The 57,671-nt window shown below is 72.4% G+C and carries 45 protein-coding genes, 1 pseudogene and 1 riboswitch (1 of these 47 running past the window's edge); of the genes and pseudogenes, 38 read left to right on the top strand and 8 right to left on the bottom strand.

Annotated elements, in window-relative coordinates; translation table 11 throughout:
• The 4 genes from ACWCYY_RS09125 to ACWCYY_RS09110 form a co-directional block, all read left to right on the top strand.
• Positions 1-1,097, top strand: the 3' portion of a protein-coding gene (locus ACWCYY_RS09125) for a L,D-transpeptidase (RefSeq protein ID WP_449795565.1). The gene continues 97 nt to the left of window position 1, outside the view; only the last 1,097 of its 1,194 coding nucleotides appear in the window; the start codon falls outside the window, past its left edge; the stop codon is at positions 1,095-1,097.
• A 144-nt stretch (positions 1,098-1,241) separates the two neighbouring features.
• The gene (locus ACWCYY_RS09120) at positions 1,242-2,525 is read left to right on the top strand and encodes a L,D-transpeptidase (protein WP_345290183.1); all 1,284 of its coding nucleotides are present in this window, start codon (positions 1,242-1,244) and stop codon (positions 2,523-2,525) included.
• 260 nt (positions 2,526-2,785) lie between these two features.
• Positions 2,786-3,256 carry an ATP-binding protein gene (locus tag ACWCYY_RS09115; protein ID WP_380150119.1) on the top strand — a complete coding sequence of 157 codons (471 nt, stop codon included), beginning with the start codon at positions 2,786-2,788 and terminating at the stop codon, positions 3,254-3,256.
• Between the two features lie 259 nt (positions 3,257-3,515).
• Positions 3,516-4,019, top strand: coding sequence for a DinB family protein (locus ACWCYY_RS09110; RefSeq protein ID WP_449795564.1), 504 nt, complete (start codon positions 3,516-3,518; stop codon positions 4,017-4,019).
• A 25-nt stretch (positions 4,020-4,044) separates the two neighbouring features.
• Here ACWCYY_RS09110 and ACWCYY_RS09105 read toward each other — a convergent pair whose 3' ends face one another.
• The 5 genes from ACWCYY_RS09105 to gcvT form a co-directional block, all read right to left on the bottom strand.
• On the bottom strand, positions 4,045-4,908 hold the full coding sequence (locus ACWCYY_RS09105) for an AraC family transcriptional regulator (RefSeq protein WP_449795563.1): 864 nt from the start codon (positions 4,906-4,908) through the stop codon (positions 4,045-4,047).
• A gap of 98 nt (positions 4,909-5,006) precedes the next feature.
• A complete protein-coding gene (locus ACWCYY_RS09100) occupies positions 5,007-6,374 on the bottom strand; it encodes an L-serine ammonia-lyase (protein WP_345290188.1) in 1,368 nt (455 codons plus the stop codon).
• A gap of 125 nt (positions 6,375-6,499) precedes the next feature.
• On the bottom strand, positions 6,500-7,765 hold the full coding sequence (gene glyA, locus ACWCYY_RS09095) for a serine hydroxymethyltransferase (protein ID WP_345290190.1): 1,266 nt from the start codon (positions 7,763-7,765) through the stop codon (positions 6,500-6,502).
• Positions 7,766-7,851: 86 nt separating this feature from the next.
• Positions 7,852-8,229 carry a glycine cleavage system protein GcvH gene (gene gcvH / locus ACWCYY_RS09090; protein ID WP_345290191.1) on the bottom strand — a complete coding sequence of 126 codons (378 nt, stop codon included), beginning with the start codon at positions 8,227-8,229 and terminating at the stop codon, positions 7,852-7,854.
• Positions 8,230-8,310: 81 nt separating this feature from the next.
• Complete coding sequence (gene gcvT, locus ACWCYY_RS09085; RefSeq protein ID WP_449795562.1) at positions 8,311-9,420, bottom strand: glycine cleavage system aminomethyltransferase GcvT; 1,110 nt, start codon at positions 9,418-9,420, stop codon at positions 8,311-8,313.
• 151 nt (positions 9,421-9,571) lie between these two features.
• Positions 9,572-9,675: riboswitch (glycine riboswitch) on the bottom strand.
• Positions 9,676-9,836: 161 nt separating this feature from the next.
• Here gcvT and ACWCYY_RS09080 point away from each other — a divergent pair.
• The 9 genes from ACWCYY_RS09080 to ACWCYY_RS09040 all read left to right on the top strand — a co-directional run bounded on the left by ACWCYY_RS09080 (position 9,837) and on the right by ACWCYY_RS09040 (position 19,641).
• Positions 9,837-10,646, top strand: a complete 810-nt coding sequence (locus ACWCYY_RS09080) for an enhanced serine sensitivity protein SseB (RefSeq protein ID WP_449795561.1) — start codon at positions 9,837-9,839, stop codon at positions 10,644-10,646.
• A gap of 164 nt (positions 10,647-10,810) precedes the next feature.
• Positions 10,811-11,578, top strand: coding sequence for an enhanced serine sensitivity protein SseB C-terminal domain-containing protein (locus ACWCYY_RS09075; protein ID WP_345290195.1), 768 nt, complete (start codon positions 10,811-10,813; stop codon positions 11,576-11,578).
• A gap of 369 nt (positions 11,579-11,947) precedes the next feature.
• Positions 11,948-12,925 (top strand): ABC transporter permease, encoded by a 978-nt coding sequence (locus ACWCYY_RS09070; RefSeq protein WP_345290196.1) that lies wholly within the window; start codon positions 11,948-11,950, stop codon positions 12,923-12,925.
• A gap of 104 nt (positions 12,926-13,029) precedes the next feature.
• Positions 13,030-14,808, top strand: coding sequence for an ABC transporter substrate-binding protein (locus ACWCYY_RS09065; protein WP_345290197.1), 1,779 nt, complete (start codon positions 13,030-13,032; stop codon positions 14,806-14,808).
• Positions 14,809-14,915: 107 nt separating this feature from the next.
• Complete coding sequence (locus tag ACWCYY_RS09060) at positions 14,916-15,914, top strand: ABC transporter permease (RefSeq protein ID WP_345290199.1); 999 nt, start codon at positions 14,916-14,918, stop codon at positions 15,912-15,914.
• Positions 15,911-16,984, top strand: coding sequence for an ABC transporter ATP-binding protein (locus ACWCYY_RS09055; RefSeq protein ID WP_345290200.1), 1,074 nt, complete (start codon positions 15,911-15,913; stop codon positions 16,982-16,984). Before ACWCYY_RS09060 ends, ACWCYY_RS09055 begins: the two co-directional genes overlap by 4 nt.
• Positions 16,985-17,018: 34 nt before the next feature.
• Positions 17,019-18,053 (top strand): ABC transporter ATP-binding protein, encoded by a 1,035-nt coding sequence (locus ACWCYY_RS09050; protein WP_345290201.1) that lies wholly within the window; start codon positions 17,019-17,021, stop codon positions 18,051-18,053.
• A 67-nt stretch (positions 18,054-18,120) separates the two neighbouring features.
• Complete coding sequence (locus ACWCYY_RS09045) at positions 18,121-18,930, top strand: class I SAM-dependent methyltransferase (protein ID WP_449795560.1); 810 nt, start codon at positions 18,121-18,123, stop codon at positions 18,928-18,930.
• A gap of 51 nt (positions 18,931-18,981) precedes the next feature.
• Complete coding sequence (locus ACWCYY_RS09040; RefSeq protein WP_345290203.1) at positions 18,982-19,641, top strand: trimeric intracellular cation channel family protein; 660 nt, start codon at positions 18,982-18,984, stop codon at positions 19,639-19,641.
• Here ACWCYY_RS09040 and ACWCYY_RS09035 read toward each other — a convergent pair.
• Complete coding sequence (locus tag ACWCYY_RS09035) at positions 19,577-20,398, bottom strand: IclR family transcriptional regulator (RefSeq protein WP_449795559.1); 822 nt, start codon at positions 20,396-20,398, stop codon at positions 19,577-19,579. The two genes, ACWCYY_RS09040 and ACWCYY_RS09035, sit on opposite strands and share 65 nt — an antisense overlap.
• 145 nt (positions 20,399-20,543) lie before the next feature.
• Between ACWCYY_RS09035 and ACWCYY_RS09030 the strand changes: the two genes are divergently transcribed.
• The 22 genes from ACWCYY_RS09030 to ACWCYY_RS08925 all read left to right on the top strand — a co-directional run bounded on the left by ACWCYY_RS09030 (position 20,544) and on the right by ACWCYY_RS08925 (position 50,286).
• Entirely contained in the window at positions 20,544-21,728 is a 1,185-nt protein-coding gene (locus ACWCYY_RS09030; RefSeq protein WP_449795558.1) for a cysteine desulfurase family protein, read from the top strand.
• Positions 21,729-21,996: 268 nt separating this feature from the next.
• A complete protein-coding gene (gene mnmA, locus ACWCYY_RS09025; protein WP_449795557.1) occupies positions 21,997-23,133 on the top strand; it encodes a tRNA 2-thiouridine(34) synthase MnmA in 1,137 nt (378 codons plus the stop codon).
• Positions 23,134-23,178: 45 nt separating this feature from the next.
• Positions 23,179-23,709: an LOG family protein gene (locus ACWCYY_RS09020; RefSeq protein WP_345290208.1), complete on the top strand. Its 531-nt coding sequence runs from the start codon at positions 23,179-23,181 to the stop codon at positions 23,707-23,709.
• On the top strand, positions 23,709-24,398 hold the full coding sequence (locus tag ACWCYY_RS09015) for an SDR family oxidoreductase (protein ID WP_449795556.1): 690 nt from the start codon (positions 23,709-23,711) through the stop codon (positions 24,396-24,398). Before ACWCYY_RS09020 ends, ACWCYY_RS09015 begins: the two co-directional genes overlap by 1 nt.
• A gap of 66 nt (positions 24,399-24,464) precedes the next feature.
• The gene (locus tag ACWCYY_RS09010; protein WP_345290210.1) at positions 24,465-24,743 is read left to right on the top strand and encodes a hypothetical protein; all 279 of its coding nucleotides are present in this window, start codon (positions 24,465-24,467) and stop codon (positions 24,741-24,743) included.
• The gene (locus tag ACWCYY_RS09005; protein WP_345290211.1) at positions 24,740-25,159 is read left to right on the top strand and encodes a type II toxin-antitoxin system VapC family toxin; all 420 of its coding nucleotides are present in this window, start codon (positions 24,740-24,742) and stop codon (positions 25,157-25,159) included. The genes ACWCYY_RS09010 and ACWCYY_RS09005 overlap by 4 nt, the downstream gene beginning before the upstream one ends.
• 95 nt (positions 25,160-25,254) lie before the next feature.
• Positions 25,255-26,262: a methionine synthase gene (locus ACWCYY_RS09000; protein WP_449795555.1), complete on the top strand. Its 1,008-nt coding sequence runs from the start codon at positions 25,255-25,257 to the stop codon at positions 26,260-26,262.
• A 15-nt stretch (positions 26,263-26,277) separates the two neighbouring features.
• Positions 26,278-28,563 (top strand): NAD-dependent DNA ligase LigA, encoded by a 2,286-nt coding sequence (gene ligA / locus ACWCYY_RS08995; RefSeq protein ID WP_449795554.1) that lies wholly within the window; start codon positions 26,278-26,280, stop codon positions 28,561-28,563.
• A gap of 301 nt (positions 28,564-28,864) precedes the next feature.
• The gene (locus tag ACWCYY_RS08990) at positions 28,865-30,457 is read left to right on the top strand and encodes a putative bifunctional diguanylate cyclase/phosphodiesterase (protein ID WP_345290215.1); all 1,593 of its coding nucleotides are present in this window, start codon (positions 28,865-28,867) and stop codon (positions 30,455-30,457) included.
• Between the two features lie 128 nt (positions 30,458-30,585).
• Positions 30,586-30,882, top strand: coding sequence for an Asp-tRNA(Asn)/Glu-tRNA(Gln) amidotransferase subunit GatC (gatC, locus tag ACWCYY_RS08985; RefSeq protein ID WP_035845952.1), 297 nt, complete (start codon positions 30,586-30,588; stop codon positions 30,880-30,882).
• Positions 30,883-30,886: 4 nt separating this feature from the next.
• Complete coding sequence (gene gatA, locus ACWCYY_RS08980) at positions 30,887-32,380, top strand: Asp-tRNA(Asn)/Glu-tRNA(Gln) amidotransferase subunit GatA (protein ID WP_345290217.1); 1,494 nt, start codon at positions 30,887-30,889, stop codon at positions 32,378-32,380.
• Positions 32,377-32,616 carry a hypothetical protein gene (locus ACWCYY_RS08975; protein WP_345290218.1) on the top strand — a complete coding sequence of 80 codons (240 nt, stop codon included), beginning with the start codon at positions 32,377-32,379 and terminating at the stop codon, positions 32,614-32,616. The genes gatA and ACWCYY_RS08975 overlap by 4 nt, the downstream gene beginning before the upstream one ends.
• A 32-nt stretch (positions 32,617-32,648) precedes the next feature.
• Positions 32,649-34,160, top strand: a complete 1,512-nt coding sequence (gene gatB / locus ACWCYY_RS08970) for an Asp-tRNA(Asn)/Glu-tRNA(Gln) amidotransferase subunit GatB (protein WP_345290220.1) — start codon at positions 32,649-32,651, stop codon at positions 34,158-34,160.
• A 175-nt stretch (positions 34,161-34,335) separates the two neighbouring features.
• On the top strand, positions 34,336-34,527 hold the full coding sequence (locus ACWCYY_RS08965; protein ID WP_345290221.1) for a hypothetical protein: 192 nt from the start codon (positions 34,336-34,338) through the stop codon (positions 34,525-34,527).
• A gap of 103 nt (positions 34,528-34,630) precedes the next feature.
• Positions 34,631-37,663 carry a helix-turn-helix transcriptional regulator gene (locus ACWCYY_RS08960; RefSeq protein ID WP_449795553.1) on the top strand — a complete coding sequence of 1,011 codons (3,033 nt, stop codon included), beginning with the start codon at positions 34,631-34,633 and terminating at the stop codon, positions 37,661-37,663.
• Between the two features lie 204 nt (positions 37,664-37,867).
• On the top strand, positions 37,868-40,756 hold the full coding sequence (locus tag ACWCYY_RS08955) for a putative bifunctional diguanylate cyclase/phosphodiesterase (protein WP_345290224.1): 2,889 nt from the start codon (positions 37,868-37,870) through the stop codon (positions 40,754-40,756).
• A 303-nt stretch (positions 40,757-41,059) separates the two neighbouring features.
• Positions 41,060-42,907, top strand: coding sequence for an acetolactate synthase large subunit (locus ACWCYY_RS08950; RefSeq protein WP_449795552.1), 1,848 nt, complete (start codon positions 41,060-41,062; stop codon positions 42,905-42,907).
• Positions 42,908-42,948: 41 nt separating this feature from the next.
• Positions 42,949-43,473, top strand: coding sequence for an acetolactate synthase small subunit (gene ilvN, locus ACWCYY_RS08945; RefSeq protein WP_345290226.1), 525 nt, complete (start codon positions 42,949-42,951; stop codon positions 43,471-43,473).
• Positions 43,474-43,592: 119 nt separating this feature from the next.
• On the top strand, positions 43,593-44,591 hold the full coding sequence (gene ilvC, locus ACWCYY_RS08940; protein ID WP_345290227.1) for a ketol-acid reductoisomerase: 999 nt from the start codon (positions 43,593-43,595) through the stop codon (positions 44,589-44,591).
• 201 nt (positions 44,592-44,792) lie between these two features.
• Positions 44,793-46,373 (top strand): phosphoglycerate dehydrogenase, encoded by a 1,581-nt coding sequence (serA, locus tag ACWCYY_RS08935; protein WP_345290228.1) that lies wholly within the window; start codon positions 44,793-44,795, stop codon positions 46,371-46,373.
• 260 nt (positions 46,374-46,633) lie between these two features.
• Entirely contained in the window at positions 46,634-46,780 is a 147-nt protein-coding gene (locus tag ACWCYY_RS08930; protein ID WP_345290229.1) for a hypothetical protein, read from the top strand.
• Between the two features lie 209 nt (positions 46,781-46,989).
• On the top strand, positions 46,990-50,286 hold the full coding sequence (locus tag ACWCYY_RS08925) for a S8 family serine peptidase (protein ID WP_449795551.1): 3,297 nt from the start codon (positions 46,990-46,992) through the stop codon (positions 50,284-50,286).
• A gap of 187 nt (positions 50,287-50,473) precedes the next feature.
• Here ACWCYY_RS08925 and ACWCYY_RS08920 read toward each other — a convergent pair whose 3' ends face one another.
• On the bottom strand, positions 50,474-52,936 hold the full coding sequence (locus tag ACWCYY_RS08920) for a YfhO family protein (protein ID WP_449795550.1): 2,463 nt from the start codon (positions 52,934-52,936) through the stop codon (positions 50,474-50,476).
• Between the two features lie 141 nt (positions 52,937-53,077).
• Between ACWCYY_RS08920 and ACWCYY_RS08915 the strand changes: the two genes are divergently transcribed.
• The 3 genes from ACWCYY_RS08915 (at position 53,078) to cimA (ending at position 57,482) form a co-directional block, all read left to right on the top strand.
• Positions 53,078-54,115 carry a 3-isopropylmalate dehydrogenase gene (locus ACWCYY_RS08915; RefSeq protein WP_345290234.1) on the top strand — a complete coding sequence of 346 codons (1,038 nt, stop codon included), beginning with the start codon at positions 53,078-53,080 and terminating at the stop codon, positions 54,113-54,115.
• Positions 54,116-54,296: 181 nt separating this feature from the next.
• Positions 54,297-55,409, top strand: coding sequence for a branched-chain amino acid aminotransferase (locus ACWCYY_RS08910; RefSeq protein WP_449795549.1), 1,113 nt, complete (start codon positions 54,297-54,299; stop codon positions 55,407-55,409).
• Positions 55,410-55,874: 465 nt separating this feature from the next.
• Positions 55,875-57,482 carry a citramalate synthase gene (cimA, locus tag ACWCYY_RS08905; protein ID WP_345290235.1) on the top strand — a complete coding sequence of 536 codons (1,608 nt, stop codon included), beginning with the start codon at positions 55,875-55,877 and terminating at the stop codon, positions 57,480-57,482.
• A 96-nt stretch (positions 57,483-57,578) separates the two neighbouring features.
• Here cimA and ACWCYY_RS08900 read toward each other — a convergent pair.
• A pseudogene (locus ACWCYY_RS08900) lies at positions 57,579-57,671 on the bottom strand (ATP-binding protein); the annotation flags it as partial.

The following is a 57,671-nucleotide window of genomic DNA, read 5'->3' as shown; positions in this document are numbered from 1 at the left end:
CGTCGGCGAGCCCGGCGGTCTCCCGGGCGGTGATCACCAGCACCCCGGCCGACGGGGCGCAGGAGGTGCCGGCCGAGGGGCCGGTCAAGGTGACGGCGGCCCAGGGCAGGCTGGTCTCCGTCCGCCTGGCCGACCAGAAGGGCACCGAGGTCCCGGGGAAGGTCGGCCCGGACGGCTCCTGGGTGCCGGACGGGCGGCTCGCGCTGGCCACCGCCTACACCCTGGACACGGTGGCCGAGGACCAGGCCGGGCTGAAGGCGGCCCAGCACGTGGCCTTCGCCACGCTGGCCCCCGACCACACCTTCGCCGCCTTCTTCACCCCCGAGGACGGCTCCACCGTCGGGGTCGGGATGCCCGTCTCGCTCCGCTTCACCCGTCCGATCACCGACCGGGCCGCGGTGGAGAGGGCGGTCTCGGTCACCGCGGACCCGCCGGTGCCGGTGGCCGCGCACTGGTTCGGCGGCCGGCGGCTCGACCTGCGCCCGGAGAAGTACTGGGCGGCCGGCACCAAGGTGACGCTGTCGCTGCGGCTGAAGGACGTGCAGGGCGCCCCGGGGGACTACGGCACCCAGTCCAAGGACGTGCACTTCACCGTCGGGCGCTCGGTGGTCTCCACCGTCGACCTGGACGCGCACACCATGACGGTCCGTCAGGACGGGCGGGTGCTGCGCACCCTGAAGGTCTCGGGCGGCAGTCCGGAGTTCTCCACCTACCTGGGCACCATGGTGATCTCGGAGAAGTTCTCCGTCACCCGGATGAACTCGCAGACCGTCGGCCTGGGCGACGAGTACGACATCAAGGACGTGCCGCACGCGATGCGGCTGACCGCCTCCGGCACCTTCGTGCACGGCAACTACTGGGCCTCCCGGGACGTCTTCGGCAGTGCCAACACCAGCCACGGCTGCATCGGCCTGGCCGACGTCAAGGGCGGCTCGGACTCCTCCCCGGCCGGCTGGTTCTTCGAGCAGTCCGGCATCGGCGACGTGATCGAGGTGCGCGGCCGGCAGGGGGACCGGGTGCCCGCCGACAACGGCCTGAACGGGTGGAACCTCAGCTGGGACCAGTGGCGGGCGGGCAGCGCGCTCGGCCTGCGTTGACCGGCACCGACCCTTCACCACCCTCCCGCCCGGAGTTCACCGGAACTCCCCGGATATCCTTCGCACACCGCGCCCGGGCCGGGTGCAACCGAACCACCGGCCGACGCGTATAGAAGGCGTGGACATCCGGATGGGGAGCGCAGAGTGAAGCCGGTGCGAGCGGCCGACGCCGCGATAGTCAGAGGCCGACGGGCCGCCGTGGCCGTCCTGGTCGGAGGTGCGCTGCTGCTGACGGCCGCCTGCGGCGGCTCGGGGGGCTCGTCCGGCTCGGGGAGCTCGGGCGGCTCCTCGGCCACCGGCGGCCAGGCCGCGGACGGCGGCTCCGGCCAGCCCTCGGGCGCGGCCTCCGGCCCCGCCGAGAGCACGCCGAAGAACTCGGCCGCGGTGCTCACCGTCACCCCCAAGGACGGCTCCCAGGACGTCAACCCGAACGAGGCGCTGAACGTCGCGGTCGCCCAGGGCACCCTGACCACCGTCGAGGTGACGGACAAGAACGGCAAGGCGGTGCCCGGCAAGACCGCCGCCGACGGCAAGAGCTGGAAGCCGGACGGCCCGCTCAAGGTCGGCATGACCTACCAGGTGAGCGCCCAGGCCAAGGACACCGACGGACTGGTCTCCGCGACCACCTCCAGCTTCACCACGCTCACCCCGGCCAAGCTGGTCTCCAGCAACGACAACATCTCGGACGGCGGCACCTACGGCGTCGGGATGATCGTCTCGGTCAACTTCTCCAAGCCGGTGAAGAACAAGGAGGCGGTGCTCAAGGGCATCACCTTCGAGAGCAGCAACGGCGCCGTGGTCAAGGGCCACTGGTTCGGCACCCAGCGGCTGGACTTCCGGCCGGAGAAGTACTGGAAGCCGGGCACCAAGGTGACCATCAAGTACCGGCTGAAGAACGTCGAGGTCTCGCCCGGGGTCTTCGGCGACGTGGACCGGGACGAGCCGTTCACCATCGGCCGGGAGCAGATCAGCGTGGTGGACGCGGCCACCCACCAGATGACGGTGCAGCGGGACGGCAAGGTCTCCAAGACCATCCCGATCACCGCCGGGGACGACCAGAACCCGTCCTGGAACGGCACGATGGTCATCTCCAGCAAGGAGAAGGTGACCCGGATGAACTCGGCCACCGTCTCCAACATCAAGGGCTCGGAGTACGACATCTCCGACGTCCCGCACGCCATGCGGCTGACCAACACCGGCACCTACGTGCACGGCAACTACTGGGGCAGCGCCTTCGGCAAGTACAACGCCAGCCACGGCTGCATCGGCCTCCAGGACACCAAGGGCGGCAGCGACGGCTCCACGGCCGGCAAGTTCTTCGCCGACTCGATCGTCGGTGACGTGGTGAAGATCCAGAACGCCAAGGGCAAGACGGTCTCCGGTGAGAACGGGCTCAGCGGCTGGACCATGGCGTGGAGCGCCTGGTAGGCCTCCTGCGCACCGGAGAATGGCTCAACTGTTCGGCCCGGGCCCCTTTTTGGGGGTCTGGGCCGTTCTGCTGTGCGAGTCGGGGGAGCGTTGCGTCTGTCATATGCCAGCCGAATAGTGATCGTTTACTCATTGTCAGTACGCGGGCGCTCGCAGTCCGCAATGATTGGCGCATGGCGGGATGGGGCGAAGCAGAGTGGGCATCACTTCCGGCAGCCGGAGCGACTGCTGACGGCCCGTCGGACATCGCGGAAGGTGGGGTGCTCGCCCTGGAGACTCTGGAACGACTCAGCCCGCAGGAGGTCGAGCGCGTGCACTTCGGCCGCCTCTGCGCCCAAGTCGCCGCCGAGGAGGAGGTCTTCCTCCCCTCCCGCCCCGAACTCGTCGGTACCGCCCGGCGGGTGGTCCTCACCGTCCTGCAGGGCTGGCGGCTCCACCAGTTACTGGAGGTCGGCGAGCTGCTGACCGGCGAGCTGATGGCCAACGCCGTCCGCCACACCGGCGGCCGCACCATCGGCCTGCGCCTCACCCGCCGCCCCGGCTGGCTCCGCGTCGAGGTCCGCGACTCCTCCCGGGCCCTCCCCTGCCTGGTCCTCGCCGAGCCCGGCAGCGAGACCGGCCACGGCATGCTCCTGGTCAACACCCTCGCCGAGCGCTGGGGTGCCGACCTGCTGCCGCGCGGCAAGGGCGTCTGGTTCGAACTCAAGATCCGCGACCGCGCCCAGGGCTGACGGCGGATCCGGAAAACAGTGCGGGGCCCCCGGATGGCCGTGGTGCGGCGCGGGGGCCCCTGCAGATGTCACCGCGCCGGCCAGGGGGGTGCGTGCCGCGCGGGTGTCGATGCACTGACTATCGCACGGTCTCAGGATGTGGGCAAAATCGAACGAAAGGTTTGTAAGCTACTTCACCTTCGCTAATCGCATAGATTCGCCCGCCTTCCTTTGATTATTCAGTCGACATCGCGCCCGGCCTCCGCCATGATGCGGCGCGATGACTCGTACCGACATGCCCCAGACCCTCGATGAGCGCACCACGCTGCTCACCTTCCTCGACTACGCCCGGGCCACCGCACTGGCCAAGGTCGACGCGCTGGACCCGGCGGACGCCGGGAAGGCGCCGTTGCCAGGGTCGCCGCTGATGACCCTCGGCGGGCTGATCAGCCACCTGCGGTGGGTGGAGCACTGGTGGTTCGACGTGGTGCTGCTCGGCGGCGAGGACCGCGGGCCCTGGACCCAGGACGACCCGGACCGGGAGATGCGGATCGGCGCCGAGGTGCCGATCGCCACCCTGGTCGCCGAGTACCAGGAGGAGATCGAGCGGTACCGCTCGCTGGTGGGCGAGCTCGACCTCGACACCTGGGCCGTGGGCACCGTCCGCGGCGGCACCCGGATCAACCTCCGCTGGATCCTCTTCCACCTGGTCGAGGAGATCTCCCGGCACAACGGCCACCTGGACCTGCTGCGCGAGATGGCCGACGGCACCACCGGCGACTGACTCGGGCCGACCGTCCGTCAGGGCCTCAGCGCTCCACCGGGATCCAGAGCTGGGCCGTGGTGTCGGAGCCGTCCGGGAAGGACCCGAGCGCGAGCAGCTCGGGGCCCGGGCGGCTGCGGTACGGGCCGGACGGGAACCACTGGGTGAAGACGTCCCGCCAGAGCTCCTGGAGGGCCTGCGGGAACGGGCCGGAGGTCTCGAAGACCCCCCACTCCCCGGCCGGGACCACCAGGGCGTCCAAGCCCTCGGGCACCGGATCCGGCGCCACCACCGCCTGGTAGTAGTCGAGTTCGGTGCCCTCGGCCCGGCTCGGGTCGAGGCCGTCGCAGACCGAGAGCATCCCGGCGGGCTCCGCCCCGGGAGCCGCCAGCCCGGCGATCCGCTCCAGCTCGGCCCGTCCGAGGCCGCGCAGGAACGCGGCGATGTGCGGGTTCTCCCCGCGGTGCACCAGGGGGACCCGGGCCATCCGTCCCACCAGGGTGAACTCCGGCTTGTGCGCGATCCGGTACCGCATGCTGCTGTTCCCTTCGACGACGAGTCGGAAGGAGAGCCGGGGCTGGGCCGTCAGCTCGCCCCCGCGGCGCCGGGCCTCACCGGGCCCGACCCCGTGCACGGCCCGGAACGCGCGCGCGAACGCCTCGCCCGAGCCGTACCCGTACCGGACCGCGACCTCCAGCAGCGTCCGCTCCCCGGCCAGCACCTCGGCCCCGGCCAGCGTCAGCCGCCGGCGCCGCACGTACTCCGAGAGCGGCATGCCCGCCAGCGCCGAGAACAGCCGCCGGAAGTGGTACTCCGAGGTGGTCGCGATCCGCGCCAACTCCGCCACGTCGAGCGGCAGTTCGAGCTGCTCCTCGAGGTGGTCCAGTGCCTGGTTCAGGCCTTCCAGCACCAGGGTCTCCTTCCCTTGTGCTCCCACCGTAGAAAAGCGGAACGGGCCCGGACCCGACAGTCCGTGCCCGTTCCGGTCAGGTCACCGAAGGACCCAGGTCAGCACTCGATGACGTTCACGGCGAGGCCGCCGCGGCTGGTTTCCTTGTACTTGATCTTCATGTCGGCCCCGGTCTCCTTCATGGTCTTGATCGCCTTGTCGAGGGAGACGTGGTGGCGGCCGTCGCCGCGCAGCGCCATCCGGGCGGCGGTGACGGCCTTCACGGAGGCCATGCCGTTGCGCTCGATGCAGGGGATCTGGACCAGGCCGCCGACCGGGTCGCAGGTGAGGCCGAGGTTGTGCTCGATGCCGATCTCGGCCGCGTTCTCGACCTGCTCAGGGGAGCCGCCGAGCACCTCGGCCAGGCCGCCGGCCGCCATCGAGCAGGCCGAGCCGACCTCGCCCTGGCAGCCGACCTCGGCGCCGGAGATGGAGGCGTTCTCCTTGAAGAGCATGCCGATCGCGCCGGCGGCCAGCAGGAAGCGGACGATGCCGTCGTCGTCGGCGCCCGGGATGAAGTTGATGAAGTAGTGCAGCACGGCCGGGATGATCCCGGCGGCGCCGTTGGTCGGGGCGGTGACCACCCGCTGGCCGGAGGCGTTCTCCTCGTTGACCGCCATCGCGTAGAGGGTCACCCACTCCATCGCGTTGGCCGGGCCGATGCCCTCGGCGCGCAGCGCGCGGGCGCCGGAGGCGGCCCGGCGGCGGACCTTCAGGCCGCCGGGCAGGATGCCCTCGCGGTTCATGCCGGCCGAGACGCACTCCTGCATGACCCGCCAGATCTCCAGCAGCCCGGCCCGGATCTCGGCCTCGGAGCGCCAGGCCTTCTCGTTCTCCAGCATCAGGCCGGAGATCGACAGGCCGGTCTCCCGGGTGAGCCGGAGCAGCTCCTCGCCGGTGCGGAAGGGGTAGCGCAGCGCGGTGTCGTCGGGCACGACCCGGTCGACGCCGATCGCGTCCTCGTCCACCACGAAGCCGCCGCCGACGGAGTAGTAGGTCTTCTCCAGCAGGGTGGCGCCCTCGGCGTCGAAGGCCCAGAGCGTCATGCCGTTGGCGTGGTACGGGAGGCTCTTGCGGCGGTGCAGCACCAGCTGGGTGTCCGGGTCGAAGGCGATGTCCTGGACGCCGAGCAGGTGCAGGCGCTTCTCGGCCTTGATCCGGTCCACGTCCAGGTCGGCCTGGTCCACGTCGACGGTGCGCGGGGAGTTGCCCTCCAGGCCGAGCAGGACGGCCTTGGGGGTGCCGTGGCCGTGGCCGGTGGCGCCGAGCGAGCCGAACAGCTCGGCCCGGACGGAGACGGTCTGCGCGAGCAGGCTCTCGGACTTGAGGCGGCGGGCGAACATCCGGGCCGCGCGCATCGGTCCTACGGTGTGCGAGCTGGAGGGGCCGATACCGATGGAGAAGAGGTCGAAGACGCTGATGGCCACGGAGGTGACGTCCTTGTCTGGTCTCGTGGGTGGAACGGGCAGGCATGGCACGGGGCACCGCGCGCCACGTTTCCAGTGTGCGCGGTGCCCCGGAAAAGACGGGTGACCGTCAGGCCACCGGGGGACTACAGCTCCGGGTAGAGCGGGTACTTCGCGGCCAGCGCGGTGACCCGGGCCTTCAGCGACTCGGCCTTGGCCTCGTCGAAGGAGGGCAGCAGGGTCTCGGCGATGACGTCCGCGACCTCACGGAAGTCCTCGGCCTGGAAGCCGCGGGTGGCCAGGGCCGGGGTGCCGATCCGCAGGCCGGAGGTGACCATCGGCGGGCGCGGGTCGTTCGGGACGGCGTTGCGGTTCACCGTGATGCCGACCTCGTGCAGGCGGTCCTCGGCCTGCTGGCCGTCGAGCTCGCTGTTGCGCAGGTCGACCAGGACCAGGTGGACGTCGGTGCCGCCGGAGAGCACGGAGACCCCGGCCGCCTTGGCGTCGTCCTGCAGCAGGCGGGCGGCGAGCGCCTTCGCGCCCTCCAGGGTGCGCTGCTGACGGTCCTTGAAGTCGTCCGAGGCGGCGACCTTGAAGGAGACCGCCTTGGCCGCGATCACGTGCTCCAGCGGGCCGCCCTGGAAGCCGGGGAAGACCGAGGAGTTGAGCTTCTTGGCGAACTCCTGCTTGGCCAGGATGATGCCGCCGCGGGGGCCGCCCAGGGTCTTGTGGGTGGTGGAGGTGACCACGTCCGCGTACTCGACCGGGTTCGGGTGCAGACCGGCGGCGACCAGGCCGGCGAAGTGGGCCATGTCGACCCACAGGTAGGCCTCGACCTCGTCGGCGATCCGGCGGAACTCGGCGAAGTCCAGCTGGCGCGGGTAGGCGGACCAGCCCGCGATGATGACCTTGGGGCGGTGTTCCTTGGCGAGGCGCTCGACCTCGGCCATGTCGACCAGGCCGGCCTCGTCCACGTGGTACGCGACCACGTTGAACTGCTTGCCGGAGAAGTTGAGCCGCATGCCGTGGGTCAGGTGACCGCCGTGCGCCAGGTCCAGGCCCAGGATGGTGTCGCCGGGCTGGGCGATGGCGAAGAGCGCGGCCTGGTTGGCGGAGGCGCCCGAGTGCGGCTGGACGTTGGCGTACTCCGCCCCGAACAGCGCCTTGACCCGGTCGATCGCGATCTGCTCGGCCACGTCGACGTGCTCGCAGCCGCCGTAGTAGCGGCGGCCGGGGTAGCCCTCGGCGTACTTGTTGGTCAGGACCGAGCCCTGGGCCTCCATCACCGCGGCGGGCGCGAAGTTCTCGGAGGCGATCATCTCGAGGGTGGTCTGCTGGCGGTGCAGCTCGGCGTCGACCGCGGCGGCGATCTCGGGGTCGAGCGCGTGCAGGGACTGGTTCAGGACAGTCATGTTGGGTCTTCCCGTAAGGCAGTGCGGGCAGTGGACCGGGAGGGTGGCGGCCGCCGCGCTGCGGCCGCCACCCGTCTACCAGTGGGTCAGGCGCCGATGAAGGCGTCGTACTCCGCAGCGGTCAGCAGCTTGCCGGTCTCGGCGATCTCGACCTTGAACAGCCAGGCGTCGCCGAACGGGTCGCTGTTGACCGAGGCCGGGTCGTCGATGACGGCCTGGTTGATCTCGGTCACCGTGCCGGTGACGGGCGAGAACAGGTCGCTGACCGACTTGGTGGACTCGAGCTCGCCACAGGACTCACCGGCGGTGATCTCGTCGCCGACCTCGGGCAGCTGGACGTAGACGATGTCACCCAGGGCGTCGGCGGCGTGCTTGGTGATGCCGACCGTCGCGACCGCACCGCTCTCGGCGGTGGTCAGCCACTCGTGCTCCTCGGTGTACTGCAGGTTCGTGGGGTTGCTCATGACGTCATTCTCCAGGATCGCAAGAGGGTAGGGCGAAGCCGTCCGCTGAGCGGACCGGGGGTTTCGAAAGGTGACGAGGGGTCAGCGGGCGCGCTTGTAGAACGGCAGCGCCACGACCTCGACCGGCTCGTGCTTGCCGCGCACGTCGACCGCGACCGCGCTGCCGGGGGCGGCGTGCGCCGCGTCCACGTAGGCGATGGCGATCGGCTTGCCCAGGGTGGGGGAGGGGGCGCCGGAGGTGATCCGCCCGATCGGGGTGCCGTCCGGGCTGACGACGGCGTACTCGGCCCGCGGGACCCGCTTGCCGTCGGAGACCAGGCCGACCAGCTTGCGCGGCGGGTTGGACTCGGCCTGCGCGGCGGCGGCCTCCAGGGCCTTGCGGCCGACGAAGTCGCCGTCCTTCTCGAACTTGACCACGCGGCCGAGGCCGGCGTCGAAGGGGGTCAGCTCGGTGGAGAGCTCGTGGCCGTACAGCGGCATGCCGGCCTCCAGGCGCAGCGTGTCGCGGCAGGAGAGGCCGCAGGGGACCAGGCCGGCGTCGGCGCCGGCCTCGGTCAGCGCGTTCCACAGGTGCTCGGCGTCGGCGGGGGCGCAGAAGACCTCGAAGCCGTCCTCGCCGGTGTAGCCGGTGCGGGCCAGCCAGACGTCCTTGCCGGCCACGGTGGCGGGCAGCAGGGCGTAGTACTTGAGGCCCGGCAGGTCGGCGTCGGTGACGGAGCCGAGGATGCCGTTGGCCTCCGGGCCCTGGACCGCGAGCAGGGCGTAGGCGTCCCGGTCGTCGCGGACCTCGGCGTCGAAGCCGGCCGCGCGCTCGGTCAGCGCGTCCAGCACCACCTGGGCGTTGGAGGCGTTGGCCACCACCATGTACTCGGCGTCGCCGGTGCGGTAGACGATCAGGTCGTCCAGGATGCCGCCGTCCTCGCGGCAGATCATGGTGTAGCGGGCGCGCAGCACGCCGAGCGCGGAGATGTGGCCGACCAGGGCGAAGTCGAGCAGCTCGCCGGCCTGCGGGCCGGTCACGGTGATCTCGCCCATGTGCGAGAGGTCGAACAGGCCGGCCTTGGTGCGGACCGCGAGGTGCTCCTCGCGCTCGCTGCCGTACCGCAGCGGCATGTCCCAGCCGGCGAAGTCGGTCATGGTGGCACCGAGCGAGCGGTGCAGTGCGTCGAGCGCGGTCAGGCGAGGGGACATGGCGACGGGACTCCTTGGCCGGAAACGGGCATGCGGGGGTGGAGTCTCCCCGTCTGTCGTCACAACCTGAGAGCTTCACCGCCCATCCAAGGATGGCGGCTTGCACCGTGGGTGGGCGCACGGCGCGGCCGTGTCCACTTTCCAGATCTGCCTCGCCCGTGCGGTAGGGGTGCCTGAGAGATTCCGGGGAGGACTTGCTCCTTCGGCGCCGGCCCTGCGCACGGGGCGCACTCCGGACTCTCCCGCGCGGGTTCGAGCGGCCAGTGTGAAGTTGTCGAGCGGGGTCATCATGGCACGAGACCGGACCGGGACGGGAGAGGGGTCCGCCCGCTGGGTCAGGTCTGCCCCCGACCCCGTCACCTGCCCGGCCGCGAAGCCCTAGGCTGAGGCCGCACAGCTACAGAGGGGCGCGACCGATGAACCAGCCGGGCGAGACCGGAGTGCAGGGGTGGGCGGAGCCCGGCAGTGCGCCGGCCGGGGGGAGTTGGCCGGTCAACGAGCTGGAGCAGGTGCTGACCGCGGCGCTGGGCGACCCGGGGGCCACGCCGCGGGTGATCGAGGTGCTGGCGCGCAGTCAGGTCTGGATCCCGTTGCCGGCCGGGGCCGACCCGCAGGGGGAGGGGCTGGACCTGCCGACGATCGAGCTGGCCGGATCCCCGTACGTGCCGGTGTTCTCCTCTCAGGAGCTCTTCCTCCAGATCGCGCCGGGCGTGCCGTTCGCGGTGGCCCCGGCCTGGGAGTTCGCCCGCGGGCTGCCGATCGGGGTCGGGATCGCGGTCAACCCGGAGGCGCCGGTGGGCATCCCGGTGCCGCCGGAGGGGGTCGGCGAGCTGCGCCGCGGGCCGCTCGCGGAGCGCTGGGAGCAGCAGCCGGAGGGCGGCGCCCGGGTGGCGCTGCGCGAGCCCGAGCCGGCCGAGGAGCCGTACGCCTTCCTCGGTGCGGCCATCACCGAACTGGCCGAGCTGCCAGGGGTCCTGACGGCCCGGCGGGCACTGGCCGGGGTCGAGCTGGACGCCCCGGTGCTGTTCGTCGGGGTGCAGCTGGATCCGGCCTGGCCGGCCGATCCGGCGCAGGTCAACGAGGCGCTGGGCCGGGCGCTCGGAACCATGCCGCCGCCGTGGGGCGTCCACCTGGTGCTGCTCGACCTGGTCGCCGATCCGGTGGTGGAGTGGATGCTCACCCGGGTCCGTCCGTTCTACGTCAGGTCCGGCGCCGTCCCGGTCTGAGACCGCTGGAGGACCGGTGGAGGACCCGAACTGACCACCGAACCGTTACGCGCCGGTACGGGGCGGCGGTATGACGGCTGTCGGGCTCGGCCAATAGGCTTCCCCCGACAACCACGGACGGCCACGCTGGCCGAGGGCGGGACGGACGGCGGGCGGAGCACGGCATGAGCGCGGGAGCGGCGGCAGACGGCGCGATCGAGCGCGCCCTCGGCGAGGTCGCGCCGGAGCGCTACGACGCCTACGAGCGGCTGCTGGGGGCACTGGCGGCGGGCCGGGTCTGGATGCTGCTCTGGCACGGCCAGCCGGGCAGCCCGGACGCCCAGTACGGGAACATGGAGATCGGCGGGCACGGCTACGCCCCCGCCGTCACCTCCCCCGAGCAGCTGGCGCTCTGCGGCTGGACCAGGAGCCACGAGGTGATCTCCGGGATGGAGATCGCCCACGCGCTGTACCGCACCCGCTGGGGCCTGTGGCTCAATCCGCACGTGCCCGGTGGCGGGGTCGGTGTGCCCTGGGCCGACCTGCGCCGGATCGCCGGCGGGCTGGACCGGCTGCCGGCCGGTCCGCTCCAGCTGGCCGAACCGGCCGTGCAGGCCCCGCAGTTCTACGCCCAGCTGCAGCGCGAGGCGGCGGCGGTGCGCCCGCTGCGGGCGCTGCGGCAGGCCTGGGTGCGCCCGGCCGTGGGCGAGGCCTACCTGGCCGTCGGCCTGGACCTCTACGACACCTCGCCGCCGTCCGTGGAGGCGGCCCGGGCGCTGGTGCAGCGTGCGGTGGCGCACGCCCCGGCCGGGCTCGCGGTCTCCACCGTGCTGCTGGCCGACGAGCTGGACCCGGTGGCGATGTGGCTGCGCGCCTTCGCCCGTCCGTTCTTCGACCGGGAGTCGGCGAACCACCCGCCCCAGGGCTACTGGCCGCACCAGCCCTGGCGCTGAGCAGGGCTTTTCCCCGTTCCCGCAGGGGCGGTTGACGAAGTGTACGAGCAGTCCTTCGCACGCATCTTGACAGTCGAGTAACACCTGTGTGAAGAGCCTTATTCGCCAGGACACGGCCGTGCATGCGGACAGATCACAGTTGGGCATCCTTCGGTTGTCAGGTCTGGCGTAAGGCCTCCCCGATGCCAGAGAGTCTGCGCAGTGCAGTGCGGGGCTTACCTGAGCTGCCCGGCAACTCCCTTGCTTCTCAGCACCTTTCGCAATCGCGATTCCGGACCGTACCCATGTCCGGGCCCTACCCGGGCCCGGTGCTAGGTGTACGTACGGCACCGTGGCCGGCCACCGTCGGCGAGGGGAAACGAAAGACACATGAGCACTTCCACCAAGAGCACCGACGCTCCGGAGGCCCCCGCGGCCCCGGCCAAGCGGATCGAGGGCCGGTCACCCGGCCGGATCGCCTGGGACCGCCTCAAGCGCGACAAGGTCGCGCTGGCCGGCGGCGTCGTGGTGCTGCTGCTGATCCTGGCCGCGGTCTTCGCGCCGGTGCTCACCTCGCTGTTCGGGCACCCCGTGGACGAACCGCACCCGGATCAGATCAACCCCGATCTCGGCCTCCCCAAGGGGGCGTTCGGCGGCATCAGCAGCGACTTCCTGCTCGGCGTCGACCCGACCTTCGGCCGCGACGTGTTCAGCCGGATCGTCTACGGCGCCCGGATCTCGCTCACCGTCGCCTTCCTGGCGGCCGGCGTGTCGGTGGTCATCGGCGTGCTGGCGGGCATCGCGGCCGGCTACTTCGGCGGCTGGGTCGACGCGGTGATCAGCCGGGTGATGGACGTCCTGCTGGCCTTCCCGCAGCTGCTGTTCTCCATCGCGCTGGTCTCGGTGATGCCCAACTCCGTTCTGGGGCTGGAGGGCAGCGCCGTCCGGATGGCGATCCTGGTGCTGGTGATCGGCTTCTTCGGCTGGCCCTACATCGGGCGCATCGTCCGAGGTCAGGCCCTGTCGCTGCGCGAGCGCGAGTTCGTCGACGCCGCCCGCAGCCTGGGCGCCGGCTGGCCGCACATCCTGCTGCGCGAGCTCCTCCCCAACCTGGTCGCCCCGATCCTGGTCTACGCGACCCTGATCATCCCGACCAACATCCTGAGCGAGGCCGCCCTCAGCTTCCTCGGCGCGGGCGTGAAGCCCCCGACCCCGTCCTGGGGCCAGATGCTCTCCGAGGCCACCCGGATCTACCAGGTCGACCCCACCTACATGGTGGTGCCGGGCCTGGCCATCTTCATCACGGTGCTGGCCTTCAACCTGTTCGGCGACGGGCTGCGCGACGCGCTCGACCCCAAGGGCAACTGACCGCCGGTCAGCCGGCCCGGGCAGGCTCCCATGCCAACTGCCCGCCGAAACAGGACCTTTCGAGACTGTTCCACCCCAGTACGACCATCAGGAGGAAAGTACCCATGACGCGAAACCGGACGCTCGCCGCCGCCGCCCTGGTGGCCACGCTGGCCGTCACCCTCACCGCTTGCGGTGGCAGCGCGGACAAGAAGGGCGGCACCGGCGACGGCGCCTCCAAGTCGGCGTCGGCCGGCGGCTTCAACGCGGCCGTCGACAAGGTGCTCAACCCGTCCGACAAGAAGGGCGGCACGCTCAACCTCTGGAGCACCACCGACGCCGACTCCTGGGACCCGGGCCGCGCGTACTACGCGTCGATCTGGAACATGCAGCGCTTCTACGCCCGTACCCTGCTGGCCTTCGACTCGAAGCCGGGCAAGGGCGGTCTGGAGCTGGTGCCGGACCTCGCCGCCGCCAAGCCGGAGATCTCCGCCGACGGCAAGACCTACACCTTCAAGCTCAAGAAGGGCATCAAGTTCGAGGACGGCTCGGCCATCACCTCGAAGGACATCAAGTACGGCATCGAGCGCGTCTTCGCCCAGGACGTCATCTCCGGCGGCCCGACCTACCTGGTCAACAGCCTCGACCAGGGCCAGGGTTACAAGGGCCCGTACACGGACACCACCCCGGACAAGATGGGCCTGAAGTCCGTCGAGACCCCGGACGACGCCACGATCATCTTCAAGCTGGCGAAGTCCGACTCGGCCTTCCCGTACCTGCTCGCGATGGGCACCGCCTCGCCCGTCCCGGCGAAGGCGGACACCGGCTCCAAGTACGGCGAGAAGCCGGTCTCCTCCGGCCCGTACAAGTTCAAGTCGATCGAGCCCGGCAAGTCCGTCGAGTTCGTCCGCAACGAGAACTGGGACCCGACCACCGACCCGTTCCGCAAGGCCCTGCCGGACGTGGTGAAGCTGACCATCACCACCAACGCCGACGACATGGACAAGCGCCTGCTCGACGGCTCGATCGACCTCGACTTCGCGCAGACCGGCCTCTCCCAGGCCGCTCAGGCCCAGGTGCTGACCAACGACAAGCTCAAGGCCAACACCGACGACCCGTTCAACGGGTTCATCCGCTACATCGCGATGGTCCCGAAGATCGCCCCGTTCGACAACGAGCACTGCCGCAAGGCGGTCATGTTCGCGGCCGACACCACCGCCCTGCAGACCGCCCGCGGCGGTTCGGTGGCCGGCTCGCCGTACGGCTCGATGCTGCCCCCGAACATCCTCGGCTCGGACAACTACGACCCCTTCACCCTGGTCGACGGCAAGCCCGACGTGGCGAAGGCCAAGGAGGAGCTGGCGGCCTGTGGCAAGCCGGACGGCTTCAAGGCCACCATCGCGGTCCGCGGCAACAAGGACAAGGAGGTCAAGTCCGCCGTCGCCCTGCAGACCGCGCTGAAGGCGATCAACGTCGACATCACCATCGACCAGTACGACGGCAAGCTGCTGGCCTCGGTGGCCGGTTCGCCGGAGGTCGTGAAGAACAAGAACTACGGTCTGATCGTGGCGGGTTGGGGTGCCGACTACCCGAAGGGCGACGGCTACATGCAGCCGCTGATGGACGGTCGCTTCATCACCGCCAACGGCAACAGCAACTACCCCGAGACCAACGACCCTGAGGTCAACGCCCTGTTCGACAAGGCCGCCGCCGAGGCCGACCCCGCCAAGGCCGCCGAGATCTACAAGCAGATCAACCACAAGGTGACCGACATGGCCGTCTACCTGCCGGTGGTCGCGGACCGCGCGCTCAACTACCGCAACCCGCGCCTGACCAACGTGTTCATCAACGACGCGTTCGGCATGGTCGACTTCCAGGCCCTCGGTACCAACGACGGCAAGTGACCTGCCCAGTCCCGTAGTTCGCACAGCTAGTCCGAAGGGCAGGTGAAGACGCCGCCCGGGCCGGGCGCCCCACGAGGGCGCCCGGCCCGGGGGCGGCGTCGACCGCAGTGCTCGTGTACATCATCCGACGGCTCGTCAATGTCGTCGCCATGCTGGTGGTGGTTGCGGCCGTCACCTTCGGCATCTTCTTCATGGTGCCGAAACTGACCGGGAGCGACCCGGCGCTGCTCTACGTCGGCAAGATCGCCGACCCCGCGGCGATCGAGGGCATCCGTCACAAGATGGGCCTCGACAAGTCCGTCATCGAGCAGTTCTGGCTCTTCCTCAAGGGCCTGGTCCTCGGACGCGACTACAGCACCGGCGTGGACGTCACTCACTGCTCCGCGCCCTGCTTCGGCTACTCGTTCAAGACCGAGCGCGAGGTCTTCCCGGTGCTGCTCGACCGGCTGGGCGTCACCGCCTCGCTGGCCCTCGGCGCCTCGATCATCTGGGTCGTGTTCGGCACCATGACCGGCATGATCTCCGCGCTCAAGCGCGGCTCGCTGCTCGACCGCTTCACCATGACCACGGCCCTGGCCGGCGTCTCCCTGCCGATCTACTTCACCGGCATGCTGGCCAGCGCGGTCTTCGTCTACCAGCTGGGCGTCTTCCCGAACGACTACGTGCCGTTCGCCGACGACCCGATCGCCTGGTTCCAGAACCTGGTGCTCCCCTGGGTCACCCTGGCCTTCCTCTACGCGGCCAACTACGCCCGGCTCACCCGGGCCACGCTGCTGGAGGTGCTGGGCGAGGACTACGTCCGCACCGCCCGGGCCAAGGGCCTCGGCGAGGGCACGGTGATCCGCAAGCACGCGATGCGCTCCACCCTGACCCCGATCCTGACCGTCTTCGGCATGGACCTCGGCGGCCTGATCGGCGGCGCGGTGCTCACCGAGTCCACCTTCAACTTCCGCGGCCTGGGCTACGAGGCGGTCTCCTCGATCGCCGCCAGCGACCTGCCGGTGATCATGGGCGTGACGCTCTTCGCGGGCTTCTTCATCATCCTGGCCAACCTGCTGGTTGACATCCTGTACGCCGCTGTCGACCCCCGGGTGAGGCTCGCATGACCGAGATCCAGATCGACAAGTCCGCCTCGGCGAAGCCCGGTTCGGCCTACCTGGAGGTCAAGGACCTCCGGGTGCACTTCCCCACCGACGACGGCCTGGTCAAGTCGGTGGACGGGCTCACCTTCTCGCTGGAGAAGGGCAAGACCCTCGGCATCGTCGGCGAGTCCGGCTCCGGGAAGTCCGTCACCTCGCTCTCCATCATGGGCCTGCACCGGATGGGCAAGCGCGGCGCACCGAGGATCACCGGCCAGGTCTGGCTGGACGGCGAGGACCTGATCGCGGCCGGCCCGGACCGGGTGCGCGAGCTGCGCGGCCAGAAGATGGCGATGATCTTCCAGGACCCGCTGACCGCGATGCACCCGTACTACACGGTCGGCGCCCAGATCGTCGAGGGCTACCGCGCCCACCACCCCGGCACCTCCAAGAAGGTGGCCCGCACCCGGGCGATCGAGATGCTCGACCGGGTCGGCATCCCGCAGCCGGACAAGCGGGTGGACTCCTACCCGCACGAGTTCTCCGGCGGCATGCGCCAGCGCGCGATGATCGCCATGGCGCTGGTCAACGACCCCTCGCTGCTGATCGCCGACGAGCCCACCACCGCCCTGGACGTCACCGTCCAGGCGCAGATCCTGGACCTGATCCGGGACCTGCAGAAGGAGTTCGGCTCCGCGGTCATCATCATCACCCACGACCTGGGCGTGGTGGCCGAGCTGGCCGACGACATCCTGGTGATGTACGGCGGCAAGTGCGTGGAGCGCGGGCCGGCCGGGACGCTCTTCGAGTCCCCCGAACACCCGTACACCTGGGGCCTGCTGGGCTCGATGCCGCGGCTGGACCGGCCGCTCCAGGACCGCCTGGTGCCGGTCAAGGGCACCCCGCCCAGCCTGATCAACGTGCCCTCCGGCTGCGCCTTCCACCCGCGCTGCCCGTACGCGGACCGCACCGCCGGCCGTTCGACCTCCGAGCTGCCGAAGCTGGCCGAGGCCGCGCCCGGCCACCTCGCCGCGTGCCACCTGCCGATCGCCGAGCGGCACCGCATCTTCACCGAAGAGATCGCGCCCCGGCTGTGAGCGTCGTCCGTACCACCCCTCAGGAGAAGACCCCATGACGGACTCATCGACGACGGCGGCGACCGTGCCCGCTCCCGCGCCGGCCTCCGACCGTGAGCCGCTGCTCCGGGTGACCGGTCTGACCAGGCACTTCCCGATCACCAAGGGTCTGCTGCGCCGTCAGGTCGGCGCCGTCCGCGCGGTGGACGGGATCGACTTCGAGGTCCGCGCCGGGGAGACCCTCGGCGTGGTCGGCGAGTCCGGCTGCGGCAAGTCCACCATGGGCCGCCTGGTCACCCGGCTGGACGAACCGACCGGCGGCAAGGTCGAGTTCGAGGGCCGGGACATCACGCACCTGGGCGTCTCGGCGATGCGTCCGCTCCGCCGCGACATCCAGATGATCTTCCAGGACCCGTACTCCTCGCTCAACCCCCGGCACACCGTGGGCACCATCGTCGGAGCGCCGTTCCGGCTCCAGAAGGTCTCCACCGAGCACGGCGTCAAGCGCGCGGTGCAGGACCTGCTGGAGCTCTGCGGCCTCAGCCCGGAGCACTACAACCGCTACCCGCACGAGTTCTCCGGCGGTCAGCGCCAGCGCATCGGCATCGCCCGCGCGCTGGCCCTGAAGCCGAAGATGATCGTGGCGGACGAGCCGGTCTCGGCCCTGGACGTCTCCATCCAGGCCCAGGTGGTCAACCTGCTCGACGACCTCCAGAACGAGCTCGGCCTGACCTACCTGATCATCGCGCACGACCTCTCGGTGGTCCGGCACGTCTCCGACCGGGTCGCGGTGATGTACCTCGGCAAGGTGGTGGAGATCGCCGACCGGGACTCGCTCTACTCGGCGCCGATGCACCCGTACACCAACGCGCTGATGTCGGCGGTCCCGGTGCCGGACCCGCGGCGCAAGGAGCAGCGCGAGCGGATCCGGCTGACGGGTGACGTCCCGTCACCGATCAACCCGCCGAGCGGCTGCCGCTTCCGCACCCGGTGCTGGAAGGCCCAGGACGTCTGCGCCACCGAGGAGCCGCGCCTGGTCGCGCCCAAGGCCGGGCACCAGGTGGCCTGCCACTTCCCCGAGAACTCCTGATCGTTTCCGCCTAGACTGCCCGTCGGCACGACCGGGTCACTCCGGTCACAGATGGGCTGTTCAACACGTGGTGGATTTCGAGGAGTTCGAGCGCGGCGGCTGGGCGCGGCGCAGTGGTACCTACGACGGCGGCTTCGGTGCGATGACGGCGGGACTGCACTCCCGCCTGCTCGCCGAGGCCGCCGTCGGCGCGGGCACGAGGGTGCTCGAAGTGGGCTGCGGCACCGGCCGGCTGGGCCTGGCCGCGGCGGCCCTCGGGGCCGAGGTGACGGCCACCGACGCGGTCGAGGAGATGGTGGCCGAGGCGGCCCGGGTGCTGCCCCGGGCGGTCACCGCGTCGCTGCCCGGACTGCCGTTCGCGGACCGGGAGTTCGAGGCCGCCGTCGGCGCCTTCGTGATCAACCACGTGCCCGACCCGGTGGCGGCCGTCCGCGACCTGGCCCGGGTGGTGGCCCCCGGCGGGCGGATCGCGCTGTCCTGCTGGGACTCCCTGGCGGCCAACCGGGCCCAGGGACTGTTCTTCGACGCCTTCGCCGAGGCCGGGGCCACCCGGCCGGCCGGTCTGCCGGGTGACGCCCCGTTCGCCCCGTACGCGGCCCCGGAGGCCTTCGCGGAGCTGCTCCGCTCGGCCGGGCTGACCGAGGTGGCGGTGCACCGGGTCGGCTGGACGCACCGGGTCGACCCGGGGCAGTGGTGGAAGGACGTGCTGGAGGGCACCGTGCTCACCTCCTCCCTGATCGAGGGTCAGCCCCCCGAGACGGCCGCCCGGATCGAGCGGGCGTACCTGCGCCTGGCCGCCCGGTACGCGGCCGGAGACGGCACCGTGGAGCTCCCGGTGGCCGCCCTGCTGGCCGTCGGCCGGGTGGCCTCGGTCTAACACCCGGGGCGGCTCGTCCCCGTTCGGGTGACGGCGCGGTAAGAATTGACGGTGACTTCGCAGCTCTTCCCGCCCGACGTCCAGCAGACCCTGGACCTGATCGGCATCTTCGTCTTCGCCCTGTCCGGGGGCCTGCTGGCCGTCCGCAAGAACATGGACATCTTCGGCATCTGCGTGCTGGCCGAGGCCACCGCGCTGGGCGGCGGCGTGATGCGCGACCTGGTGATCGGGGCCACCCCGGTGGTCGCCTTCACCAACCTCGGGTACTTCGTCACGCCGCTGCTGGCCGGTGTGGTGGTCTTCTTCCTGCACCCCGAGGTGGAGCGGATCAACCGCAGCGTGCAGACCCTGGACGCGCTCGGTCTCGGCCTGTTCTGCGTGACCGGCACGGCCAAGGCGCACGACTACGGCCTCGGCTCGGTCTCCTCGGTCGCCCTCGGCATGCTGACCGCCGCCGGCGGCGGGGTGATCCGCGACGTGCTGGCGCACGAGACGCCCTCGCTGCTGCGCTGGGACCGCGAGATCTACGCGGTGCCCGCCCTGGTCGGCGCGGCCATGGTCGCGGTGCTGACCGCCACCGGCGCGCTCACCACGGCGACCGGCACCGCCGCCGCGCTGACCGCCTTCGTGCTGCGGATGCTGGCGCTCAAGTACGGCTGGCGGGCACCACGTGCTTGGCACCGCAACGGTTCTCGCACCAGCGAGGAGTAGGGGAGCCGCCGTAGGCCAGCGAGATCGCCTCGGCGGTGCAGAGCAGCTCCGGCACCAGCTTGGAGAGCTCGGCGATCGGGGTGGTGCCCGCCGCCGCGGAGATCGAGAACGCGGCGATCGCGGTGCCCTCGATGCCGACCACCGGGGCGGCGATGCAGTTCACCGTCTCCCGGTACTCGGCCTCGTCCACCGCCCAGCCGAGGCGGCGCACCGAGGCCAGCTCGCTGCGCAGGTCCTCGGGGCCGCGCACCGAACGGCTGGTCCTGGCGGTGAAGTCCTGCCCCTCCAGGAACGCCGTCAGCTGATCCTCCGGCAGATCGGCGAGCAGCACCTTGCCCACGGCGGTGGTCATCGCCGGCACCCGGCGGCCGATCCGCACCGAGGGGTCGGCCCAGGAGCCGGGCCGGTCCGTGTGGCGGCTCTCCACCTTGTCCAGGTAGAGCACCTCGCCCTCGTCCAGCACGGCCAGCTGCACGGCGTGCCCGTAGCGCTCGTTCAGCGCCGCCAGGTACGGCGCCGCCACCTGGCGGACGTCGATCCCGTCCAGGGCCTGCTGGGCCAGCGAGAACAGCCGCCCGCCGAGCCGGTAGCGCTGGTCGGACTGGCGGTGCACGAAGCCGTGCTCCTGGAGGGTGCGCAGCAGCCGCAGCGCGGTCGACTTGTGCACCCCGATCCGGGAGGCGGCCTGCTCCAGCGAGGCCGGACCCTGGCCGAGCGAGGCCAGGATGGTCAGTGCCCGGTCCACCGTCTGTGACATGGCGGCCCCCTCCCTGAGCGGGCTGGCAGTGCCCGGATGCGGCAGGAGGCTAACGGCGCGTTGCACGGTGTGCAATGGCCAAATCGTGATACTGGGGCGCCGATCGGCGAGGCGGCGCCCGCCCGGCCCCTACACTTGTGCCGCTATGCCATACCTGGATCACGCGGCCACCACTCCGATGCTGCCCGAGGCGATCGCCGCCATGAGCGCGCACCTCGGGGTGGTCGGCAATGCCTCCTCGCTGCACGCGGCCGGACGCCGGGCCCGCCGGGTGGTGGAGGAGTCCCGTGAATCGCTGGCCGCCTCCCTCGGCGCCCGCCCCAGCGAGATCGTGCTGACCGCCGGCGGCACCGAGTCCGACAACCTCGCGGTCAAGGGCCTCTACTGGGCCCGCCGGGACGCCGACCCGGCCCGCCGCCGGGTGCTGTGCAGCCCGGTCGAGCACCACGCGGTGCTGGACGCGGTGCACTGGCTCTCCGAGCACGAGGGCGCCGAGGTCGAGTACCTGCCGGTGGACGCGTACGGCCGGGTGCACCCCGCCGCCCTGCGGGAGGCCGTCGAGCGCGACCCCGCCTCGGTGGCCCTGGTCACCGTGATGTGGGCCAACAACGAGGTCGGCACCATCCAGCCGATCCGCGAACTGGTCGACGTGGCGCGGGAGTTCGGCATCCCCATGCACGCGGACGCGGTGCAGGCGCTCGGCCAGGTGCCGGTCTCCTTCGCCGAGTCGGGGCTCGATGCGCTGACCGTCACCGGGCACAAGATCGGCGGCCCGTACGGGGTCGGCGCGCTGCTGCTCGGGCGGGGCGTCGGGCCGGTCCCGCTGCTGCACGGCGGCGGGCAGGAGCGGGACGTCCGCTCCGGCACGCTCGACGTCCCGGCGGCGGCGGGCTTCGCGGCGGCGGCCGGACTGGCCGTCGAGCGGCGGGCCGCGTACGCGGCCGAGGTCGGCGCCCTGCGGGACTCGCTGGTCGCGGCCGTGCTGGCCGAGGTCCCGGACGCCGTCCTCAACGGCGCTCCGGCGGGGGAGGGGCGGCTGCCCGCCAACGCGCACTTCTCCTTCCCGGGCTGCGAGGGTGACGCCCTGCTGATGCTGCTCGACGCCCAGGGCATCGAGTGCTCCACCGGCTCCGCCTGCTCCGCCGGCGTCCCCCAGCCCAGCCACGTCCTGCTCGCCCTGGGCGCCGACCCGTTGCTGGCCCGCGCCTCCCTCCGCTTCTCCCTCGGCCACACCTCCACCCCCGCCGACGTCGCCGCCCTCGCCGCGGCCATCGCCCCGGCCGTCCACCGCTCCCGCAGCGCCGGCCTGGCGGCGGCCGCGCGGCGCTGACCGCCCGGCAGGGCAGGCGCTGAGGGGCGCGAGGAACTGCGCGAGTCCGGAAGGCGGCCCACTGTTGGATCGGGGCAGGCGAGCCAGTTGCACGTGAGGCCGGGTGCGCGGGGAACGGCAGCACGTGCACCTGGCTGATGTGCCCCGACCTCACGCCGGGCCGCCTTCCGCCTCGCGCAGTTCCTCGCGCCCCTGGGTCGCTGCACCTGAGCGCCGTGCCCCCGGCGGCGCAGCCGGGTGCGCCCCCTCGCGTACGCTGGACGGCATCATGACTGACTTCCCTGGTGCCCCGTCCTCGCCCGGCAGCGGCCGGCTGCGCGTGCTCGCCGCGATGTCCGGCGGCGTCGACTCGGCCGTCGCGGCCGCCCGCGCGGCGGAGGCCGGCCACGAGGTGACGGGCGTGCACCTGGCGCTGTCCTCGAACCCGCAGTCCTTCCGGACCGGTGCCCGCGGCTGCTGCACCATCGAGGACTCCCGCGACGCCCGCCGCGCCGCCGACGTGATCGGCATCCCGTTCTACGTCTGGGACCTGGCCGAGCGCTTCCGCGAGGACGTGATCGACGACTTCGTCGCCGAGTACGCGGCCGGCCGCACCCCGAACCCCTGCCTGCGCTGCAACGAGAAGATCAAGTTCGCCGCGCTGCTGGACAAGGCGATCGCCCTCGGCTTCGACGCGGTCTGCACCGGCCACTACGCCCGGATCGTCGACCTCCCCACCGGGGAGCGGGAGTTGCACCGGGCCGTGGACGCCGCCAAGGACCAGTCCTACGTGCTCGGCGTGCTCGACGCCGAGCAGCTCGCGCACTCGCTCTTCCCGCTCGGCGACACCACCAAGGACGTCATCCGCGAGGAGGCCGAGCGCCGCGGCCTGGCCGTCGCCAAGAAGCCGGACAGCCACGACATCTGCTTCATCGCCGACGGCGACACCCAGGGCTTCCTGGCCAAGCACCTCGGCACCGCCACCGGCGACATCCTGGACACCGACGGCACCAAGCTCGGCGAGCACGACGGCGCCTACGGCTTCACCATCGGCCAGCGCAAGGGCCTGCGGATCGGCCGCCCGGCCGCCGACGGCAAGCCCCGCTACGTGCTGGACATCTCACCGGTGAACAACACCGTCACGGTCGGCCCGGTCGAGGGCCTCGACGTCCTCGGTCTGATGGCCATCCGCCCCCGCTGGTGCGGCGAGCCCCCGGCCGGTCCGGGCGCGTACACCGCCCAGCTGCGCGCCCACGGCGAAGAGGTGCCCGTCACGGCCGAACTGACCGACGGTCAGCTGCACGTGAAGCTCGCGGCCCCGGCCCGTGGCATCGCGCCCGGCCAGGCCGTGGTGCTCTACGACGGCACCCGGGTCGTGGGCTCGGCCACCATCGCCAGCACCGAGCGGCGCCCGGTCACGGCGTAATCGCCTTCGGCGGCGGGCGGGTGACCTGATAGACCTGGGGGCACTATGAACATCACCGTCTTCTGTTCCGCATACTCGCTCGACGAGAAGTACACCGCCCCCGCCGCCGAGTTCGCCCGCCTGCTCGGCGAGCGCGGCCACACCCTGGTCTGGGGCGGTTCGCACGCCGGCCTGATGGGCCTGCTGGCCGACGAGGTCCGGGGGGCCGGCGGCCGGCTGGTCGGCATCTCGGTGGACTTCCTCGCGCACAAGGCCTACGAGGGCGCCGACGAGATGGTCACCACTCCCGACCTGGCCACCCGCAAGGCGCACCTGCTGGAGCGGGCCGACGCGCTGGCGGTGCTGGTCGGCGGGCTCGGCACGCTCGACGAGATCACCGAGGTGCTGGAGCTGAAGAAGCACGCCCGGCACGACAAGCCGGTCGTGGTGCTGGACACCGAGGGCTTCTACACCGGGCTGCGCACGCAGCTTGAGCGGATGGACGCCGAGGGCTTCCTGCCCCGGCCGCTGGCCGAGCTGGTGCACTTCGCCGCCACCCCGGCCGAGGCGATCGCACTCCTGGAGGGGACGAACTGATGGGTGCTCACCTGATCACCGGAGCCGGCTCGGGCATCGGCGAGGCGGTCGCGGAGCGGCTGTCCGCGCGCGGCGAGCAGCTCTGGCTGCTGGCCCGGGACGCCAAGCGGGCGGCCCAGCTGCGCGAGCGCTTCCCCGGCGCCCGCACCCTGGTCGGCGACCTGTCCGATCCGGCCAAGCTCTCCTGGGCCTTCGGCCACCAGGAGCTGCCGGTGGAGCTGGACTCGCTGCTGCACGTGGCCGGGGTGGTGCAGCTGGGCGAGATCGGCGACCTCCCGGTGAAGGCCTGGCAGGAGCAGCTGAACGTCAACCTGGTCGCGCCCGCCGAGCTGACCCGGCTGCTGCTGCCCTCGGTCCGGCTGGCCCGCGGTCAGGTGGTCTTCGTCAACTCCGGTGCGGGCCTGCGGGCGGACGCCACCTGGGGCGGGTACGCGGCCAGCAAGTTCGGCCTGCGCGCGCTGGCCGACTCGCTCCGCCTGGAGGAGCAGCCGCACGGCGTCCGGGTCACCACCGTCTACCCGGGCCGCACCGCCACCCCGATGCAGGTGAAGGTCCACCAGCAGGAGGGCAAGGAGTACGACCCCACGCGCTGGATCGCCCCGGAGTCGGTCGCCACCGCGATCGTCACCGCGATCGACCTGCCCCGGGACGCGGCCCTCACCGAGATCACCGTCCGCCCGGGCAACTGAGGCAGCCTCGGCACTGGGGCATGCACGTAGCGCACGCCGAATCGGTCCGCGTGCCAGACTGGGCCCATGACGGCAGCTCGCGACTACGAAGACCTGCGGTACGCGGTGGAACACCTCAGTCCTCGCCAGGCCCGCCGCCTCCGCCTGATCATCAGCCAGGACGAAGAGTTTGCCGATCTCCTTCCCCCACGGGCGGAAGAGCAGACCGGCGACGACGAGGGTGACCTGCTGCCGGCGAGCTTCCTCGCGCTCGCCGGCAGCATCGAGGCTCCCGCCGACTATGCGGAGAACCACGACGTCTACATCGCGACCCGCGGCGACCGGGGCGGAAGCGCCGCCGGGTGACCGTCACGATCCTCGACACCGGACCGCTCGTCGCGTTCTTCAACGCCAGGGACAACCACCACGTCCGCTGCGTGGACTTCTTCTCCCAGCTCCGGGGCCGGAAGGTTCTGCCCTCCACCGTCCTGGCCGAGGTCAGCTGGCAGTTGGAGCGCTGGCCAAGTGTGGAACGCAGGTTCATCGATCACGTGGCCCAGGGCCACTTCGAACTCGACAACGTCACCCCCACCGACCTCCTCCGCGTCGGCGAGCTCATCGAACAGTACGACAGCTTCCCCCTCGGGGCCGTGGACGCCTCCGTCATCGCAGTAGCCGAACGCCACGGAGCCCAGCGCATCGCCACCCTCGACCGCCGCCACTTCACCGTCGTCCGGCCCAAGCACACGGACTGCTTCACCCTGCTCCCCGACCTGACCTGACGGCAGCAGCGACGGCACCGACCTGCCCCGGGACGCGGCCATCACCGAGATCACCGTCCGCCCGGGCAACTGACGCGGGGCACTAGGCTCGTCGCGTGACTGGACACGTGTTTCCCGAGCTGACCGGAGCCGCCACCGGGGTCGGCTCGCTTCCCGGCACGGACGCCCGGGAGGCGGCGAAGACCTCGGTGGGGGCGCTGGAGTTCCTGCCGCACCTGCCGGAGCTGCCCGCCCGGGGCCCCGGCGCCGACATGATCGGGCGCTCGGCCGGGATGCTGGTGGAGCTGTTCGCCCAGACCGAGCCGAGCGGCTGGCGGTTCGCCGACCGGCCCGGCCGGGACACCCGGCGGGCGCACTCCTGGCTGGGCGAGGACCTGGACGCCCTGGAGGAGTTCACCCAGGGGTACACGGGTGCGCTCAAGGTGCAGGCGGTCGGGCCGTGGACCCTGGCGGCGAACATCGAGCTGAAGCACGGCGAGAAGGCCCTCGCCGACCTCGGCGCCTGCCGGGACGTCGCGGAGTCCCTCACCGAGGGCCTGCGCCGCCACCTGGCCGAGGTCCGCAAGCGGATCCCCGGCGCGGAGCTGGTGCTCCAGCTCGACGAACCGTCACTTCCGGCCGTGCTGGCCGGCTCGGTGAAGACCGCCAGCGGCTTCCAGCGGCTGCGCGCGGTGGACCGCCAGCACGCCGAGGAGACCCTGCGCGAGCTGATCCGCGGCCTGGACGCGCCGGTGGTGGTGCACAGCTGCGCCCCGGACGTCCCGCTGGCGCTGCTGCGCCGGGCCGGGGTGGCCGGGATCTCGCTGGACTTCGGTCTGTTGACGGAGCGTGAGGACGAGGAGATCGGCGAGGCGGTCGAGGCCGGCACCGTGATCCTCGCCGGTGTGGTGCCGTCCACGGACGCGGGAATGACGGACCCGGCCGGTAGTGTCCAGGGTGTCAGGACGTTGTGGCGCAGGTTGGGGCTGTCCCCGGAACTGCTCGGCCGCCGTGTGCTGGTGACGCCGACCTGTGGCCTGGCGGGTGCTTCGCCCGCGTACGCCCGCAAGGCGCTGTCACTCAGTGCGAGGGCCGCGCAGAGTCTGGTGGACAACCCGGAGTAGCAGGAGGAGACCAGGGTGGCGGTCGAGGGCTGGGCGGACGTACCGGCGGAGGTGCGTGAGCGGCACGCCGAGCTGGCGGCGGAGATCGTCGGCCACCGGGTGCGGTACTACGAGCAGGACGCCCCGATCGTCACCGACGCCGAGTTCGACCGGCTGCTGCGGGAGTTGGAGCGGATCGAGGCCGAGCACCCGGTCCTGGTCACCCCCGACTCGCCGACCCAGAACGTCGGCGGCGCCCCCACCGAGCTGTTCGCCGCGGTGGAGCACCGCGAGCGCCTGCTCAGCCTGGACAACGCGATGGACGACGAGGAGCTGGCCGCCTGGGCCGAGCGCGTCGCCCGCGAGCTGGACGGCATCGAGTACCACTACCTGTGCGAGCTCAAGGTGGACGGACTGGCCGTCAACCTCACCTACGAGAACGGCCAGTTGACCCAGGCCGCGACCCGCGGTGACGGCCGGGTGGGCGAGGACATCACGCCCAACGTCCGCACCATCAAGGAGATCCCGCACCAGCTCAAGGGCGAGAACGTCCCGGCCCTGGTGGAGATCCGCGGTGAGGTCTACCTGCCGACCGAGGCCTTCGCCGAGCTGAACGCCTCGCTGGCCGCCGAGAACGAGCGCCGCGAGAAGGTCAACGAGGAGCGGGCCGCCGAGGGTAAGCGTCCGATGGCCCTGGTCAAGCTGTTCGCCAACCCCCGCAACGCGGCGGCCGGTTCGCTGCGCCAGAAGGACTGGCAGGTCACCGCCTCCCGCCCGCTGCACATGGTGGTGCACGGCATCGGCGCCCGCGAGGGCTTCGACATCGACTGCCAGTCGCACGCCTACCAGCTGCTGCACGACTGGGGCCTGCCGACCGCGAAGCACAACAGGGTGGTCGGCACCCTGGACGAGGTGCGGGCCTTCGTCAAGCAGTACGGCGAGCAGCGCCACTCGGTCGAGCACGAGATCGACGGCGTGGTGGTCAAGGTGGACGAGATCGCCCTGCAGGGCCGGCTCGGTGCCACCTCCAAGTCCCCGCGCTGGGCGATCGCCTGGAAGTACCCGCCGGAGGAGGTCAACGGCAAGCTCGCCGAGATCAAGATCGGCATCGGCCGGACGGGCCGGGCCACCCCGTACGCGGTGCTGGAGCAGCCGGTGAAGGTGGCTGGCTCGATGGTCCAGTACGCCACCCTGCACAACCAGGACGTGGTGAAGGCCAAGGGCGTGCTGATCGGCGACACCATCGTGCTGCGCAAGGCCGGTGACGTGATCCCGGAGATCCTCGGCCCGGTGATGGAGCTGCGCCCGGACGACGCCGAGCCGTTCGTGATGCCGCAGGAGTGCCCGGAGTGCGGCAGCGGGCTGCGCCCGATGAGCGAGGGCGACATCGACCTGCGCTGCCCGAACGCGCAGCACTGCCCGGCCCAGATCCGCGAGCGGATCGCCTACCTGGGCGGGCGCTCCTCGCTGGACGTCGAGGGCCTCGGCTACGTCGCCGCCACCGCGCTGACCCAGCCCCTGGAGCCCGCCGAGCCGCCGGTGCGGAACGAGGGGGACGTCTTCTCCCTCACGGTCGAGCAGCTACTGCCGATCAAGGCCAGGGTGCTGGACCCGAAGACCGGCATGCCCAAGCCGGACGACAGGACCGGCAAGGAGAAGGTGGTCACCTTCTTCGCCAACCTCAAGGGCGAGCCCAAGAAGTCGGCCACCCTGCTGCTGGAGAACCTCGACAAGGCCAAGGACCGCCCGCTCTGGCGCTACCTCAACGGCCTGTCGATCCGTCACGTCGGCCCGGTCTCCGCCCAGGCGCTGGCCCGGGAGTTCCGCGACCTGGACCGGATCTTCGCCGCCACCGAGGAGGAGCTGGCCGCCACCGAGGGCGTCGGCCCGATCATCGCCAAGGCGATCAAGGAGTGGTACGAGGAGGAGTGGCACCGGGAGATCCTGGAGAAGTGGCGCGCCGCCGGCGTCCGCTTCGTCGAGGAGGCTGCCGAGGAGACCGGCCCCCGCCCGCTGGAGGGCCTCACCCTGGTGGTCACCGGCACGCTGGCCGGCCACACCCGGGACGGTGCCAAGGAGGCGCTCACCTCGCGCGGCGCCAAGGTCACCGGCTCGGTCTCCAAGAAGACCGACTTCGTGGTGGCCGGTGACAACCCCGGCTCCAAGTACGACAAGGCCGTGCAGCTCGGCCTGCCGGTGCTGGACGACGCTGGCTTCGCCGTCCTGCTGGAGCAGGGCCCCGACGCCGCCCGGGCCCACCTCGGGATCGAGCCGATCGCCACGGAGGAGGCCCCGGCGGCCGAGCCGACCGACGAGAGCTGATACTCCGTTACTTTTCTGATGCCTCGTCAGCGGGGTCTGTCCGAAAGAAACCGGGCATTCTGTCACTGGGCGGCACTCCGGAAGGATGTTCCGCCGGTGCGGCGTCCAAGGTTGTCCGAAAGTCCGCCTCACGGGTCGGACCCGGGCATACCCTTGGGGCGACACTGCGTCAGCAAGGGTGGCCGGCCCCGGGAGCACCAGCCGGGCCGACGGGGAAGCCCGCACGCTGGCCTCCACCGCACCGGGGGTGTCGTACCGAAAGGCGGCCTGAACGGGGCGGGCCCGACGGAGGACAGGGCTTATGGATCGTACGACCGGCGGCGCGCCCACACGCCCGCCGCAGGGGGTGGCGGGTGCGGTCCTGCTGCTCGGCGTGCTGTTGGCCGGGGCGGCGCCGCTCATCCCGCTCGCCGTCCTGGTCTACCGGCACGAGCCAGAGCTGCTGCCGCTGTTCGCGGTGCCGCTGGCGGTCCTGGTGGCCGCCTGGCGGATCGCCCGGGACCGGGCCCGCGACCAGCTGACCGACCCGCTGACCGACCTGCCGAACCGTCACGCCCTGCTGCTGGCCGCCCAGGAGGCGATCGCCGAGGGCGAGGGCGAGGAGGACTGGAACGTCGGGCTGATCCTGCTCGACCTGGACCGCTTCCGCTCGCTCAACGACGCGCTCGGGCACACCGCCGGGGACAGGCTGCTGGTGCACATCGCCCGGCGCCTGCACCGTGCGCTGCGCTCCGGCACGCACAACCCCGAGCGGGACGATCCGGACGACGTCTTCTCCTCCCTCCCGGTCGCCATCCAGCGCAGCCACCGCCCGGTGGTGGCCCGGATGGGCGGCGACGAGTTCGCCGTCCTGCTGCCCGGGGTCGGCCGGGCGGACACCCTGGAGCGGATGGCCAAGGCGCTGATCGCCGAACTCGCCGCTCCCATCCGCCTGGACGGGCTGCTGCTGGTGCTGGAGGCCAGCGCCGGGGTCTGCGTCTACCCCGCCCACGCCCAGGACGCCGAGGCGCTGCTGCGCCGGGCGGACGTCGCGATGGGCCACGCCCAGCGCCGCCGCACCGGGGTCGAGCAGTACGACGAGACCCGCGACCTGGACACCCCGTACCGGATCGGCCTGCTCGGCGACCTGCGGCGGGCCCTGGAGACCCGCGAGGTGCAGCTGCACTACCAGCCGAAGGTGGCCTTCGACGGTCGGGTGGTCGGCCTGGAGGCGCTGCTGCGCTGGGAGCGGCCGGGCCAGGGCCGGGTGCCCCCGGACGAGTTCATCGGCCTGGCCGAGTCCAGCGGGCTGATGCCGCGGCTGACCGACTACGTGCTGGAGGCCGCCGTCGGCCAGCTGGCGCTCTGGCGCGCGCAGGGCCTGGAGGTGCAGGTCGCGGTCAACGTCTCGCCCCGGGACGTGCTCAACCCGGGCTTCGCCGACCGGGTGGCCGGCCACCTGACCAGGCACCAGGTGCCCGCCGGGGCGCTCCAGTTGGAGATCACCGAGCGGCTGCTGCTGGACGACTCCCGGCTGGCCGCGGACACCCTGGCCGAGCTGCGCCGCTACGGGGTCGGGATGTCGCTGGACGACTTCGGCACCGGGCACTCCTCGCTGGTGCGGCTGCGCTCGCTGCCGGTCGGCGAGTTGAAGATCGACCGGTCCTTCGTCTCCCGGATGGTGGCCGACGACCACGACGCCGCGGTGGTCCGGTGCTCGGTCGAGCTGGCCCACTCGCTCGGGCTGACGGTGGTCGCCGAGGGCGTCGAGGACGACGAGACCTGGGAGCGGCTGCACTCCCTCGGAGTGGACGCGGTGCAGGGCTGGCTGGTCTCCGCCGCCCTCCCGGCGGACCAGGCCACCGCCTGGCTGATGGTCCATCGGACCGGTGCACCCGAGGTCGAACTGCTCTAGCGGCACGGGGCGCCCGGGCCGGGACGAGCCCGGGCGCCCGGCGCTGCCCATAGGATGGGCCTGGAAAGATGGGCCGTCACACATGTCTCGTGGCGGTCTGACCAGAACTCACCCTTGAGGATCGCTGCATGCCTGGCATCACGCGCGAGGAGGTCGCCCACCTCGCCCGGCTGTCGCGTCTGGAGCTGCAGGCCGAAGAGTTGGACCACTTCGCCGAGCAGCTCGACGTGATCATCGGCGCGGTCGCCCGCGTTTCCGAGGTCGCCGGACAGGACGTCCCGCCGACCTCCCACCCGCTTCCGCTGACCAACGTCATGCGGGCGGACGAGGTGCGCCCGTCGCTCACCCCGGAGCAGGCCCTGGCCGGTGCGCCGGCCGCCGAGGAGCAGCGTTTCCGCGTCCCCCAGATCCTCGGGGAGGACTGATCCCGTGACCGAGCTCATCAAGAAGACCGCAGCCGAGACCGCCGCCGCCATCGCGGCCGGAGAGGTCTCCGCCGTCGAGGTCGCCCAGGCCCACCTGGACCGGATCGAGGCCACCGACAAGAAGGTCAACGCCTTCCTGCACGTGGACACCGAGGGCGCCCTGGCGGCCGCCCGCCGGGTGGACGCCAAGCGCGCGGCCGGCGAGCAGCTGAGCCCGCTGGCCGGCGTGCCGCTGGCGCTCAAGGACGTCTTCACCACCGAGGGCATCCCGACCACCTGCGGGTCGAAGATCCTCGAGGGCTGGGTGCCCCCGTACGACGCCACCCTGACGGCCCGTCTGAAGAACGCCGACGTGGTCATCCTCGGCAAGACCAACATGGACGAGTTCGCGATGGGCTCCTCCACCGAGAACTCCGCCTACGGCGTGACCGGGAACCCGTGGGACCTGTCCCGCATCCCCGGCGGCTCCGGCGGCGGCTCGGCCGCGGCGCTGGCCGCGTACCAGGCCCCGCTGGCCATCGGCACCGACACCGGCGGCTCGATCCGCCAGCCCGGCGCCGTCACCGGCACCGTGGGCGTGAAGCCGACCTACGGCTCGGTCTCCCGCTACGGCCTGATCGCGTTCTCCTCCTCGCTGGACCAGGGCGGCCCGTGCGCCCGCACCGTGCTGGACGCGGCGCTGCTGCACGAGGCCATCGCCGGGTACGACCCGCTGGACTCCACCTCCATCAACGCCCCGGTCCCGGCCGTGGTCGAGGCCGCCAAGCGGCGCGACGTCCGCGGCATGCGGATCGGCGTGGTCAAGGAGTTCGCCGGCGAGGGCTACCAGGCCGGCGTGATGCAGCGGTTCAACGAGTCCGTGGAGCTGCTCCGCGAGCTCGGCGCCGAGGTGGTCGAGGTCTCCTGCCCGTCCTTCACCCTCGCGCTCCCGGCCTACTACCTGATCGCCCCGAGCGAGGCCTCCTCCAACCTGGCCCGCTTCGACGCGATGCGGTACGGCCTGCGGGTCGGCGACGACGGCACCCGCTCGGCCGAGGAGGTCACCGCCCTCACCCGCGAGGCCGGCTTCGGCCCCGAGGTGAAGCGCCGCATCATCCTCGGCACCTACGCCCTCTCCTCGGGCTACTACGACGCCTACTACGGCTCGGCCCAGAAGGTCCGGACCCTGATCTCGCGCGACTTCGACGCGGCCTTCGCCGGCGTCGACGTGCTGGTCTCGCCGACCACCCCCACCACCGCCTTCCCGATCGGCGAGCGCGCCGACGACCCGATGGCGATGTACCTGGCCGACCTGTGCACCATCCCGTCCAACCTCGCCGGCAACGCGGCCATGTCGCTGCCCTGCGGCCTGGCCCCGGAGGACAATCTCCCGGTCGGCCTGCAGATCATCGCTCCCGCGATGGCGGACGACCGCCTGTACCGCGTGGGCGGCGCCGTCGAGGCCGCGCTCAACGACAAGTGGGGACACCCCCTGCTCGAGGAGGCACCGGTTCTGTGAGCAGCATCGCGAAGGCCAAGGGCTTCAAGAAGTCCAAGCCCGGTCTCTGGCTGTCCATCGGGACGAGCGCGTTCGGCGCGATCTCGATCTCCAAGGACATCCGCAAGGCCCGGACCGAGAACGACAACCTCCTGCTCCTCAACGCCCTGGTCGGTGCCGCCGCGCTGATCACCGGCACCGCGCTCCTCGTCCGTGAGCTCAAGCGGCTCGGGGACGACGACGTGCTGCTGGGCTGACGGACCGCCAAGACTCAAGTGAAGGGGACGCTGTGAGCGTCATTAGCCTGGTCTCGTACGAGGACGCACTCGCCTCGTACGACCCGGTGATGGGCCTTGAGGTCCATGTCGAGCTGGGTACCAAGACCAAGATGTTCTGCGGCTGCTCGACCGAGCTGGGCGCGGAGCCGAACACCCAGACCTGCCCGACCTGCCTCGGCCTGCCCGGCTCGCTGCCGGTGGTCAACGCCATCGGCGTGGAGTCGGCGATCAAGATCGGTCTCGCGCTGAACTGCGAGATCGCCGAGTGGTGCCGGTTCGCCCGGAAGAACTACTTCTACCCGGACATGCCGAAGAACTTCCAGACCTCGCAGTACGACGAGCCGATCGCCTTCAACGGCTACCTCGACGTGCAGCTGGAGGACGGCTCGACCTTCCGGGTGGAGATCGAGCGCGCCCACATGGAGGAGGACACCGGCAAGTCCAGCCACGTCGGTGGCGCGACCGGCCGCATCCACGGTGCGACCCACTCGCTGCTGGACTACAACCGGGCCGGCATCCCGCTGATCGAGATCGTCACCAAGCCGATCGAGGGCGCCGGCGAGCGCGCCCCCGAGGTGGCCAAGGCGTACGTGGCCGAGCTGCGCGAGCTGATCCGGGCGCTGGGCGTCTCCGAGGCCCGGATGGACAAGGGCCAGATGCGCTGCGACGTGAACCTGTCGCTGCGTCCGAACGGCACCGAGAAGTTCGGCACCCGCTCGGAGACCAAGAACGTCAACTCCCTGCGCAGCGTGGAGCGGGCCGCCCGGTTCGAGATCCAGCGGCACGCCACGGTGCTCACCGACGGCGGGACGATCGTCCAGGAGACCCGGCACTTCCACGAGGACAACGGCTCCACCACCTCGGGCCGGATCAAGGACAACGCCGAGGACTACCGGTACTTCCCGGAGCCCGACCTGGTCCCGATCGCCCCGAGCCGCGAGTGGGTCGAGGAGCTGCGGGCCGCTCTGCCCGAGCTGCCCCGGGTCCGCCGAGCCCGGCTGCAGGCCGAGTGGGGCGTGTCCGACCAGGACATGCAGTCCATCCTCAACGCCGGTGCGGTCGAGCCGATCCTGGACACCATCGCGGCCGGTGCGCCGGCCGACCAGGCCCGCAAGTGGTGGCTGGGCGAGCTGGCCCGCCGGGCCAACGAGACCGGCACCGAGCTGGCCGACCAGCCGATCACCCCGGCCCAGGTGGCCCGGGTCTGCGCGCTCGTCGCCGAGGGCAAGCTCAACGACAAGCTGGCCCGTCAGGTGATCGAGGCCGTGCTGGCCGGCGAGGGCGAGCCGGACGCCGTGATCGAGGCCCGCGGCCTCGCCGTGGTCTCCGACGACTCCGCGCTCAGCGCGGCGATCGACCAGGCCCTGGCGGACAACGCCGGCGTCGCGGACAAGATCCGCGGCGGCAAGGTGGCCGCCGTCGGCGCCCTGGTGGGCGCGGTCATGAAGGCCACCCGCGGCCAGGCCGACGCCGCGAAGGTCAAGGACATGATCTTCGAGAAGCTGGGCGTCTCGCCCGAGTAGGACGCCCTAGGCACGACGAGGACCGCCCGCTCCGTCCCTACGGAGCGGGCGGTCCTCGTCTAAGGACCTGACGCCCCGGGAGATGCGGCATGCTCCCGATGTGGCCACCCCCCTTACCGGAGGAAGCTCTTACCCAGGACGAAGAGCCCGCAAGGGAAAACAAGGGGAGACCACGATGTTCGAGTACGAGCTCATCCAGGCCCGCTCGCAGGAGCTGCAGCGCCAGGCCCGCCACGACGCGCTGGTCCGGGAGGCCCTGGAGGCCGACCGGGAGGCCGCCCCGGCGCTGCGCCTGGGCCTGCTGAGGGCGCTGCGACAGCGCCGGGTACGGGCCCTGAGTCCGCGCCCGCAGCTCAAGCACAGCTGAGCCAGTGCAAATGCTGACAGACCGTCACAGGCCGCCGGGGCCCGGTCCGAACCGCGAGATACTCGCTCGGACCGCGTCGGCGGCCTGTGGCATGCTCGGCGCCATGGAGCAGACATCGGTGAGCCCGGTCTTCGTCGGTCGCGGCACCGAGGTCGGTGCGCTGGAGGCCGCGCTGCGCCGGGCCGACGCCGGCCAGCCCCAGGCGGTGCTGATCGGCGGCGAGGCCGGGGTCGGCAAGACCCGGCTGATCGAGGAGTTCCTGGGCACCGCCTGCCGGGGCGGCGCGGTGACCACCATGGGCGGCTGCCTGGAGGTCGGCGCCGAGGGTCTGCCGTTCGCCCCGCTGGCCACCGCGCTGCGCCGGCTGCACCGCGGGCTGGGGGCCGAACTCGAACGGGCCGCCGAGGGGATGGAGGGCCACCTCACCCGCCTGCTGCCGGAGTTCGGGGCCGACGACGCCGAGCCCAACGACGAGTTCGGCCGGGCCCGGCTCTTCGAGCACACCGCCCGGCTGTTCGAGCGGCTGTCCGACGGGCAGACCATCGTGCTGGCGGTCGAGGACCTGCACTGGTCCGACCGCTCCACCCGCGAGCTGCTCGCCTACCTGATCCGCACCCTGCACCGGGCCCGGGTGCTGATCGTCGCCACCTACCGCACCGACGACCTCCACCGCCGTCACCCGCTGCGCCCGTTCCTGGCCGAGCTGGACCGGCTGCGCACCGTGCAGCGGCTGGAGCTGGCCCGGTTCGGCCGGGCCGAGGTGGCCGCCCAGCTGGCCGGCATCCTCGGCACCGAGGCCCCCGGCCGCTCGCTGGTGGACCGCATCCACGAACGCTCCGAGGGGAACCCGTTCTTCGTCGAGGAGCTGGCCACCGCCCACCAGGAGGGCTGCCACACCGGCCTCACCGAATCGTTGCGCGACCTGCTGCTGGTCCGGGTGGAGGCGCTGCCGGACGAGACCCAGCGCGTGCTGCGGATCGCCGCCGAGGGCGGCAGCTACGTCGAGCACGGCCTGCTGGAGGCGGTGCTGGACGAGGGCGAGGAGTCGCTCACCGAGGCGCTGCGCACGGCCGTCGGCGCCAACGTGCTCCGCCCGGACACCGACGGCGAGGGGTACCGCTTCCGGCACGCGCTGGTCCGCGAGGCGGTCTCCGACGACCTGCTGCCCGGCGAGCGCTACCGGATCAACCGCCGCTACGCCACCGTGCTGGAGCAGCAGGGCGAGCTGGTCTGCGGGAACGGGCTGGACGCCCGGCTGGCCAACTACTGGTACCACGCGCACGAGCCCGCCAAGGCCCTGCCGACCGCGCTGGAGGCGGCCCGGGCGGCCCGCCGCCGCAACGCCTTCGCCGAGCAACTGCGGATGCTGGAGCGCGCACTGGAGCTCTGGGACGAGGTGCCGGAGGAGATCCGCGACACCAGCGTCCGGCCGCACGACTGGGCGGGCACCTTCCCGGCCTGCGGCTGCGACGGCGCGCACTGCGCCGGGCTGTACCTGGTCGACGTGCTGGCCGAGGCGGTCACCGCCGCCCGCCGCAGCGGGGACCGGGACCGCGGCCTGAGCCTGGCCAAGCGGGCGCTGAAGCTGGTGGACGAGGAGGCCGAGCCGGAGCGGGCCGCCTGGTTCATGATCCAGCGCGCGCAGATGTTCGGTCACCTGCGGCGCGGGGGAGCGCAGGAGGAGATCGACCGGGCCCAGCAGTTGGTGGCCGGGCTGCGGCCCTCACCGGTGCAGGCCGAGGTGCTGGCGCTGGCGGTGGGTCACGTGATGCTGCTGGACCCGTCGGCGGGGGACATGGCGATGGCCGAGCGGGCCGTCGAGCTGGCCCGGGAGGTGGACGCCCCGATGGTCGAGCTGCACGCGCTCACCACGCTCGGCACCCTGCGGGCCAACCTGGGTGACCCGGAGGCCGGGCTGGCGCTGCTGCACGAGGCGGTCGAGCGGGCCCGGCCGGCCGGTGTGGTGGACGTGCTCTGCCGGGCGCTCAACAACCTCTCCAGCATGGAGCTCAGCCTCGGCCGGGCCGAGGAGGCCGCGGCGCTGGCCCGGGAGGGCCTGGCGGTGGCGCAGGGCAACGGCCTGCTGGCCAACACCGGCGCCATCCTGGCGGGGAACCTGGTGGAGGCGCTCCTGGTGCTCGGCCGCCGCCAGGAGGCCGAGGAGCTGCTGGCCGAGTGGGACGACTCCCGGGCCGGCACCTTCCACGCCTTCCTGGACCGACTGCGCAGTGAACTCGCTCTGGACCGGGGCGACTTGGCGGCTGCCGAGGAGCACTTCCAGCGCGCCCGACAGGCCGGGAAGGTGGTCCAGCAGCCGCAGCACGACCTTCCGGTGGCCCGGCTGGCCATCCGGCTGGCGATGCGCGCCGGGCGCCCGCTCGACGCCAGGGCCGAACTGCTCGCCGTGCTCGACGGCTTGGCCGAGCGCCCGGCCGGGGACGGGCTCTCCGACGGCTGCGTCAACGGACTGCTGCCGGTGCTGGTCGAGGGGGCGGCGGCCGAGGCCGACTCGCGCGGGGTCCCGAGCGCCGACCTCGGCCGCCCGGTGGTGCTGCGGCGGATCGCCGAGGTGGCCGCCGGGCTGCGGCCCGGCACCGAGCTGCACCGGGCCTGGAGCGAGCTGCTGGCGGCCGAACTCGCCCGCGCCGAGGGCGTCGACAGCCCCGGTCAGTGGGCGGCGGCGGTCGGTTCGCTGCGCGCGCTCGGGCTGGGCTGCCCGCTCGGTCAGGCGCTCTACCGGCAGGCCGAGGCGCTGCTGGCGGAGGGCCGCCGGGAGGAGGCCGCCGGGCTGCTGCGCGAGGTGGACGAACTGGTCACCTCCGGCCGCTACCTGCGGCAGGACGCCGCCCTGCTCACCGCCCGGGCCGGTCTGGCCGCCGCCCGCCCGGCCCCGGCTCCCCGGGCCGCCGAACCGGCCGACCCCGCCGAGGAGTTCGGTCTCACCCCGCGCGAGCGCGACGTGCTGGACCGGCTCGCGCTCGGCCGGACGAACCGTCAGATCGCCGAGGAGCTCTACATCTCGCCCAAGACCGCCAGCGTGCACGTCTCGAACATCCTGGCCAAGCTCTCGGTCGGCAGCCGCGGCGAGGCCGCCGCGCTGGCGCACCGGCTCCAACTCCTCGGCCAGGGGGCCTGAGAGGCGCTCCGGGCACCCGGGCGCACGGGGGCGCGGGGCTCAGTGCGCCCCCGTGCGCTGCGGCCAACCGGGGCGATCCGTCCCGAAACGAGACACGTCGTCACCCGTCACCATTACTCTAAGTGGAGTGTGCGTGTCATTGAGTGACGGAATTGGTGTAGGGTCCGGACCGGGAACACCGGTACGGCGTGGGGGAGAGGTCGAGTGAGCTTCCGCGCGGTCCGTCTCCCCGGAGCCCTGCTGGCGGTGCTCTGCCTCGGGTACGGGGTGGGTGCCGCCCTCGGCTGGGGCTCCCCCCGACTCGCCCAGTTCATGGGGGACTTCGGCCTGGCCGGCGCCGCCCTGGCCGCCGCGCTCTCCTGCCTGCTGCACGCCTGCACCACGGCCGGCCCGGCCCGCCCGGCCTGGCTGCTGTTCGGCCTCTCCTCCTCGATGGTCGCCCTCGGGAACGGCACCTGGGGCTGGTACGAGGTGGTGCTCCGCACCGACCTGCCGCAGGACTCCCCGGCCGAGTACGCCTTCCTGCTCTTCGCCCCGCTCGCCATCACCGGCCTGCTGGTGCTGGCCCAGCGCCCGCGCACCGCCGCCGGCTGGCTCTGCCTGCTGCTGGACGGCTGGCTGGTGGCCGGCTCGCTGTTCACCCTCAGCTGGAGCCTGGCGCTCGGCCGGGTCGCGGCGGGGGAGGGGGACGACCCGCTCCGGCTGGCCCTCGGCCTCGCCTACCCCGTGCTGGACATCCTGCTGGTCAGCCTGGTGGTCGGGCTGCGCTTCCGCCGCCGGGACGGCAACCGCGCGGCGGTGCACACCGCGATGGTCGGCCTGGCCGTCACGGTGGTCTGCGACGCCCTGTTCACCTCGCCCGAGCTGCGCAGCAGTTACCACTCCGGCGGTCTGCTGGACGCCGGCTGGTTCGCCGGCAGCGTGCTGCTCGCCTGGGCCCCCTGGGCACCCCGGGCCGCCAGCGCGCCCAGCCGCCAGCACCCCTCGGTCGGCGGCGCCCCGCGCCGCCGGGTCTCCACCACCTTCAGCGCGCTCACCCCGTACGTGGCGGCCGCCGTCTGCACCGTCGGCATCCTCTACAACGCGCTCGGGGGCCACCACCTGGACCGGGTGGTGGTGGCGGCGGCCTGCACCGTCGGCCTGGCGCTGATCCTCCGTCAGGGCGTCACCCTGCTGGACAACCTCTCGCTGGCCCAGGAGCTGGCCCAGAAGGAGGCGCACTTCCGCTCGCTGGTGCAGGGCTCCAGCGACGTCATCATGATCTCCGGCGGCACCGGGGTGCTCTCCTACGTCTCCCCGGCCGCGCTCGGCGTCTACGGCCGCGACCCGGAGGACCTGGTCGGCGGGAACCTGCTCAACCTGGTCCACCCGGAGGACGTCGACCGGGTACTGGCCGAGGTCAAGCGGCTGATGAAGGGCCTGCCGGACGGCATCGGCGAGCCCTCGGCCCGGGTCGAGTGCCGGGTCCGCTCCGGCGGCGGCGAGTGGCTGCACGTCGAGTCCACCGTCAACCGGTACCGGGACGGCCTGATCCTGAACAGCCGGGACGTCACCGAACGGGTCATGCTGCAGGCGCAGTTGCAGCACAACGCGTTCCACGACCCGCTGACCGACCTGCCGAACCGGGCGCTGTTCACCGAGCGCCTGGGTGCCGCCCTGACGGGTGGCCAGGAGGGCGAGACGGTCGCGGTGCTCTTCCTCGACCTGGACGGCTTCAAGGCGGTCAACGACTCCGCCGGGCACCAGGTCGGCGACGAGCTGCTGGTGCAGGCCGCCCGCCGGCTGCAGGGCGCCGTCCGGGCCGGGGACACCGTGGCCCGGTTCGGCGGGGACGAGTTCGCCGCGCTGGTCTCCGGGCGGCTCGGCCGCGTCCAGGTGCAGGAGCTGGCCGACCGGCTGCGCTCGGCGCTCTCCGAGCCGTACTGGATCGGCGGGGCCGAGCTCGGCGTGGCCGCCAGCATCGGCATCGCCTTCGCCTCCCCGTCCCGGGACGGTCGTGACCACGGGCAGGACGGCGCGCGGGCCGACGAGCTGATGCGCGACGCGGACCTCGCGATGTACCGGGCCAAGTCCGAGGGCAAGGGTCGCGTCGTGCTCTACCACCCGGCCATGCGGGCCGAGTTGGAGCGCCGCACCGAGCTGGAGGACCGGCTGCGGCTGGCCGTCCGGGAGGGCACCTTCACCCTGCTCCACCAGCCCCTGGTGGACCTCGCCACCGGCGCCGTGACGGGCGTCGAGGCCCAGGCCAGGTGGCGCTCCGCCCAGGGCCTGCTGCTGACCCCCGCCGAGTTCCTGCGCACCGCCGAGCAGGGCGACGCGGCCACCCGCTTCGCCCGCTGGATGCTGCACGAGACGGTCACTGCGGCGGCCCGCCGGGGCGGCCCCAGGATGGTCGCCGTCCCGGTCTCGGTCCGGCTCTCGGCCGAACGGCTCTGCGCCCCCGGCATGTACGAGGCGGTGGTCGCGGTGCTGCGCGAAACCGGCCTGCCCGCCCAGCAGTTGGTGATCGAGCTGGCCCGCACCGGGCCCGACGCGCAGGCCGACGAGCTCGGCCGCCGGCTCGACGCGCTGCGCCGGCACGGCGTCTCCACCGCGGTGGCCGGCTTCGGCGCGGGCGGCGGCTCGCTCGGCGCGCTGGCCCGGCTGCCGCTCGACGCGATCAAACTGGACCGCTCGCTGGTCCAGGACGTGGCCGACTCCACCCTCACCCGCGCACTGGCCGGGCACGCGCTGCGGCTGGGCCGCGACCTCGGCCTGGTGACCTCCGCCGAGGGGGTGGACCACCCGCGCCAGGTCGCCGTCCTGCAGGAGTTGGGCTGCCGCCAGGGGCAGGGCCTGGCCTTCGCCCAGCCGCTGGACGAGCACCGGCTGCGCCGGGCGCTGCTGCGCCGGGTCTACCCGCTGCCGAGGCCGCTGGGGCCGCTCTCCGCGCGCCGCGCCTACCTGGCCGCCGACGCCCGTTCGGGTGGCCACCCGGAGGTGGCCCAGGGCCGGCCCGCGCACCACCAGAACGTCTCCGACCTGCCCGGACGCCTCCCGCTGCCCGGTCCATGGGCACGTCCGCATGATGAGACCTCCGTCCCACCTGCTTGACACTTGACCCCGCCGAGGAGGAAGGTCGGTGCCATGCGCACCCGAATTCTCGTACTTGGCGGGCGCGTCGGCTAGAGCGGGCAGCACACGCCCCGCTCGGGAGAGACCGACGCGCCACCCCTCGCATGCCCTTGGCACGAGGGGTTTTTTGTTGCACTGGAACTGTTCGAAGAGGCAATACCCCGGCCGATTCGCCCACGTACGAGCCCCTCATGCGGGCCGGGTGGACGATGGAGGCAGGACCGGCGACCGCCACCAGGTCCCTCACCTGGCGGACGGCAGAACCCGAGAAGAGACAGGCAGATGACCGAGCACGCCGCCCCCCGCCGCGGGGACACCCCGGCCGCCCACGCTCCCGCGCCCAGCGCGGCCGAGACGATGACCGGTGCGCAGTCCCTCATCCGCTCGCTCGAGGCCGTGGGCGCGGACACCGTCTTCGGCATCCCGGGTGGCGCCATCCTCCCGGCCTACGACCCGCTGATGGACTCGCAGAAGGTCCGTCACATCCTGGTCCGCCACGAGCAGGGCGCGGGCCACGCCGCCACCGGCTACGCCCAGGCCACCGGCCGGGTCGGCGTCTGCATGGCGACCTCCGGCCCGGGCGCGACCAACCTGGTCACCCCGATCGCCGACGCCTACATGGACTCCGTCCCGATGGTCGCGATCACCGGGCAGGTCGCCTCCAAGGCGATCGGCACCGACGCCTTCCAGGAGGCGGACATCTGCGGCATCACGATGCCGATCACCAAGCACAACTTCCTGGTGACCGACCCGGCCGAGATCCCCCGGGTGATCGCCGAGGCCTTCCACATCGCCGCCACCGGCCGCCCCGGCCCGGTCCTGGTCGACATCGCCAAGGACGCGCTGCAGGCCACCACCACCTTCCGCTGGCCGGTGGAGACCTCGCTGCCCGGGTACCGCCCGGTCACCAAGCCGCACGCCAAGCAGATCCGCGAGGCCGCCAAGCTGCTGGTCAACTCCAAGCGCCCGGTCCTCTACGTCGGCGGCGGCGTGCTCAAGGCCCAGGCCAGCGCAGAGCTGCGGATCCTGGCCGAGCTGACCGGCGCCCCGGTGGTCACCACCCTGATGGCGCTGGGCGTCTTCCCGGACAGCCACCCGCAGCACCTGGGCATGCCCGGCATGCACGGCTCCGTCCCGGCCGTCACCGCGCTGCAGAAGGCGGACCTGCTCTTCACCCTGGGCGCCCGCTTCGACGACCGGGTCACCGGCAAGCTGGACAGCTTCGCGCCGTTCGCCAAGGTCGTGCACGCCGACATCGACCCGGCCGAGATCGGCAAGAACCGCCCGGCCGACGTCCCGATCGTCGGTGACGCCCGCGAGGTGATCGCCGATCTGATCGTCGCCGTCCAGGCCGAGTTCGACGCCGGCCACAAGGGCGACTACACCGCCTGGTGGGAGAAGCTCAACGAGTGGAAGACCACCTTCCCGCTGGGCTACGAGGCGGCCCCCGACGGCGGGTTGTCGCCGCAGCAGGTGATCGAGCGGATCGGTCAGCTGGTCGGCCCGGACGCCATCTACGCGGCGGGCGTCGGCCAGCACCAGATGTGGGCCTCGCAGTTCATCCAGTTCGAGAAGCCGGCCACCTGGCTCAACTCGGGCGGCGCGGGCACCATGGGCTACGCCGTCCCGGCCGCGATGGGCGCCAAGGCGGGCAAGCCGGACACCGCGGTCTGGGCGATCGACGGTGACGGCTGCTTCCAGATGACCAATCAGGAACTGGTCACCTGCGCGCTGAACAACATCCCGATCAAGGTGGCCGTCATCAACAACGGCTCGCTCGGCATGGTCCGCCAGTGGCAGACCCTCTTCTACAACCAGCGCTACTCCAACACCGTGCTGCACTCCGGCCCGGAGCACGACGGCATCGCGGCGCCGGCCCAGGGCACCCGGATCCCGGACTTCGTGATGCTCTCCGAGGCGATGGGCTGCGTCGGCCTGCGCTGCGAGCGTCCCGAGGACCTGGACAAGGTGATCGAGCAGGCGATGGCGATCGACGACCGCCCGGTGGTCATCGACTTCATCGTCCACCAGGACGCCATGGTCTGGCCGATGGTGGCCGCCGGCACCAGCAACGACGAGATCCTCGCAGCCCGGGACGTGCGCCCGGACTTCGGCGACGACCTCGACTGAACTGCGCTCCCTGACCAACCGATAGAGAGTCCATGACCACCATGTCCAAGCACACCCTCTCCGTCCTGGTCGAGAACAAGCCCGGCGTGCTCGCCCGCATCGCCGCCCTGTTCTCCCGTCGGGGCTTCAACATCGACTCGCTCGCGGTCGGCCCGACCGAGCACCCGGACATCTCCCGGATGACCATCGTGGTCAACGTGGAGAGCCTCCCGCTGGAGCAGGTCACCAAGCAGCTCAACAAGCTGGTCAACGTGATAAAGATCGTCGAACTCGACCAGGCCGCCGCGGTCCAGCGCGAGCTGGTCCTGGTGAAGGTCCGGGCCGACGCCGAGTCGCGCTCGCAGATCGTCGAGATCGTCCAGCTGTTCCGCGCCAAGACGGTCGACGTCTCGCCGGACGCGGTGACCATCGAGGCCACCGGCAGCTCGGACAAGCTGGAGGCCATGCTCAAGATGCTGGAGCCGTACGGCATCAAGGAGTTGGTCCAGTCCGGTCTGGTGGCCATCGGCCGCGGCGCCCGTTCGATCACGGACCGCTCGCTCCGGGCCCTGGACCGCAGCGCCTGACGCGGGCCTGACGGCCTGTCGTCTCACACCCTGAAGCACCGCCCCACACCCCCGCCGGGTCCACGTACGGTAGGACCTGCAGGACCCGGCATCACCACCACGCAAGGAGATGTGCCCCCGTGGCCGAGCTGTTCTACGAAGACGACGCCGACCTCTCGATCATCCAGGGCCGCAAGGTCGCGATCATCGGCTACGGCAGCCAGGGCCACGCCCACGCGCTGTCGCTGCGCGACTCCGGCGTCGACGTCCGGGTCGGCCTGAAGGCGGGCTCCTCCTCGAAGGCCAAGGCGGAGGAGGAGGGCCTGCGCGTGGTCACCGCCGCCGAGGCCGCCGCCGAGGCCGACGTCATCATGATCCTGGTGCCGGACCCGATCCAGGCCGACGTCTACGAGGCGGACATCGCCCCGAACCTGAAGGCCGGCGACGCGCTGTTCTTCGGCCACGGCCTGAACATCCGCTTCGGCTTCATCAAGCCCCCGGCCGACGTCGACGTCTGCATGGTCGCCCCGAAGGGCCCGGGCCACCTGGTCCGCCGCCAGTACCAGGAGGGCCGCGGCGTCCCCGCCATCGTGGCCGTCGAGCAGGACGCCACCGGCAAGGCCTTCGACCTGGCGCTCTCCTACGCCAAGGGCATCGGCGCCACCAAGGCCGGCGTCATCAAGACCACCTTCACCGAGGAGACCGAGACCGACCTGTTCGGTGAGCAGGCCGTCCTCTGCGGTGGCACCGCCGCCCTGGTCAAGGCCGGTTTCGAGACCCTGGTCGAGGCCGGCTACCAGCCGGAGATCGCCTACTTCGAGTGCCTCCACGAGCTGAAGCTCATCGTCGACCTGATGTACGAGGGCGGCCTGGAGAAGATGCGCTGGTCCATCTCGGAGACCGCCGAGTGGGGCGACTACGTCACCGGCCCGCGCATCATCACCGCCGACACCAAGGCCGAGATGAAGAAGGTCCTCGCGGAGATCCAGGACGGCACCTTCGCCAACACCTGGATCGCCGAGTACAAGGCGGGCCTGCCGAAGTACAACGAGTACAAGAACGCCGACTCCGAGCACCTGCTGGAGACCACCGGCAAGAAGCTCCGCAAGCTGATGAGCTGGGTCGACGAGAACGCGTAACCCGCTTGTACACAACGGCTGTTCCCGTCCGGGTGATTTCGCCGGACGGGAGCAGCCGCGGCGCATCACCGTCGATACACTTCCGAGTGCGCGTCAGGCCCACAGCGTCGTGCGTCTACCTACGCGGCATGCCACCTTCCCCCGCCCTGCCACGCCACCTTCGTGAGGGCCTTCGGGAACCGGACAGTTAAGGACACTGTCGTGAGCAAATCCGTCGTTCTGATCGCCGAAGAGCTGTCCCCCGCCACCGTCGACGCACTGGGCCCGGACTTCGAGATCCGCCACTGCAACGGCGCGGACCGCACCGAGCTGCTGACCGCCATCGCGGACGTGGACGCCATCCTGATCCGCTCCGCCACCAAGGTGGACGCCGAGGCGCTGGCCGCCGCCAAGAAGCTCAAGGTGGTCGCCCGCGCGGGCGTCGGCCTGGACAACGTGGACGTCTCCGCCGCCACCAAGGCCGGCGTGATGGTCGTGAACGCCCCGACCTCCAACATCGTCACCGCCGCCGAGCTCGCCTGCGGTCTGCTGATCTCGGTCGCCCGCAACATCGCGCCCGCCAACGCCGCGCTCAAGCAGGGCGAGTGGAAGCGCAACAAGTACACCGGCGTCGAGCTGAGCGAGAAGACCCTCGGCGTGGTCGGCCTCGGCCGGATCGGCGTGCTGGTCGCCCAGCGGATGTCCGCCTTCGGCATGAAGATCGTCGCCTACGACCCCTACATCCAGGCCGCCCGCGCGGCCCAGATGGGCGTCAAGCTGCTCTCGCTCGAGGAGCTGCTGGAGGTCTCCGACTTCATCACCGTGCACCTCCCCAAGACCCCCGAGACGATCGGCCTGATCGGCGACGAGGCGCTGCACAAGGTCAAGCCGAGCGTGCGCATCGTCAACGCCGCCCGCGGCGGGATCGTGGACGAGGCCGCCCTGGCCTCCGCGCTGCGCGACGGCCGGGTGGCCGGCGCCGGCCTGGACGTCTACGCCAAGGAGCCGTGCACCGACTCCCCGCTGTTCGCCTTCGACAACGTGGTGGCCACCCCGCACCTGGGCGCCTCCACCGACGAGGCGCAGGAGAAGGCCGGCATCGCCGTCGCCAAGTCGGTCCGCCTGGCCCTCGCGGGCGAGCTGGTGCCGGACGCCGTCAACGTCCAGGGCGGCGTGATCGCCGAGGACGTCCGCCCGGGCCTGCCGCTGGCCGAGAAGCTCGGCCGGATCTTCACCGCGCTGGCCGGCGAGGTGGCCGTCCGCCTCGACGTCGAGGTCCGCGGCGAGATCACCCAGCACGACGTCAAGGTGCTCGAACTCTCCGCCCTGAAGGGCGTGTTCGAGGACGTGGTGGCGGAGACGGTGTCCTACGTCAACGCCCCGCTGTTCGCCCAGGAGCGTGGCGTCGAGGTCCGCCTCACCACCTCCAGCGAGTCCCCCGAGCACCGCAACGTGATCACCGTGCGCGGCACCCTCTCGGACGGCTCGGAGATCGCCATCTCCGGCACCCTCTCCGGTCCGAAGCAGACCCAGAAGATCGTCGGCGTGGACGCCTTCGACGTGGACGTGGCGCTCACCGACCACATGGCCTTCTTCAAGTACGAGGACCGCCCCGGCGTGGTCGGCACCCTCGGCCGCATCCTCGGCGACGCCGGCATCAACATCGCGGGCATGCAGGTCGCCCGCGACGGCTCCGAGGCGCTCGCCTCGATCACCGTGGACAGCGAGGTCTCGCAGGAGGTCCTGACCGAGATCTCCAAGGCGATCGGCGCCCAGTTCTCCCGCGCCGTGAACCTCGGCTGACAGCGCGTCAGAGGGCCCGGTCCGCCTCGGCGGACCGGGCCCTCTTGCGTCTCCCGGGTGAGTCCCGTCTCAGATACTAGGAAATCCAACTATCCGTGCAGACAGGACCCGCCCGGCGTCGTACCGTGAAGGAGTCATACGGTGTGCCACCCCTCCAACGAGGGCGCGTGGCCCGTGTGCCCGTACGCACCATGGCAGGCGACCCCTGGCCGGCGTACCCGAAATCCCTCACCCCACGCGCACGTCCCAAGGAGTTCGGTATGCCCGCCACCGCAGACCGCCACGCCCCCGCCGCCGAGACCGCCGCCCCCCGCCGCCGTCGCCGCGCCCAGTCCGACCCCCGTGCCAACGCCGCCCTGCAGCGCTCGCTGGACCGCCGCGACAACGGCGGCTCGACCGGGCACTGAGCCGGTTGGTGCGCCGGGTCGCGCCGCAGGTCACGGGCGCTGCGCCGAACGCCTGACGATCCGTCACCCACAGGAGTGCAACAGCGACTCCAAGGGGGGACGGTGCTCGCCGGACCCGGCGCGATGATCCTAATTTGGTGCCTCCGGAAGGGTGATCGAGCTCCGCACGGCGCGGGCCTACCGCAACCCCTGCCGGGGGAGACAGGCCCTTGCGCACCAGCACCCTCGTCCGGCTCGGCACCCTGCTGCTGACCGGCTCGCTCGCCCTCGCCGCCGTACCGCTCTCCGGTGCGGCGGCCGAGCGCGCTTCGACCGACCCCGACCCGGCGGGCCGCCGCAGCGTCCTGCTGGAACTCGACACCGAGACCGCCGCCACCGCCTGGCAGCAGGCCACCGAGCAGGCCAGGCGGCAGCTCCGCAGCCCCGAGGCGGTCCGCCGGGCCGGGGCCGAGGCCGGCGCCGAACGGCGCCGGGCCACCGACCGGGCGGCCGGCCAACTCGCCGCCGCCCTAAGGCGTTCGGTCCCCGCCGCCCACGAGCTCTACCGCACCCACACCCTGCTCTCCGGGGTCGCGGTGAACGTGCCCGCCGCCGCGGTGCCCGGGCTCGCCCGGCTGCCCGGGGTACGGGCGGTGCACCCGATCGCGCTCAAGGAGCGGGTCAACTCGTACTCGGTGCCGCTGACCGGCGCCCCCGCGGTCTGGTCCGGAGCCGGGGCCACCGGCTCCACCGGACGGGGCGTCAGCATCGGCATCATCGACTCCGGCCTGGACTACACCCACGCCGACTTCGGCGGCCCCGGCACCGAGGAGGCCTTCAAGGCCGTCGACGGCGCCAAGCCCGCGCCGGCCGGCCTGTTCCCGACCGAGAAGGTCTTCGGCGGCAAGGACCTGGTCGGCGACGCCTACGACCCCTCCTCGGACGAGGGCAGCCACCCGGTGCCCGACGACAACCCGCTGGACTGCGCGCTCAACGGCCACGGCACCCACGTGGCCGGCACCGCCGCCGGCCTCGGCGTCACCTCCTCCGGCGCCACCTACCGCGGCCCGTACCGTCCCGGGCTGGACCCGGCCGGCTTCAAGGTCGGCCCCGGCGCGGCCCCCGAGGCCCGGCTCTACCCGATCCGGGTCTTCGGCTGCTCCGGCTCCACCGACCAGCTCACCGAGGCGCTCGACCTGGCCGCCGACCCGGACCAGGACGGCGACCTGACGGACCGTCTGGACGTGGTCAACCTCTCGCTCGGAAGCCCCTTCGGCGGCCCCGACGACGCCGACGCCCTCACCGCCGACCGGCTCGCCGCACTCGGCACCGTGGTGGTCGCGGCGGCCGGCAACGAGGGTGACGTCCACGCCATCGGCGGCAGCCCCGGCACCGCCCCCCGGGTGCTCACCGTGGCCGCCTCGGTCGACCCGCACGGCGACGCCGACGGCCTGCGGGTGCTGGCCCCCGAGGCCCTGGCCGGACTCGTCCCCGCGCACTGGAGCGCCAAGTACCAGCACTGGGACGACCGCGAGGTGCAGGGCCTGCTCGCCCTGCCCGCCGACCAGTCGGACGGCTGCGAGCCCTTCTCCGCCGCCGACGCCGCCCGGCTCAAGGACCGGATCGCGGTCCTCGCCTGGAGCACCCGCGAGCCCGACCGGGCCTGCGGATCGGCGCCCCGGGCCAACAACGCCGCCGACGCCGGAGCCGTCGGCACCCTGTTCGCCGCCGACGGCGACCACCTCGGCGAGATCGCCGGGAACGACCGGATCCCGGCCGCCATCCTGGCCAGGGCCGACGGCGAGCGCCTGCGCAAGGCCGCCCAGGCCGGCCCCGTCACGGTCCAACTGGCCACCCCCGGCAACCCCCTGCACGGGGCGGTGGCGCAGGACCAGCCGCAGCGCACCGACACCCTGACCTCGTTCACCTCCCGCGGCATCGGCCTGCCCGGCCTGGTCAAGCCCGACCTCGCCGCCCCCGGCGAGACCATCTGGTCCGCCAAGGTCGGCTCCGGCTCCGGCGGCATGCGCGAGGACGGCACCTCGATGGCCTCCCCGCACGTGGCCGGCCTGGCCGCCCTGGTCCGCGGCGCGCACCCCGGCTGGACGGCGGCCCAGGTCAAGGCCGCGCTGATGAACACCGCGGGGGACACCTGGCTGAACGACGGTCAGCGCGGCCCGGTGTACGGCCCCGAGCGCACCGGCGCCGGACGGGCCCGGGTGGACCGGGCCGTCGCCACCCCCGTGGTCGCCTACGCGGCCGGGGAGGCGGTGGACGGAGTGGTCGGCCTCTCCTTCGGCCCCGTCCCGGTCACCGGCCCCACCGAGCTCACCCGCGAGGTGGAGCTGCGCAGCTTCGCCGATCGCCCGCTGGAGTACCGCACCGGCTACGCCGCGGCCACCGAAGTGCCCGGCGCCGCCTTCGAACTGACCCCGGGCCGGGTGACCGTCCCGGCCGGAGGCACCGCCCGGGTCAAGGTCACCCTCCGGGTGCCCGGGCAGCTGGACCGCGCACCGGACCCGACCCTGGACCTGGTGCAGGGCGGCAAGGCCCGCAGCTACCGCGGCGAGCTCTCCGGCCGCCTGCTGCTCACCCCCGCCGACACCACGGCCGGCGAACTGCGGGTGCCGCTGTTCGCCGCGCCGCGCGCCGCCTCCGACCTGACGGCCGGTCAGCAGGCCCGGCTCGGCCGGAGCAGCTCGCTGCTCACCCTCACCGGCACCGCCGCACCCTCCGCGGCGGGCGGCCTGCTCTCCGCCTTCGCCCTCGGCGGTGAGGCCCCGCGCTGGCCGGACTGCCCGCCGGGCACCGCCGCCGAGCAGGACAAGACACCGGACCTCTGCGTCACCCGCCCCGGCGACCGGGCGGCCAACCTCCGGGCCGCCGGGGCCGCCAGCGACGCCCCCGCGGTCGGCGGTGAACCCCTGGAGAACGGCACCCTCTACCTGGCCGCCTCGCTCTGGGCCCCGGCGCCCACCCCCGTCGGCCAGTTCGCCGTCCGGGCCTCGCTGGACACCGACGGGGACCAGAAGGCCGACGTGGTGGTGGCCGCCGACCGGCTCAAGGGCAGCGACGTCCTGGTCGCCCGGACGCTGGACGCCAAGACCGGCGAGGAGCTGGACGTCCAGCCGCTGAACGCCCGGTGGGGCGACACCGACACCGACCTGCTCGACAGCGACACCCTGGTCCTCCCGGTCCGGCTGAACAAGCTGCCCGGCCTGCGGCAGTCCACCTCCCGGATCCGCTACGCCCTCTGGACCGGCTTCGCCGTTCCCGGCCTGCCGGACGCCAAGGAGGCGCTCTCCTCGGTCGGCCTGAAGGACGGGAAGCCCACCCTGGTGCTCGACGTCCTCAACCCGGCGCTGGACATCCGCAACGGAGCAGCCGGCCCGGCCGCCATCGCCACCCCCGAACAGCCCGGCACCGCCCTGGAGATCCGCCGCCGCAACCCCGCCGCGGACCGGCTCCTCCTGGTCCACCACCTCAACCCGGACGGCCGCCGCAGCGAGGTGGTCCGCCTCCGCTAGGGCCCTCCGGGCGGGCGGTAAGTGGTTACACCGGGGGCGCGAGGAACTGCGCGCATCGGAAGACAGCGGCCCGTGTGCCGGGTACGGACAGCCACTTGCACGTGAGCCTCCGTACCCGGCACACGGGTCTCGTCCTTCCGCAGCGCGCCCACGCGGCGGAGCCGCACATCAGCAGAGCCTCGCGCCCCTAACCGCCCTCCGGGCGGTTGCGGTGCGGGCGCCGGCGGGCCAGGGAGAGCAGGACGACCGCGGCCAGGACGGCCAAGGCCGCCGCGCTGACGGCCAGGCCGTCGGTGAGGCCCGGTGGGCGGTAGGAGCACGCGACGTCGGTGGCGGCGTCGCCGAGGGGTACGGCGATCAGGCCGAGGAGGGAGCCGGGGGCGCGTTCGGGCCCGCCGTTCACCCGGCAGGTCCAGCCCTCCACCGCCGGGGCGGCGACGACCGCGGTGCCGGCGGCCCCGACCGGCAGCTCGGCCGTCAGCGTGTGCCCGCCGGCCGTCACCCGCTCCGCCGGGGTCAGCCCCGCCACCGCCCGTTCCAGTGCCCCCGGCGCCAGACAGCCGAGCGGCAGCGCCGGCACCTGGCTCACCGCCCCGGCCCGCAGCCACACCCGGATCCGCCCGTCACCCGGCACGGCCCCGAGCAGGTGCACCGGCTCCGAGACCACCGGCTGCTGCCCCGCGCTGACGTAGGAACTCCCGAGCGCCTCCACCGTCCCGGCGAACCAGGGCCCGTAGAAGTACGCCGCCGATCCGGGGGAGCAGCTCGCCTCGAAGCCCACCCCGCCCGCCGGCACCGACCACCCGCTGCTGCCGTGCGAGGTCGGTGCTGCGGGGCCGCCCTGAACCGGCGTCACCTGTGGCACCTCGTACAGCCCCCGCGCGTCGAGCACCGAGGCCTGCCGCGCCCACACCGAGGAGCCGTCCACCACCGGCACCCCGGCCCGCACCGTGACCAGCGGCGCCGCGGCCGTGGCCCGCTCCACCACGAACCCGCCGGCGCCGTCCGCCAGGAAGGTCCGCACGCCGAACACCGCCCGCCCCACCGGATCCGCCGGGCTGAGGGTCTGCCGCCCGCCGGCGGACCAGCCGGCCCCCAGGTCGTGCAGCAGCTCCGCCGTCACCCGCGGCAGCCGCCCGGAGCGGTAGCCGCCGCCCTGGCCGTCCAGCAGCATCGGGTCGTTGTCGGTGAAGACGTGCGGCCCGGGATCGGCCCGCCCGTCCGGCCAGTCGGCGCCCGCCCGCAGGGCCCGGTACGCCTCGCGCACCTGTCCCGCGTCGAGCTGTGACCCACCCGCCGGCGCACCCGCGTAGGCCGCGTACGCGGCCCCGGCGAGCACCGCCGCCGTGAGCCCGGCCGCCACCGGCCGTTCGGCCCGGCCCCGACCGAGCAGCCACACGCCGCCGGCCACCACCGCCCCGCCCACCGCGACCAGCAGCCAGGCGGCCCCGGTCAGCCCGCCGCCCCAGATCTGAGCGACCGTCACCACCACCGCGACCAGCGCCGCCCCGCCCGCCAGCGCGGCCGGGCCGGGCGGCCGGGAGAGCGAGACCCAGGCCGCCGTCACCAGCAGTCCGCTGAGCACGAAGGCCGCCAGGTACGGGGTGCCGGTGCCGGTGGTCAGCCCGGGGTCGTGCCAGAGCAGCACCTCCGGGCGCCAGACCAGCCCGACCCCGGTCAGGACCACCAGCACCGGCCAGCCGATCCGCTCCCGCACCGTGACCCGCCGGTTGAACGGCAGGGTGGCCACCAGGAGCAGCCCGAGCATCCCCACCGAGACGTCCGGCAGCGGCAGCCCCGGCCGTCCGCCGGGCAGCAGTTGGCCCAGGTACTCGGCGACTCCGGGCGCGCCCTGGTACCCGGTGAGCGGCCCCGGCTGGGCGGTCCGGGCGGCCTTCAGGCCCACCGTCACCACGGGGGCGGCCAGCAGCGCCCCGAGCAGTCCGGCCGAGCCGGCCCGCCAGAGCGCGCCGAGCCGGGCCCGGGCCGGACGGTCCGTCAGCACCAGCCGGAGCACCAGCACCAGCCCGGCGCCCGCCATGGCGGCCACCCCGGTCACCAGGTTCCCGGCCAGGGCGGCGGCCACCGCCAGGATGCCGACCAGCCGGTGCCGGCCGCGCAGGCACCAGTCCCCGGCCAGGCAGAGCAGCGGCAGCGAGACGGTGCCCCAGAGCCAGGCCGGCGTGGTCACCCCGTCCTGCACCACCCAGGCGCAGAGCCCGTACCCGGCGCCGAGCAGCGCCCGCTGCCAGCCGGGCCCGGGGTGCAGCCGGCCGAGCAGACGGGTCATCAGGGCGGCGGCCAGGCCCAGGCTGAGCAGCGGCACCAGGAAGGCGGCGAGCGCGATCGAGCCCCGGGGGAGCACGGCGGCGGCGGGCCAGGAGAACGGGTTGGCAAGGTAGGCGGCGAGGTCGGGCAGGAACGGGGCGCCGTAGCCGCTGCCCCAGTTGAACAGCAGGTCCCCAGTGGTGCCGCCGTGCAGCAGGTCCCGCAGGTGCGCGTGGTACGGCACCGACTCCGCCCCGGCCACCGCCACTGGGCCGAACGGGTACTCCTGCCGCGCGGCCACGGCGGCGGTGTAGGCCGCCGTCGTCAGCCCCGCGGACCCCAGCTCCGCACGGCGCCCGTGCGCCGATGTCCAGCCGCTCACCGACCAGGTACCCCTGACGTTCCGTCACCATTTGTCCGGATCCGAGCATAGGGTGGCGGAGGCCGGCTCCGGCCCGCCAAGCGCCGTCCGAATGGTGGACATCGGATGTCACCGCTTGGGACGCGGAGTACTGTCGGCCGCATGTCTCGCAGCCTTCGTCTCGCAGTGATCCCCGGTGACGGCATCGGCCAGGAAGTCGTGGCCGAGGGCCTCAAGGTGCTCGCCGCCGCCCTCCCCGCCGACGTCAAGGTGGAGACCACCGAGTACGACCTCGGTGCCCGTCTCTACCACCGCACCGGCGAGACCCTCCCGGACGCCGTGCTGGAGGAGCTCAAGGGCGCCGACGCGATCCTGCTCGGCGCGATCGGTGACCCGAGCGTCCCGTCCGGCGTGCTGGAGCGCGGTCTGCTGCTGAAGCTCCGCTTCGCCTTCGACCACCACATCAACCTCCGCCCGGGCAAGCTCTTCCCGGGTGTCCAGGGCCCGCTGGCCGGCGCCCCGGAGATCGACTTCGTGGTGGTCCGCGAGGGCACCGAGGGCCCGTACGTCGGCAACGGCGGCACCCTGCGCACCGGCACCGAGCACGAGGTGGCCACCGAGGTCAGCCTGAACACCGCGTTCGGCATCGAGCGCGTGGTCCGCGACGCCTACAAGCGCGCCGCCGCCCGCCCGCGCAAGAAGCTCACCCTGGTGCACAAGAACAACGTGCTGGTGCACGCCGGCCACCTCTGGTCGCGGATCTTCGCCGAGGTCGGCCAGGAGTTCCCCGAGGTCACCACCGACTACCTGCACGTGGACGCGGCGACGATCTTCTTCGTCACCCAGCCCGAGCGCTTCGACGTGATCGTCACCGACAACCTGTTCGGCGACATCCTCACCGACCTGGCCGCGGCCGTCACCGGCGGCATCGGCCTGGCCGCCTCGGGCAACATCAACCCGACCGGCGCCTTCCCGTCGATGTTCGAGCCGGTGCACGGCTCCGCCCCGGACATCGCCGGCCAGGGCAAGGCCGACCCGACCGCCACCGTGCTCTCGGTCGCCATGCTGCTGGACCACCTCGGCTTCGCCGAGGAGGCCGCCAAGGTCGAGGCCGCCGTCGCCGCCGACCTGACCGAGCGCTCCGGCGCCCGGTCCACCTCCGAGGTCGGCGACGCGCTCGCCGCCCGAGTATCCGGCTGACGGGCCGGTAGCAGCACGACTGCACCTCCGGCCCGCGGGCCGGAACCAGACGAACCACAGCCCGACCGGCTGTTCGGCACGGCCCTCTGGATGCGAGTATCGACAGTGGGCCGTGCCTTCGTGCGTTCATTCACAGGGGGGCACCGGCCCGGACCAACCCCACGGTGAAGGACAGACAGTCATGAGTACGCCCACCCAGGCGCCCATCACGTTCGACCTCAAGCCCTCCGCGCACCCGCTCTCCGACGGTGAGCGCGCGGCCCGGCTGACCAACCCCGGTTTCGGACGGGTCTTCACCGACCACATGGTCACCATCCGGTGGACCGAGGGCCGGGGTTGGCACGACGCCCAGCTGACGCCGTACGCGCCGCTGGAGATCGACCCGGCCAACATGACCCTGCACTACGGCCAGGCGATCTTCGAGGGCATGAAGGCCTACCGCCAGCCCGACGGCTCGGTGGCCTCCTTCCGCCCGACCGCCAACGCCGAGCGCTTCGCCGCCTCCGCCCGCCGCCTGGCCATGCCCGAGCTCCCGGTCGAGGCCTTCGTCGAGGCCGTCGACCTGCTGGTCCGCGCGGACGAGGCCTGGGTCCCCCAGGAGGCCGAGCAGAGCCTCTACCTGCGGCCCTTCATGTTCGCGACCGAGGTCGGCCTCGGCGTCCGCCCGGCCAACGAGTACCTCTTCATGGTCATCGCCTCCCCGGCCGGCGCCTACTTCCCCGGTGGCGTGAAGCCGGTCTCCGTCTGGCTCTCCGAGGAGTACGTCCGGGCCGCGCCCGGCGGCACCGGCGCCGCGAAGTGCGCGGGCAACTACGCCGCCTCGCTGGTCGCCCAGGCCCAGGCCGCCGAGAAGGGCTGCGACCAGGTCGTCTGGCTCGACGCCGCCGAGCACCGGTGGATCGAGGAGATGGGCGGCATGAACCTGTACTTCGTCTTCGGCGAGGGCAAGGACGCGAAGATCGTCACCCCCGAGCTCTCCGGCGCCCTCCTCCCCGGCATCACCCGCGCCTCCCTGCTCACCCTCGCCTCCGACCTCGGCTACGCCGTCGAGGAGCGGAAGATCTCCACCGACGAGTGGCGCGAGGCCAACGCCGACGGCACCCTCACCGAGGTCTTCGCCTGCGGCACCGCCGCCGTCATCACCCCCGTCGGCTCGGTCAAGTCCGCCCGCGCCGACTGGACCGTCGGCAAGGGCGAGCCCGGCCCGGTCACCATGGAGCTCCGCAAGACCCTGCTCGCCCTCCAGGGCGGCCAGCTTCCCGACACCCACGGCTGGCTCCACAAGATCCTCTGACCCACCCTCAGGGCGCCCCTCCCCGGGGCGCCCTGACCCGGTGACCTCGCGCGAGCCCGGACGGGACCGCGAAGCCGAGCGCCGGGGATGCGGGGCGGCCCGGATCCCGCTCGACCGAGCGGCTGACCTGACACGTCCCGGATGGCGAGACGCGGGGGCCGGATCGCGGATGGTGTGCCAGACTGCGAGCGTGTCCTCGCTTTCGCTGATTATTAGCAGCAGGCGCGCCGGTCCGCAGTGACCGCTCCCGTACCACCGATACGCGGAGCGACCACCAGCGTCCAGACCCGCGCGCAGACCTCTCGCATCCGCGAGGGGTCTTTTCGTTTTCCCGGACCGGCCACCGGCCCCTCACGAGGGGGCTCGGGGACACCGGGAGGCGCGCGGGATGCTGGACAGTGGAGCCGGATTCGTATCCCGGCAACCAACCGAGAAGTACCTCCCCGAAACGGAGAACCGACGGCCATGACCGAGGCCAGCAGCCGACCCCACGACAGCTTCCACGTCTTCGACACCACGCTGCGCGACGGCGCCCAGCGCGAGGGCATCAACCTCAGCGTCGCCGACAAGCTGACCATCGCCCGGCACCTGGACGAGTTCGGCGTCGGCTTCATCGAGGGCGGCTGGCCCGGGGCAAACCCGCGGGACACCGAGTTCTTCGCCCGCGCCGCCACCGAGCTCGACCTCCAGCACGCCCAGCTGGTCGCCTTCGGCGCCACCCGCCGGGCGGGCGGCCGGGCCGCCGACGACCCGCAGCTGGCCGCGCTGGTCAACAGCGGCGCCCCGGTGGTCACCCTGGTGGCCAAGTCGCACGACCGGCACGTCGAGCTGGCCCTGCGCACCACCCTGGACGAGAACCTGGAGATGGTCCGGGACAGCGTCGAGCACCTCAAGGCCCAGGGCCGCCGGGTGTTCATCGACTGCGAGCACTTCTTCGACGGGTACAAGGCCAACCGGGACTACGCGCTCGCCGTGGTCCGCACCGCCCACGCGGCCGGCGCCGACGTGGTCGTGCTCTGCGACACCAACGGCGGCATGCTGCCCGGCGGCGTCCGGGAGATCGTCGCCGACGTGATCGCCGAGACCGGCGCCCGGCTCGGCATCCACGCCCAGGACGACACCGGCTGCGCGGTGGCCAACACGCTGGCCGCCGTGGACGCGGGCGCCACCCACGTGCAGTGCACCGCCAACGGCTACGGCGAGCGGGTCGGCAACGCCAACCTCTTCCCGGTGGTCGGCGCGCTGGAGCTGAAGTACGACCGCCGGGTGCTGCCCGCCGGGAAGCTGCCCGAGATGACCCGGATCTCGCACGCGATCGCCGAGGTGGTCAACCTCGCGCCCTCCACCCACCAGCCGTACGTGGGCTTCTCGGCCTTCGCGCACAAGGCCGGCCTGCACGCCTCCGCGATCAAGGTGGACCCGGACCTCTACCAGCACATCGACCCCGAGCTGGTCGGCAACACCATGCGGATGCTGGTCTCCGACATGGCCGGCCGGGCCTCGATCGAGCTCAAGGGCAAGGAGCTCGGCTACGACCTCTCCGCCGACCGCGACCTGGTCGGCCGGGTGGTGGCCAAGGTGAAGGAGCAGGAGAACCTCGGCTTCACCTACGAGGCCGCCGACGCCTCCTTCGAGCTGCTGCTCCGCGACGAGGTGCGCGGCAGCAAGGCGCGGTTCTTCAGCCTGGAGTCCTGGCGGACCATCAGCGAGCAGCTGGCGGACGGCAGTCCGGGCAACGAGGCCACCGTGAAGCTCTGGGCCCAGGGCGAGCGGCGGATCGCCACCGGCGAGGGGAACGGCCCGGTGCACGCGCTGGACCAGGCGCTGCGCACGGCGCTGGAGCACATCTACCCGCCGCTGGCCAAGATGGAGCTGGTGGACTACAAGGTCCGCATCATGGAGGGCGCGCACGGCACCAGCTCGCGCACCCGGGTGCTGATCGAGTCCACCGACGGGGTGGCCACCTGGTCCACCGTGGGCGTGGCGGACAACGTGATCGGCGCCTCCTGGCTGGCCCTGGAGGACGCCTACACCTACGGCCTGATCCGGGCCGGTCTCGATCCGGAGAGCTGACCGGACGTCAGCCGGACGTCAGGGAGTCGGAAAGGGCCCGCCACGGGGGTGGTGGGCCCTTTTCCGTTCTGGTACTCGCCCGCTCGGGCGGAGCCATCAGCGGAGTCGGGCGAGGAGGGCGTGTTCGACGAGGGTGATGAGGGCGCTCTTGGCGCTGTCCCGGCGGCGTGCGTCGAGGGTGATGATGGG

The organism is Kitasatospora sp. NPDC001664 (assembly GCF_053596675.1).
The sequence above is the reverse complement of the archived record's forward strand: the minus strand, read 5'-3'. Positions and strand labels throughout refer to the sequence as shown.

What these genes read in the sequence shown, in the direction of transcription:
- ACWCYY_RS09055 (WP_345290200.1), top strand. Translation starts at nt 15,911, where the DNA reads ATGACCGAGATCCAGATCGACAAGTCCGCCTCGGCGAAGCCCGGTTCG.
- ACWCYY_RS09080 (WP_449795561.1), top strand. Translation starts at nt 9,837, where the DNA reads ATGAACCAGCCGGGCGAGACCGGAGTGCAGGGGTGGGCGGAGCCCGGC.
- ACWCYY_RS09020 (WP_345290208.1), top strand. Translation starts at nt 23,179, where the DNA reads ATGAACATCACCGTCTTCTGTTCCGCATACTCGCTCGACGAGAAGTAC.
- gcvT (WP_449795562.1), bottom strand. Translation starts at nt 9,420, where the DNA reads ATGTCCCCTCGCCTGACCGCGCTCGACGCACTGCACCGCTCGCTCGGT.
- ACWCYY_RS08910 (WP_449795549.1), top strand. Translation starts at nt 54,297, where the DNA reads ATGAGTACGCCCACCCAGGCGCCCATCACGTTCGACCTCAAGCCCTCC.
- cimA (WP_345290235.1), top strand. Translation starts at nt 55,875, where the DNA reads ATGACCGAGGCCAGCAGCCGACCCCACGACAGCTTCCACGTCTTCGAC.
- ACWCYY_RS09075 (WP_345290195.1), top strand. Translation starts at nt 10,811, where the DNA reads ATGAGCGCGGGAGCGGCGGCAGACGGCGCGATCGAGCGCGCCCTCGGC.
- ACWCYY_RS09015 (WP_449795556.1), top strand. Translation starts at nt 23,709, where the DNA reads ATGGGTGCTCACCTGATCACCGGAGCCGGCTCGGGCATCGGCGAGGCG.
- ACWCYY_RS09050 (WP_345290201.1), top strand. Translation starts at nt 17,019, where the DNA reads ATGACGGACTCATCGACGACGGCGGCGACCGTGCCCGCTCCCGCGCCG.
- ACWCYY_RS09065 (WP_345290197.1), top strand. Translation starts at nt 13,030, where the DNA reads ATGACGCGAAACCGGACGCTCGCCGCCGCCGCCCTGGTGGCCACGCTG.
- ACWCYY_RS09035 (WP_449795559.1), bottom strand. Translation starts at nt 20,398, where the DNA reads ATGTCACAGACGGTGGACCGGGCACTGACCATCCTGGCCTCGCTCGGC.
- ACWCYY_RS08950 (WP_449795552.1), top strand. Translation starts at nt 41,060, where the DNA reads ATGACCGAGCACGCCGCCCCCCGCCGCGGGGACACCCCGGCCGCCCAC.
- ACWCYY_RS09110 (WP_449795564.1), top strand. Translation starts at nt 3,516, where the DNA reads ATGACTCGTACCGACATGCCCCAGACCCTCGATGAGCGCACCACGCTG.
- ACWCYY_RS09030 (WP_449795558.1), top strand. Translation starts at nt 20,544, where the DNA reads ATGCCATACCTGGATCACGCGGCCACCACTCCGATGCTGCCCGAGGCG.
- ACWCYY_RS08930 (WP_345290229.1), top strand. Translation starts at nt 46,634, where the DNA reads ATGCCCGCCACCGCAGACCGCCACGCCCCCGCCGCCGAGACCGCCGCC.
- ACWCYY_RS09070 (WP_345290196.1), top strand. Translation starts at nt 11,948, where the DNA reads ATGAGCACTTCCACCAAGAGCACCGACGCTCCGGAGGCCCCCGCGGCC.
- ilvN (WP_345290226.1), top strand. Translation starts at nt 42,949, where the DNA reads ATGTCCAAGCACACCCTCTCCGTCCTGGTCGAGAACAAGCCCGGCGTG.
- ACWCYY_RS08990 (WP_345290215.1), top strand. Translation starts at nt 28,865, where the DNA reads ATGGATCGTACGACCGGCGGCGCGCCCACACGCCCGCCGCAGGGGGTG.
- ACWCYY_RS09010 (WP_345290210.1), top strand. Translation starts at nt 24,465, where the DNA reads ATGACGGCAGCTCGCGACTACGAAGACCTGCGGTACGCGGTGGAACAC.
- ACWCYY_RS08965 (WP_345290221.1), top strand. Translation starts at nt 34,336, where the DNA reads ATGTTCGAGTACGAGCTCATCCAGGCCCGCTCGCAGGAGCTGCAGCGC.
- ACWCYY_RS08915 (WP_345290234.1), top strand. Translation starts at nt 53,078, where the DNA reads ATGTCTCGCAGCCTTCGTCTCGCAGTGATCCCCGGTGACGGCATCGGC.
- gcvH (WP_345290191.1), bottom strand. Translation starts at nt 8,229, where the DNA reads ATGAGCAACCCCACGAACCTGCAGTACACCGAGGAGCACGAGTGGCTG.
- glyA (WP_345290190.1), bottom strand. Translation starts at nt 7,765, where the DNA reads ATGACTGTCCTGAACCAGTCCCTGCACGCGCTCGACCCCGAGATCGCC.
- gatC (WP_035845952.1), top strand. Translation starts at nt 30,586, where the DNA reads ATGCCTGGCATCACGCGCGAGGAGGTCGCCCACCTCGCCCGGCTGTCG.
- mnmA (WP_449795557.1), top strand. Translation starts at nt 21,997, where the DNA reads ATGACTGACTTCCCTGGTGCCCCGTCCTCGCCCGGCAGCGGCCGGCTG.
- ACWCYY_RS08960 (WP_449795553.1), top strand. Translation starts at nt 34,631, where the DNA reads ATGGAGCAGACATCGGTGAGCCCGGTCTTCGTCGGTCGCGGCACCGAG.